53 protein-coding genes (2 of these 53 only partly in view) are annotated in these 57,671 nt (G+C 54.4%); 22 read left to right on the forward strand and 31 right to left on the reverse strand.

The window, feature by feature from the left end; translation table 11 throughout:
• On the forward strand, positions 1–1,442 hold the 3' portion of the coding sequence (dxs, locus tag ACZYUB_RS01505) for a 1-deoxy-D-xylulose-5-phosphate synthase (protein WP_463944947.1). It extends 424 nt beyond the left edge of the window; only the last 1,442 of its 1,866 coding nucleotides appear in the window; its start codon lies beyond the left edge, outside the window; it ends in the stop codon at positions 1,440–1,442.
• 85 nt (positions 1,443–1,527) lie between these two features.
• Here the strand turns inward: dxs and slyD are convergent, their stop codons facing one another.
• Positions 1,528–2,154, reverse strand: coding sequence for a peptidylprolyl isomerase (slyD, locus tag ACZYUB_RS01510; RefSeq protein WP_463944948.1), 627 nt, complete (start codon positions 2,152–2,154; stop codon positions 1,528–1,530).
• A gap of 188 nt (positions 2,155–2,342) precedes the next feature.
• On the opposite strand from slyD, the gene ACZYUB_RS01515 reads away from it, so the two are divergent.
• The 4 genes from ACZYUB_RS01515 to ACZYUB_RS01530 all read left to right on the forward strand — a co-directional run bounded on the left by ACZYUB_RS01515 (position 2,343) and on the right by ACZYUB_RS01530 (position 6,395).
• Positions 2,343–3,053, forward strand: a complete 711-nt coding sequence (locus ACZYUB_RS01515; protein ID WP_463944949.1) for an AraC family ligand binding domain-containing protein — start codon at positions 2,343–2,345, stop codon at positions 3,051–3,053.
• A 63-nt stretch (positions 3,054–3,116) separates the two neighbouring features.
• Positions 3,117–5,033 (forward strand): ABC transporter ATP-binding protein, encoded by a 1,917-nt coding sequence (locus ACZYUB_RS01520; protein WP_463944951.1) that lies wholly within the window; start codon positions 3,117–3,119, stop codon positions 5,031–5,033.
• Entirely contained in the window at positions 5,017–5,553 is a 537-nt protein-coding gene (locus tag ACZYUB_RS01525; protein WP_463944952.1) for a DUF2390 domain-containing protein, read from the forward strand. The genes ACZYUB_RS01520 and ACZYUB_RS01525 overlap by 17 nt, the downstream gene beginning before the upstream one ends.
• Positions 5,547–6,395, forward strand: a complete 849-nt coding sequence (locus tag ACZYUB_RS01530; RefSeq protein ID WP_463944953.1) for a 23S rRNA (adenine(2030)-N(6))-methyltransferase RlmJ — start codon at positions 5,547–5,549, stop codon at positions 6,393–6,395. Before ACZYUB_RS01525 ends, ACZYUB_RS01530 begins: the two co-directional genes overlap by 7 nt.
• A 95-nt stretch (positions 6,396–6,490) precedes the next feature.
• On the opposite strand, the gene ACZYUB_RS01535 is transcribed toward ACZYUB_RS01530, so the two are convergent.
• Entirely contained in the window at positions 6,491–6,865 is a 375-nt protein-coding gene (locus ACZYUB_RS01535; RefSeq protein WP_463944954.1) for a type IV pilin protein, read from the reverse strand.
• Between the two features lie 97 nt (positions 6,866–6,962).
• Here ACZYUB_RS01535 and ACZYUB_RS01540 point away from each other — a divergent pair, with 97 nt between their 5' ends.
• Genes ACZYUB_RS01540 through ACZYUB_RS01555 form a run of 4 tightly spaced genes read left to right on the forward strand, consistent with a single transcriptional unit; the run spans position 6,963 to position 11,416 of the window.
• A complete protein-coding gene (locus ACZYUB_RS01540) occupies positions 6,963–7,511 on the forward strand; it encodes a pilus assembly FimT family protein (protein WP_463944956.1) in 549 nt (182 codons plus the stop codon).
• Complete coding sequence (locus ACZYUB_RS01545; protein ID WP_463944958.1) at positions 7,502–8,224, forward strand: prepilin-type N-terminal cleavage/methylation domain-containing protein; 723 nt, start codon at positions 7,502–7,504, stop codon at positions 8,222–8,224. The genes ACZYUB_RS01540 and ACZYUB_RS01545 overlap by 10 nt, the downstream gene beginning before the upstream one ends.
• Positions 8,211–9,305, forward strand: coding sequence for a PilX N-terminal domain-containing pilus assembly protein (locus ACZYUB_RS01550; RefSeq protein WP_463944960.1), 1,095 nt, complete (start codon positions 8,211–8,213; stop codon positions 9,303–9,305). The genes ACZYUB_RS01545 and ACZYUB_RS01550 overlap by 14 nt, the downstream gene beginning before the upstream one ends.
• A gap of 8 nt (positions 9,306–9,313) precedes the next feature.
• Positions 9,314–11,416 (forward strand): type IV pilus modification PilV family protein, encoded by a 2,103-nt coding sequence (locus tag ACZYUB_RS01555; protein WP_463944962.1) that lies wholly within the window; start codon positions 9,314–9,316, stop codon positions 11,414–11,416.
• A gap of 224 nt (positions 11,417–11,640) precedes the next feature.
• Here the strand turns inward: ACZYUB_RS01555 and ACZYUB_RS01560 are convergent, their stop codons facing one another.
• The 6 genes from ACZYUB_RS01560 to ACZYUB_RS01585 are packed head-to-tail and all read right to left on the reverse strand — an operon-like array spanning position 11,641 to position 19,265.
• Entirely contained in the window at positions 11,641–16,446 is a 4,806-nt protein-coding gene (locus ACZYUB_RS01560; RefSeq protein ID WP_463944964.1) for a pilus assembly protein, read from the reverse strand.
• Between the two features lie 11 nt (positions 16,447–16,457).
• On the reverse strand, positions 16,458–16,871 hold the full coding sequence (locus ACZYUB_RS01565; RefSeq protein ID WP_463944966.1) for a type IV pilin protein: 414 nt from the start codon (positions 16,869–16,871) through the stop codon (positions 16,458–16,460).
• Between the two features lie 16 nt (positions 16,872–16,887).
• Complete coding sequence (locus ACZYUB_RS01570; RefSeq protein ID WP_463944967.1) at positions 16,888–17,379, reverse strand: pilus assembly PilX family protein; 492 nt, start codon at positions 17,377–17,379, stop codon at positions 16,888–16,890.
• Between the two features lie 17 nt (positions 17,380–17,396).
• Complete coding sequence (locus ACZYUB_RS01575) at positions 17,397–18,197, reverse strand: PilW family protein (protein ID WP_463944968.1); 801 nt, start codon at positions 18,195–18,197, stop codon at positions 17,397–17,399.
• The gene (pilV, locus tag ACZYUB_RS01580) at positions 18,194–18,715 is read right to left on the reverse strand and encodes a type IV pilus modification protein PilV (protein ID WP_463944970.1); all 522 of its coding nucleotides are present in this window, start codon (positions 18,713–18,715) and stop codon (positions 18,194–18,196) included. Before pilV (ACZYUB_RS01580) ends, ACZYUB_RS01575 begins: the two co-directional genes overlap by 4 nt.
• Positions 18,699–19,265: a GspH/FimT family pseudopilin gene (locus tag ACZYUB_RS01585; protein WP_463944972.1), complete on the reverse strand. Its 567-nt coding sequence runs from the start codon at positions 19,263–19,265 to the stop codon at positions 18,699–18,701. The genes pilV (ACZYUB_RS01580) and ACZYUB_RS01585 overlap by 17 nt, the downstream gene beginning before the upstream one ends.
• A 704-nt stretch (positions 19,266–19,969) precedes the next feature.
• On the opposite strand from ACZYUB_RS01585, the gene ACZYUB_RS01590 reads away from it, so the two are divergent.
• From ACZYUB_RS01590 to ACZYUB_RS01620, 7 genes are all read left to right on the forward strand, one after another.
• Positions 19,970–20,467, forward strand: coding sequence for a GspH/FimT family pseudopilin (locus tag ACZYUB_RS01590; protein WP_463944974.1), 498 nt, complete (start codon positions 19,970–19,972; stop codon positions 20,465–20,467).
• Between the two features lie 17 nt (positions 20,468–20,484).
• On the forward strand, positions 20,485–20,916 hold the full coding sequence (gene pilV / locus ACZYUB_RS01595; protein WP_463944975.1) for a type IV pilus modification protein PilV: 432 nt from the start codon (positions 20,485–20,487) through the stop codon (positions 20,914–20,916).
• An 18-nt stretch (positions 20,917–20,934) separates the two neighbouring features.
• Positions 20,935–21,969 carry a PilW family protein gene (locus ACZYUB_RS01600; protein ID WP_463944977.1) on the forward strand — a complete coding sequence of 345 codons (1,035 nt, stop codon included), beginning with the start codon at positions 20,935–20,937 and terminating at the stop codon, positions 21,967–21,969.
• Between the two features lie 10 nt (positions 21,970–21,979).
• Complete coding sequence (locus ACZYUB_RS01605) at positions 21,980–22,489, forward strand: pilus assembly PilX family protein (protein WP_463944978.1); 510 nt, start codon at positions 21,980–21,982, stop codon at positions 22,487–22,489.
• 1,190 nt (positions 22,490–23,679) lie between these two features.
• A complete protein-coding gene (locus ACZYUB_RS01610) occupies positions 23,680–25,803 on the forward strand; it encodes a pilus assembly protein (protein WP_463944980.1) in 2,124 nt (707 codons plus the stop codon).
• A 97-nt stretch (positions 25,804–25,900) separates the two neighbouring features.
• Complete coding sequence (locus tag ACZYUB_RS01615; RefSeq protein ID WP_463944981.1) at positions 25,901–26,320, forward strand: type IV pilin protein; 420 nt, start codon at positions 25,901–25,903, stop codon at positions 26,318–26,320.
• Positions 26,321–26,711: 391 nt separating this feature from the next.
• Positions 26,712–27,860 (forward strand): type III PLP-dependent enzyme, encoded by a 1,149-nt coding sequence (locus tag ACZYUB_RS01620; protein ID WP_463944983.1) that lies wholly within the window; start codon positions 26,712–26,714, stop codon positions 27,858–27,860.
• Positions 27,861–27,955: 95 nt separating this feature from the next.
• On the opposite strand, the gene ACZYUB_RS01625 is transcribed toward ACZYUB_RS01620, so the two are convergent.
• The 4 genes from ACZYUB_RS01625 to ACZYUB_RS01640 all read right to left on the reverse strand — a co-directional run bounded on the left by ACZYUB_RS01625 (position 27,956) and on the right by ACZYUB_RS01640 (position 30,966).
• Positions 27,956–28,252, reverse strand: coding sequence for a DUF1294 domain-containing protein (locus ACZYUB_RS01625; RefSeq protein WP_463944985.1), 297 nt, complete (start codon positions 28,250–28,252; stop codon positions 27,956–27,958).
• Between the two features lie 121 nt (positions 28,253–28,373).
• Positions 28,374–29,501: a 1-acyl-sn-glycerol-3-phosphate acyltransferase gene (locus ACZYUB_RS01630; protein WP_463945071.1), complete on the reverse strand. Its 1,128-nt coding sequence runs from the start codon at positions 29,499–29,501 to the stop codon at positions 28,374–28,376.
• A 142-nt stretch (positions 29,502–29,643) separates the two neighbouring features.
• A complete protein-coding gene (locus tag ACZYUB_RS01635) occupies positions 29,644–30,237 on the reverse strand; it encodes a LysE family translocator (protein WP_463944986.1) in 594 nt (197 codons plus the stop codon).
• A gap of 108 nt (positions 30,238–30,345) precedes the next feature.
• Positions 30,346–30,966, reverse strand: a complete 621-nt coding sequence (locus ACZYUB_RS01640; protein WP_463944987.1) for a LysE family translocator — start codon at positions 30,964–30,966, stop codon at positions 30,346–30,348.
• A gap of 148 nt (positions 30,967–31,114) precedes the next feature.
• On the opposite strand from ACZYUB_RS01640, the gene ACZYUB_RS01645 reads away from it, so the two are divergent.
• From ACZYUB_RS01645 to ACZYUB_RS01660, 4 genes are all read left to right on the forward strand, one after another.
• Positions 31,115–32,500, forward strand: a complete 1,386-nt coding sequence (locus ACZYUB_RS01645) for an aminotransferase-like domain-containing protein (RefSeq protein ID WP_463944989.1) — start codon at positions 31,115–31,117, stop codon at positions 32,498–32,500.
• A 19-nt stretch (positions 32,501–32,519) separates the two neighbouring features.
• Positions 32,520–32,759, forward strand: coding sequence for a YheU family protein (locus ACZYUB_RS01650; protein ID WP_463944991.1), 240 nt, complete (start codon positions 32,520–32,522; stop codon positions 32,757–32,759).
• A gap of 440 nt (positions 32,760–33,199) precedes the next feature.
• A complete protein-coding gene (gene crp, locus ACZYUB_RS01655) occupies positions 33,200–33,838 on the forward strand; it encodes a cAMP-activated global transcriptional regulator CRP (protein WP_463944993.1) in 639 nt (212 codons plus the stop codon).
• Between the two features lie 208 nt (positions 33,839–34,046).
• Positions 34,047–35,024 (forward strand): LysR family transcriptional regulator, encoded by a 978-nt coding sequence (locus ACZYUB_RS01660; RefSeq protein WP_463944995.1) that lies wholly within the window; start codon positions 34,047–34,049, stop codon positions 35,022–35,024.
• Positions 35,025–35,040: 16 nt separating this feature from the next.
• On the opposite strand, the gene ACZYUB_RS01665 is transcribed toward ACZYUB_RS01660, so the two are convergent.
• Positions 35,041–35,721, reverse strand: coding sequence for an HAD family hydrolase (locus tag ACZYUB_RS01665; RefSeq protein ID WP_463944997.1), 681 nt, complete (start codon positions 35,719–35,721; stop codon positions 35,041–35,043).
• Positions 35,722–35,848: 127 nt separating this feature from the next.
• Positions 35,849–36,709, reverse strand: a complete 861-nt coding sequence (locus ACZYUB_RS01670; protein WP_463944999.1) for an NAD(P)-dependent oxidoreductase — start codon at positions 36,707–36,709, stop codon at positions 35,849–35,851.
• A 135-nt stretch (positions 36,710–36,844) separates the two neighbouring features.
• Between ACZYUB_RS01670 and ACZYUB_RS01675 the strand changes: the two genes are divergently transcribed.
• On the forward strand, positions 36,845–38,200 hold the full coding sequence (locus ACZYUB_RS01675; protein ID WP_463945001.1) for an aminotransferase-like domain-containing protein: 1,356 nt from the start codon (positions 36,845–36,847) through the stop codon (positions 38,198–38,200).
• A 140-nt stretch (positions 38,201–38,340) separates the two neighbouring features.
• Here the strand turns inward: ACZYUB_RS01675 and ACZYUB_RS01680 are convergent, their stop codons facing one another.
• From ACZYUB_RS01680 to ACZYUB_RS01690, 3 genes are all read right to left on the reverse strand, one after another.
• Positions 38,341–39,549, reverse strand: a complete 1,209-nt coding sequence (locus tag ACZYUB_RS01680; protein ID WP_463945003.1) for an aspartate aminotransferase family protein — start codon at positions 39,547–39,549, stop codon at positions 38,341–38,343.
• Positions 39,550–39,813: 264 nt separating this feature from the next.
• Positions 39,814–40,854 carry a dihydroorotase gene (pyrC, locus tag ACZYUB_RS01685; RefSeq protein ID WP_463945004.1) on the reverse strand — a complete coding sequence of 347 codons (1,041 nt, stop codon included), beginning with the start codon at positions 40,852–40,854 and terminating at the stop codon, positions 39,814–39,816.
• Between the two features lie 108 nt (positions 40,855–40,962).
• Positions 40,963–41,547 carry an anthranilate synthase component II gene (locus ACZYUB_RS01690; RefSeq protein WP_463945006.1) on the reverse strand — a complete coding sequence of 195 codons (585 nt, stop codon included), beginning with the start codon at positions 41,545–41,547 and terminating at the stop codon, positions 40,963–40,965.
• 221 nt (positions 41,548–41,768) lie between these two features.
• Here ACZYUB_RS01690 and ACZYUB_RS01695 point away from each other — a divergent pair, with 221 nt between their 5' ends.
• On the forward strand, positions 41,769–42,500 hold the full coding sequence (locus tag ACZYUB_RS01695; protein ID WP_463945007.1) for a MarC family NAAT transporter: 732 nt from the start codon (positions 41,769–41,771) through the stop codon (positions 42,498–42,500).
• Between the two features lie 128 nt (positions 42,501–42,628).
• Here the strand turns inward: ACZYUB_RS01695 and ACZYUB_RS01700 are convergent, their stop codons facing one another.
• The 14 genes from ACZYUB_RS01700 to ACZYUB_RS01765 form a co-directional block, all read right to left on the reverse strand.
• Positions 42,629–45,799 carry an efflux RND transporter permease subunit gene (locus ACZYUB_RS01700; protein WP_463945008.1) on the reverse strand — a complete coding sequence of 1,057 codons (3,171 nt, stop codon included), beginning with the start codon at positions 45,797–45,799 and terminating at the stop codon, positions 42,629–42,631.
• Entirely contained in the window at positions 45,796–46,890 is a 1,095-nt protein-coding gene (locus tag ACZYUB_RS01705) for an efflux RND transporter periplasmic adaptor subunit (protein WP_463945009.1), read from the reverse strand. The genes ACZYUB_RS01700 and ACZYUB_RS01705 overlap by 4 nt, the downstream gene beginning before the upstream one ends.
• Before the next feature lie 141 nt (positions 46,891–47,031).
• Positions 47,032–47,247: a hypothetical protein gene (locus ACZYUB_RS01710; protein WP_463945011.1), complete on the reverse strand. Its 216-nt coding sequence runs from the start codon at positions 47,245–47,247 to the stop codon at positions 47,032–47,034.
• Between the two features lie 91 nt (positions 47,248–47,338).
• A complete protein-coding gene (trpS, locus tag ACZYUB_RS01715) occupies positions 47,339–48,343 on the reverse strand; it encodes a tryptophan--tRNA ligase (RefSeq protein ID WP_463945012.1) in 1,005 nt (334 codons plus the stop codon).
• An 18-nt stretch (positions 48,344–48,361) separates the two neighbouring features.
• Positions 48,362–49,078 (reverse strand): phosphoglycolate phosphatase, encoded by a 717-nt coding sequence (locus tag ACZYUB_RS01720; RefSeq protein ID WP_463945014.1) that lies wholly within the window; start codon positions 49,076–49,078, stop codon positions 48,362–48,364.
• Positions 49,053–49,727: a ribulose-phosphate 3-epimerase gene (rpe, locus tag ACZYUB_RS01725; protein ID WP_463945015.1), complete on the reverse strand. Its 675-nt coding sequence runs from the start codon at positions 49,725–49,727 to the stop codon at positions 49,053–49,055. The genes ACZYUB_RS01720 and rpe overlap by 26 nt, the downstream gene beginning before the upstream one ends.
• A 79-nt stretch (positions 49,728–49,806) precedes the next feature.
• Complete coding sequence (locus ACZYUB_RS01730) at positions 49,807–50,643, reverse strand: Dam family site-specific DNA-(adenine-N6)-methyltransferase (protein WP_463945017.1); 837 nt, start codon at positions 50,641–50,643, stop codon at positions 49,807–49,809.
• 86 nt (positions 50,644–50,729) lie between these two features.
• Entirely contained in the window at positions 50,730–52,295 is a 1,566-nt protein-coding gene (locus tag ACZYUB_RS01735; RefSeq protein WP_463945019.1) for an AAA family ATPase, read from the reverse strand.
• Positions 52,292–53,374, reverse strand: a complete 1,083-nt coding sequence (gene aroB / locus ACZYUB_RS01740) for a 3-dehydroquinate synthase (protein ID WP_463945020.1) — start codon at positions 53,372–53,374, stop codon at positions 52,292–52,294. The genes ACZYUB_RS01735 and aroB overlap by 4 nt, the downstream gene beginning before the upstream one ends.
• Positions 53,375–53,397: 23 nt before the next feature.
• Entirely contained in the window at positions 53,398–53,916 is a 519-nt protein-coding gene (gene aroK / locus ACZYUB_RS01745) for a shikimate kinase AroK (RefSeq protein WP_463945022.1), read from the reverse strand.
• 252 nt (positions 53,917–54,168) lie between these two features.
• A complete protein-coding gene (locus ACZYUB_RS01750; RefSeq protein ID WP_463945023.1) occupies positions 54,169–56,298 on the reverse strand; it encodes a type IV pilus secretin PilQ in 2,130 nt (709 codons plus the stop codon).
• Between the two features lie 22 nt (positions 56,299–56,320).
• A complete protein-coding gene (locus ACZYUB_RS01755; protein ID WP_463945025.1) occupies positions 56,321–56,839 on the reverse strand; it encodes a pilus assembly protein PilP in 519 nt (172 codons plus the stop codon).
• Complete coding sequence (locus ACZYUB_RS01760) at positions 56,839–57,456, reverse strand: type IV pilus inner membrane component PilO (protein WP_463945026.1); 618 nt, start codon at positions 57,454–57,456, stop codon at positions 56,839–56,841. Before ACZYUB_RS01760 ends, ACZYUB_RS01755 begins: the two co-directional genes overlap by 1 nt.
• On the reverse strand, positions 57,456–57,671 hold the end of the coding sequence (locus tag ACZYUB_RS01765; RefSeq protein ID WP_463945028.1) for a PilN domain-containing protein. 363 nt of this gene lie beyond the right edge of the window; the window shows 216 of its 579 coding nt (coding positions 364–579); its start codon lies beyond the right edge, outside the window — the gene reads right to left on this strand; it ends in the stop codon at positions 57,456–57,458. Before ACZYUB_RS01765 ends, ACZYUB_RS01760 begins: the two co-directional genes overlap by 1 nt.

Consider the following 57,671-nt stretch of genomic DNA (forward strand, 5'->3'; position numbering starts at 1 on the left):
TGGGCCGCAAGGCCGTGGCCATCATCGGGGATGGCGCCCTGACCGCCGGTATGGCATTTGAGGCACTCAATCACGCCGGTGATCTGCATGAAGACCTGCTGGTGATCCTCAACGACAATGAGATGTCCATCTCCGAAAATGTCGGTGCCCTGAACAATCATCTGGCTCGCTGGCTCTCCGGTCAGCTCTACACCACCATCCGCGAGGGGGGCAAGAAGGTGCTTTCCGGCCTGCCGCCAGTCAAAGAGCTTGCACGTCGGGCCGAAGAACACCTCAAGGGGATGGTGATCCCGGGCACCCTGTTCGAGGAGTTCGGTTTCAACTATATCGGCCCCATCGATGGCCATGATGTCAACGCCCTGATCAGTACCCTGAAGAACATGCGCCAACTCAAGGGTCCCCAGTTGCTGCATGTGATGACCAAGAAGGGCAAGGGCTACGAGCCCGCCGAGAAAGATCCTATCGGCTACCACGGTGTACCCAAGTTCAATCCGGACGATGACTGCCTGCCCAAGAGCAGCGGCGGCAAACCCGGCTTCTCGGCCATCTTCGGGCAGTGGCTGTGCGACATGGCAGCGCAAGACGAGAAGCTGATCGGCATCACTCCGGCCATGCGGGAAGGCTCCGGTATGGTCGAATTCTCCCAGCAATACCCGGACCGCTATTTTGATGTCGCCATTGCCGAGCAACACGCCGTCACCCTGGCGGCTGGCATGGCCATCGAAGGCTTGAAGCCGGTTGTCGCCATCTACTCCAGCTTCCTGCAACGCGCCTACGATCAGTTGATCCACGATGTGGCGCTGCAGAATCTACCGGTGCTATTTGCCATCGACCGCGCCGGGATCGTCGGGGCCGATGGCCCGACTCATCAGGGGGCATTCGATATCAGCTTCATGCGTACCATCCCCAACCTGACCATCATGACACCATCGGATGAAGACGAATGTCGGCAGATGCTGTACACAGGTTTTCAGCTGGGAACACCGGCGGCCGTGCGTTATCCCCGCGGGATCGGATCCGGAATCACACCGCGCATTGCCATGCTGTCACTTCCCATCGGCCGCGGACGTCTGCTGCGTCAAGGCAAAGAGATTGCCATTCTGGCCTTCGGCACTCTGCTGCAGCAGGCCAAGCCGGTTGCCGAGGCACTGGACGCCACGCTAGTGGATATGCGTTTTGTCAAACCACTGGATGAAGCCTTGCTGGCAGAGCTGGCGACCAGTCACCAGACGCTGGTGACGCTGGAGGAAGGCTCACTCATCGGTGGTGCCGGTTCGGCGGTCAATGAAGCCTTGCAGCGACTGCGCCTGTACAAACCCGTGCTGAATCTGGGCTTGCCAGATCGCTTTATCGAACAGGGTACCCAGGCTGAGATCCTGCAACTGCTGGGTCTGGATGCCGCAGGGATCGAGGCCAGCATTCGGCAGTTTATCGCGGCATAATCTCGCCACGCCGCCTCTGGTTCAAAACCATAAAAAATGCCCTCATGATGAGGGCATTTTTCTATGTCCAGCAAGCTGCTGCGGATTAATGACGACCGCAACCACCGCCGCCACAGCAACCATCCGCCTTTTCGGCATGGTCGTGATCATGGTCATGACCGTGACCACCACAGCACTCATGATCATCGCCATGAGCGTGAGCGTGGCCATGACCACCGCAGCAACCTTCGTGGCCATGGTGATGGTCATCGGCACCATGGACGTGACCATGGGCAATCTCTTCGGCAGTGGCGGCCCGCACATCGCGCACTGTGACACTAAAGTGCAGATTCACACCCGCCAGCGGGTGGTTGGCATCAACCTTGACAAAGTCTTCGGTCACTTCGACCACAGTCACCGGACGGTGGCCATCATCGGTATCGGCAACGAAGGTGTCACCCTCAGCCACTTCCATGCCGTCAAACAGTTCGCCCGGGACGCTTTGAACCAGATCGTCCTCGTATTCGCCGTAGGCTTCCGCAGCCGCGACATCCAGTTCGAAACTGTCGCCGATCTCGCGGTCATACAGGGCTTTTTCCAGACCCGGAACCAGAAAACCTGCGCCATGCAGGTAAACCAGCGGCTCACGGCCTTCGGTGCTGTCCAGCACGTCGCCGGACTCGTCAGAAACGGAATAGTCGAGGGTAACAACGCTCAGATGGCTTACTTTCATGTCAGGTTCCCGGTGTTGGCGCCCCGGCAACAGTGGGGCGTAAAAAAGTTGCGCCCAGCATACCGGAAAAAAATCGGAGTGAACACTCTCCTGCCACGGCGAAAAACCAGGAAAAACACAGCGAATCTGCCTTGTAGCCGCATTTTTGCGTATAATCCGGCCCATTGTTTTTAGGCCTGTTGGCGTTCATGTCTTATCCAGTTCATTTTGAAACCCAGTCGGCCCACCGACTCGAATTGCTTGGTCGTCATCGCCAGCCCTCGGATCAGTTGCTTCACCTGCGCGCCGGTAGCCTGCTGATGCGTCTTGGCCGCGACGAATTTGTATTACGTCAGGGCGATCTGTTCTGGCTGCCTGCCGATTGCCTGCACGGCCTGACCCTGTGGCAAGGCTGTCAGCTCAACCGAATCCGTTTCTCGATCCGGGTCCGGGGCGATCGCCCTCGCGCGGCGGGTTTTTTGCGTCATCACCCGCTGCTGATGCCCCTGCTGGAACGACTGGAACAGCAATTAGCTGCCACCCCTCTGGATTGGCAAGGCCATAGCGGTCGCTTGAGTCGCCTGCTGGCCGATTTGTTACCAGAGTTCAAAGTCAGTAGCCATGCCGCAGAGCCCATTAGCCAAGGGATACAGTGCGCCCTTGCCACGGTGCGACAAGGCGGCGACCTGACAGCGATCGCCAATGCCTGCCAGCAGACGCAGGGGCTCACGCCGCGGGAAGTCCTGGATCAGTTCAAACAGCAGCTGGGTCTCGGCCTCATCGAGTGGCAAGAACAGTGGCAGTTGTACCAGACCCTGCAGCATCTCAAGCAAGGCTTGAGTGAAGAACAAGCCTTCCGCAAGGCCGGGTTCAGTACGCAGGAACAATACCAGCAAGCCCAGCAACGCTATCGCCCCTGAGGGTTGCAGCGGATCCTCAATTTTCGCCCGCAGGTCATCCCTGCCTGAACGACGAGATGCACCATGATCATCGCCAGTGAAATCGAACTGTTACGCGGCAATACCAAGCTGCTGGACAACGCCTCAGCCACCATATTCCCCGGCCATAAGGTCGGGCTGGTTGGCAAGAACGGCTGCGGAAAGTCCTCCTTCTTTGCCCTGCTCAAGGGGGAGCTTGCGGTCGATAACGGCACCCTGTCGGTCCCTTCCGGCTGGCAAATGTCGAGCGTGGCCCAGGAGACTCCGGCGCTGGATAAACCGGCGCTGGAGTATGTAATGGACGGAGATCGGGAGTACCGCGCCCTGGAGGCGGAGCTGGCTCTGGCCGAACAACAGGGCGACGGCATCAAGGTCGCCGAGCTGCATGGCAAGCTCGAAGCCATCGGTGGCTATAGCATCCGCGCCCGGGCCGGAACCCTGCTGCATGGTCTGGGGTTTGCCAGTACCCTGCATGAGTCACCGGTTCGAGCCTTCTCCGGGGGCTGGCGTATGCGTCTGAACCTGGCCCAAGCTCTGCTCTGCCGCTCCGATCTGCTGCTACTGGATGAACCGACTAACCACCTGGATCTGGATGCCGTGATCTGGCTGGAAGGCTGGCTCAAGAGCTATCGCGGCACCCTGATCCTGATCTCCCACGACCGGGACTTTCTGGATCGGGTGATCAATCGCATCATCCACATCGAAAATGGCAAGCTCAACGAATACACCGGCGGCTACTCCGACTTCGAACTGCAGCGCGCTGAATTGCTGGCCCAACAGCAGTCACTCTACGAGAAACAGCAAGTAGCGCTGAGCCATATGCAGTCCTATATCGACCGCTTCCGCTACAAGGCGAGCAAAGCTCGTCAGGCCCAGAGCCGACTCAAGGCTATGGAGCGGATGGAGCGCATTCTTCCTGCCCATGTCGACTCCCAGTTCCAGTTCAGTTTCCGCGAGCCGGATGCCCTGCCAACGCCGCTGATGATGATGGAAAACTTGAGTGCGGGTTATGGTGACAAGCTAATCCTGGAGAAGATCAAACTCAATCTGGTGCCCGGTTCGCGCATTGGCCTGCTCGGCCGCAATGGTGCCGGTAAGTCTACCTTCATCAAGTTGCTGGCCGGTGAGCTGACGCCCTTGTCCGGCAAACTGGAGTTAGCCCGAGGGGTGAAGATTGGCTATTTTGCCCAGCACCAGCTGGAGTATCTGCGCAACGACGATACCCCGCTGGCCCACCTGGCACGTCTGGCCCCGGAGAAAACCGAACAGGAGCTCCGCAGTTTCCTCGGCGGCTTCGGCTTCCACGGTGACAAGGCACTGGATCCGGTCGGCCCGTTCTCGGGTGGCGAAAAAGCCCGCCTGGTGCTGGCATTGGTGGTCTGGGGTAAACCCAATCTGTTGCTGCTGGATGAACCGACCAACCACCTGGATCTGGAGATGCGCGAAGCCCTGACCATGGCTTTGCAAGGCTTCGAAGGGGCTATGGTCATCGTCTCCCACGACAGACACTTGCTGCGCACCACCACCGATGATCTCTATCTGGTCCATGACAAGCGGGTGGAGGTGTTCGATGGCGATCTGGATGACTACCACAAGTGGCTGCTGGAGCTGGAGAAGAGCCAGAGTAGCAATGACAGCAGCAACGAAGGCGGCACCAACTCCGCCGCCGCGCGCAAGGATCAGAAGCGTCGGGAAGCTGAATTCCGTCAGGCGATGCGCCCACTGAAACAGAAGCTGGAGAAGCTCGAAGCCCAGATGGAGAAGCTACAGCAGCAGCTTGCCACCATAGAGCTGGCGCTGGCCGATCCAGAACTCTACACCGAAGGCGCCAAAAGCAAACTGACTCAATTGCTGGCCCAGCAAGGGCCGTTGAAGAATCAGCTGGAAGAAGTCGAGATGGAATGGATGACGCTCGGCGAAGAGCTCGAAGCCCGGGAGCAAGCCTTTGCTGACAGCGAATGAGTTCTGGGAGTTAAGCCAGAGTCTGTATGCTGCCCCCGCAGTGCAATCCGCCTGCTTGCAGGCCCAGCACGAGCACGGCGCCGAAGTGAACCTGCTGCTATTGCTCGCGCTGCTGCAGACCCGTGGCTGGCAAGGCAGCTACCGACCCTTGCTTTATGCGGCAGCGCCCCTGTTACCGGTATTGCAGGATTGGCGCTTGCTGCGCCGGGCGCTCAAACCCAAGTTGGCGCCCAGCGATTATGCCCGGCTGTTGACCCATGAATTATCCCTGGAGCGACAGATGCAGCAGCGACTGCTGGCCACCCTGGAGACACAACCAGAGGCCTATCCGGTCACGGCAGAGGCCAACACGGCGGATAGGCAAACTCCGGCTTGTGCTCTGGCGGACTATCTTGAAGCTATCGGTGTTGCCGCACCCCAACGTCAGGACCTGATAGCACTCTTGCTGGCTCAGGCTTCCATCATCCACAGCGCAGGCGGCACGTCCCTGCCGCCGTTATCCGAGGGATCCCCATGCTGAGTTATCGTCACGCCTTTCACGCCGGTAACCACGCCGACGTCCTCAAGCACGCCGTCGAGACCCTGATCATCGAACAGCTCAAGAGCAAGGAGAAACCCTTCTGCTATCTGGATACCCATGCCGGTGGCGGCTGTTACGACTTAAGTGGCGAATGGCCGCAGAAAAAAGCGGAATATCTGGATGGGATCGCCCGTCTGTGGCCGGAACGCCAGCAGTGGCCAGAGTTGGCCGCCTACTGGGACATCATCGCCACCCTCAATGAGTCGGAGTTGCGCTTTTATCCAGGGTCACCGGAAATTGCCCGCCATCTGCTGCGTGAGCAAGACAAGTTGATGCTGATGGAGCTGCACAATCAGGAGATCGAGATCCTGCGCCGTCATATGGGCAGCGACAGCCGCAGCGCCATTCACCACCGTGACGGCTTCGAAGGATTGCTCGGCTTACTGCCACCGACTCCGCGCCGGGGTCTGGTGCTGATGGATCCGCCCTACGAGCTCAAAGAAGATTATCAACGGGTACTGCAGACCCTGAAAAAGGCGATGCAGAAATGGTCAACCGGCATCTATGCCCTATGGTATCCCATCCTCGGCAAAGAAGCCGACCGCAGCCGCAGCATGCTGGAACTATTCAAATATGCCGGTTTTCCCTCGGTGCTGGTCGCCGAGCTGGAAGTGGCTGCCCAGCCGGATGAATGGGGCATGAATGGCTCGGGCATGCTGATCCTCAACGCCCCCTGGCAGCTGGATGGCCAGCTGACAACCTTGCTTCCCCGCCTGTGCACACAGCTGGCCCAGAGCGATGAGGCCCGCTGGCGTGTCGAATGGCTCGCCAAGCCAGAGTAATCCCCCATCCATCGAACGCATCAAAACAGAAAGGCCCAGTGGGCCTTTCTGTTTTTGCAATCTCTAGCGGATAGCTATAGCTAAGGAGCTAAGGGTTATCCCCAACAATTGGCTGGCGTTTTTTGATCTTGCTGGTTAATCGTCAGACTGGTACAACCGGTGTCCTTGAGCTGGGGCGAACCACTCTTGGCGGTTGCCGTCAGTGTGTAGCTGGCTCCGCTTACGGTAGAAGCAAATGTATAGTGATCGATACTCGCGCCACCGAGCAGGGCAAAATCAGTGGTATAGCTGCCACTGGTGACTCGCTGCTCTTCCTGTTTCAACTGGGCGGACAGCAGATGCTCCAGCGCCTCGGCGCGCCGACTCTTCAGCATATGGGCCTGAAAGGATGGATAGGCAATCGATGCCAGTATGGCGATGATGGCCACCGTGATGATCAGCTCCAATAACGTGATCCCGCGACATCTCATAATCTAAAGCTCCTGATTGCATCCGCTCTGAGGCTGGATAATATAGCCTACACTTTAACAAGACGGTTACACCCATTTCCCTAAGAGTAGGCCACCCATGACTTCCTGGCGCCCTTATGATGGTTTTACCTTGATCGAAGCGCTGCTGGTGATCGTCCTTTTGCTGATCGTGGTCGCCATCGGTGTGCCCAGCTTTCTCGAACTGCGCCAGAACCAGCAACTGGCGGGGGTCGGGCAAGCCTTGGCCTCGGATCTGCAACTGGCACGCACCGAGGCGGCAAAAACCAACAATCCTAATGTGGCACTCTATTTCTTCGATGATAGTGATTGGTGCTGGCGGATATCGGATCGACCCGCCAGTAGCTGTAATAGCTGTTCTGCGACCTGCGATATCGGCAGCGACGGCATCATCCGGGGAGCTGATCGCGCCGACTATCCACAAGTAGTCATGCAGCAGGAACTCACAACGAGTAACCGTCTAGCGGTCGGTGCGCGACGCGGTGTGCTGCAGCCCACTCAGGCCGATGATCGGGTTTCATTCACGCTGGAGAGCAAACAATTGCGGATATGGTTCACGGCCACTGGACGTGCCCAACTCTGTACCCCGAGCGGTACGCAGTTGAATGGAGTAGCAGCATGCGATTGAATCTCGGACGTGGTTTCTCAATGGTCGAGTTGCTGGTCGCCCTGGTGGCCGGACTGATTATTGTCGGCACGGCGACGACCCTGTATGTCTCGATTATTCGGGCCAACGCCACCTCGGTACAACTCTCAGCCTTAAATCTAGGTATGCAGAGTCTGCTCGATGTGATGGAGCGGGATATTCGCCGCGCCGGCTATTTTGCCAATGCCTCGCTGAATCTGTCCCGCGATGCCAATGGCAACCCGGTCATAGCCCCAACCGATCGCACCGCCATGTTCAGTCTGATGGCCAGTGCCGGCAGCAGCACCACCACATGGCAGGATATGCAACGCATCTCGGTCGCAGCACCGCTCTATGACTGCATCTTACTGCGCTACGACGCCAACGATGATGGCGCAATTGCCGGAACCAATGAGATCCTGGGTTACCGCTTTAAAAGCGCCGCGCTAGGTCTCGAATTCAGACAATGGGCCACAGTCGCCGATCAATTGACTACCCCCACACAATGTAACGATGACGAGGGGTGGAGCAACATCAGCCAAGATGGCCAGGTACAACTCTCATCCGTCACCTTTGCCATTACCCCCGCCGCCGGTTTCTCGGTCCCGACAGGACAAAGAACCATCACCGTCTCTATGGTTGGACAGAGCCAACAAAAACCGGCCCTGTCTCTGACCTTGCAACGACAGGTAAGGATGCGCAATGACCAATACTAATCGCCAACAAGGGTTTATTGCGCTAACCATCACCCTCATCATACTGCTGCTGGTGATCTCGCTCAGTATCATGACCGGCAAGGTATTGGTCGGAGAACAACGGATTGCCGCCAATGAAATGCGCTATCGCGAGGCCCTCGCCAATGCCGAAGCCCGTCTGGAACGAGGATTGGCGCTGATCGCCTCAGCCGGTGTCGGTACCCTGCCCGCAATGCCAACCGGCGTGACGCTGGCAACCTCTACTATTCAGGTAGGCCCCCGAACGCTGCCATTATTAACTCTGACCGCACAGGGAAATTCGATAGATGGTAGTGCCGGTCAAGCAACCGTTCGCGTCCAGACGGTGATTATGCCCACCGTGGTCGGCGCTCCCGATGCACCGCTCACTCTGGCGGGAGGTATGGCTGTGGGCGGTAACTATATGGTCGTCGCCAACCCCAATGGCGGCGGACCGGGTGTTCCCTTATCCATCTGGACCGACAAACCCGTCGATCTGACCAATGGCTCGGGTACCACCTGTGGCCAGCAGGAATGGGCGGATGGTACCTGCAGCTCCTCGCCCTATAGTGAACCAGGGAAAATCGAGAGTGACATACTCAGCAATGATCCGAACTTTCCAGACAACCTGTTGCAATATGTGTTCGGTGTCAGTGATGACGCCTCCGGTATGTTAACCCTCGAGCAAAGAGCCAAGGCTCTGCTCACCAACTGCGACACGCTCACATCAGCCAGCTCTGGTTTTTACATCGTTGATGGTAGCTGTAGCCCTAAGGGAACAGTTGGTAGCCGAACCAAACCTGTGGTGCTGCTGATCCGCAATGGCGATCTGGTCATGAACGGTAACATGCAGATATTTGGCATCGTCTTTTCCTATGACAGCCAGCCTTCCAATCTGCCGAATTACGATTTGAAGATGACCGGTGGCGCGACTGTGTGGGGCTCGTTGATCTCGAACCATGAGATCGGCAACGCCAATGGTACCTATAACGCCGTCTACGATGCCGAGGCCCTCAGTAATATTCAAAACAACCAGGACTTTGTGTCCCTCTACAAGGTGCCGGGTAGCTGGCGTGATTGGTAGGAGTCATCATGAACAGAATCCATATCCACCGCGGTTTTAGTCTGATCGAAGTCATGCTGGCTTTTATCATAGTCGCGGTCAGTGCAGCGGGACTCGTTAAACTGCAAAATAGCTATATGAAACAAGAAGGCAGCAGCAGCGCTCGAGAAAGCGCTATGCACTTGGCGGAAAACAAACTGGATGACCTGCGCAGCTTCACCACTCTCGCCACCACAGCGGGACAGTTTGCCTATCAGGATATTCAAACCAATGTCGGCCAAAATCTCACCAACGGCCTTGCTGCAGGCAATCACACCATAGGCAACACTACTTACGCGCTGGGCTGGACAGTAACCAACACCCCAAACCCGCTGCCTGCCAATCTGAAATATCCATTGCGCAAAGACATCATCATCACGGTGGCCTGGACCGATCAGAATGGCAGTGCCAAAACCTTGAGTCTGAGCAGCAGCATTGCCGCCAGTACCAGTATTGGCAATACCGAGGGCGACAGTCTAGGTGGCATGGATGATAGCCCACAGGTTGCTTATGCCCCCGGCTCGGCCCCCGATGTGGTGGCCGTGACCATCAAGGCCGGCACTAAGGAAGAAACCAGTAAACCACTGCCGACTGTCTACCAATCCGGGGACAATGTGGTGGTCAAAACCGAGACCATTACCTACGACACCCAGTCAGGCCGCAAGATCCAGGAAGACCAGGCAACCCTCTCCTGCAACTGCAGCCTGCAAAGTGGTAATGCCAGTAAAAAATTGCCGGCCTATCCGTTACTAGACTCACTCGGGCAATACTGGGAGCTCGGGCAGAGCGTGAACAAGAGTTATGGCCTCAATACCAGCAACCAGAATGCCCAGAGTCCCTTGTGTAATATCTGCTGCGAAAATCACTTCGATGGCGTCAACAGTACAAATGGTTCATTCGATCAATATTACAACGTGCTGCGCAAGGGGCATGGTCACTACCGCCTGAGTGGCAGCAACCTGGTCACTGCAGGTAGTGGCAGCTATTTGGAAGCCTGTCGCCTGCTGCGTGTCGATGGCTTCTACGAGCCGATGCCGGATTGGAATCTGGCGGTGATCAATGTGATGTCACCGGATTTTCTCTCGGATCCATCGAATCAGGAGAACTATGAAAAATATGTGCAGTCGGTGGTCAGAGCCCATTTCGCCTGGCAAAAAGCAGGCCGTAGCGGCAACTTTACCCCGACATCGTTAAATAGTTGGCTCAGCTCAAGTGGGAATGTCACCAATGGCGGCGCCACGAGCACGGACTTAACCTTGCAAGCCGGATCCACCGCGCAATTGATCGCCCGTGGCGTTTATGTCGACTTGCTGAATGATGAAACGGGTCAGTATCTCAGCCAACTCGATAGCGCAGATGAAGAGCTATTGGCCAAGGTTCCGTTCAACGAACTGAACCTGACCCTGCTGGCTAACTGGTCACTAACCACCGCCAACCAGAGCTATGCCACCGTCACCAACGAGACGGTAAAAACCATCGTCGATGCCAGCCAGAACTACTACGGTACCTACAGTCGCGGTCGGCTCTCGGCACTCCAGGCAACACCCGCGACAGGTAGTGTCGTGCAATCTATTCCGGTGACCGCCAACATCCGCACCAGTAATAGCGGTATCACCAGCACAGTAGCCATATCACCCGAGGATCTGGCAAACCAATCCGCCAACATTAATGTGCGAATTACCGCAAGCACGGGGAATAACGCCAAACTGCATGTCACTGGTGATATCAAATGCTTAACTGACCCGAAGAAAACTGGACAGGCGCCAGAAGTCTGTAAAGCCAACGACTGGAATACCCTCTCGGTCAATCAGGCTGGTGTCAGTTGTACCGTCAATAAGCCATCCGGCAGTATGATCGCCGGTTATTTTGATTGTGCCGTCAATCGAAAAGCCGCTGTGACCTTGAACTTTGGTGCCTCCGGATTTGTGATGACCCCGTCCAGCATTACGCTGACCGCCACACAAACCGACCCGAAAGATAGTAATGGTAACGACATAGCAACCATTAGTCTGAATGGTGGTAATGCCTGTAGCGTCATGATGGTCAAGAGTACAGTGCCCTCACCCAGCAGCTTTAGTTGTGCCACACCATAACTCGAGGTGATATGCCCATAGCACATATATCGTGAATGCTTCCAGCTGATAAAAGGCATCCAATATGGATGCCTTTTATCATACTGAAGCAACAAATAACTTGGTCATTATATAGTTAGCCGCGGCATGATAAATAACTGACAACTCGGTGCGAGTTGTAATCCAGGAGTTGAAAAATAAAGAGCCGCGATTGCGGCTCTTGGTTTCTAGTTACGACAAATGACTTAGTACAACATCTGCCAAGATATGGCACCAGTATTCACCGTTGTTCCGGGTGATTCATAGGGAGTACCACCATTAATTTTTACCCTATTGATCACTTCTTTATCCCCATTGCCATTGGTAAAAAAGGTAATGACTGGTTCGCTGGGAATCTTGTCCAATAATGCCGAATGGTCAACCAGATCGTTATTCACATAACTATTACTACCGGTATAAATACCAACTTCCATATACCAACCAGAGCCCCCTCCCTTACACGGATCGGTACTCGGGATCAGCGTGGTAAACGCCGCAGTGGTATTACGCACCACAATTCTGGAGTTCATTCGTTCACCATTATTCTTGCCTCCGTAGTAGAGGTCCAGATACCAACCATCATGTTGGGTCCAATCAATCAGATTCTTACTAGTTTCCCGCTGGCCTTTAGCACTTGATGTAGCAGCAATCTCGTTCGTAATGGTTTGTTCTAACAAAGTTGACCGGGTGATATCTGTCGTGCGGCCAGGTTTATCCCATAATCCATAGATAGTCTGGGTGTCCTGGTTATCGACATCAACATCCGTGGTCTCAATATACTTGCCAGTGCCAACCATAACGAGTAGCCCCTCGACTGGATGATAGGCGACGCTGGGACGTTGGGTAATCGGCTGGCTATTTCCTTCTCGACTCACAGCGCTAAATAGTGGCTTCGGCTTAATACCAGTACCACTATCAAAAGCCCAACTGGATACACTCTTACCTGCAATATCGGCTTTCCACACGTTACCAAATAGATCGCCGGCATACAGAGTATCTCCTACTCCATCCAGATCCTTATCAGCAATTACCGGCTCGGTGAGACTATTAGGGCGTTTAAGTGCGGTCATTGGATCTTCAGCCTTCCCTCGACCAGTTAGCATGGTTTTTTCCAAGTTACCGGTGAGAAGATCGACGACAAGTAAAGCCCCCTCGCCAAGAGAATCCGCTGCGTTATCAACTTCGCTGTTGTTATAGCCATTCCCGAAAATAGCTACCCATTTACTACTGGCCCCGCTTGCAGTCGAGATGATGGCGGGAGCATTCATCATATAACCAATTCGACTAGCATCAGTCGAATCCGTGTCATTCAACTCCCACAACAACACCTTATTTGCATCTGTGGTGGTTGCTGAAAGTCCTTTAATATTCGTCAAATCTAAAGCCCAAGCGCCCTGGGCTCCTAAGCCAAAGGTTCCCACGGCAATGGTACGAGTCGCATCGCCATCGGTTATATCTACTATTTTGATACCGCCATCAACAAAGAATCTATGGTTTGGATTATAGGTTTCTTGGCTCAGGCGATAGAGATTTTTATAACTGGTACTTGGGATATAGGCAAATAACTCATCCCCGGTTAAAGCATTCAATACGTGTACCATGCCATCATTGGCGCCAAAAACTACAAATGGTTGTTTATCACCCGCAGAGACTCCATAAACAGGGGTCGAATGAACGATATCACCCAGTACGCCATCGCGTTTACGGAAGGAGTAATCTGTGCTCGCCGAATCAGAGTTATCCGTGATTTCATTGACCCGGCTGCCACGCAAATAATTCACCAGCGCCTGTAAATAGGTCAGTTTTACACTTGGTAACTGGCTTTCATCCACGGCAAGAAGGCTTGACGGTATATCCGTGAGTAGTAAATCAAGCTGAGCTTTGCTCAATCCACTCGCTTCGCCATCAGCCAATGCAGCTACGCTGCTGGGTGCTTTGAATACTCGCTTAGATCCAGCTTTACTGTCATTTTCCATGGTGAAAATAACTCGGCCATCGGCACCTTGTGCTGTAATTTGGTCCTTCGCCTGCCACAGAGGCTCCGAACTGGCTTTATTGTTGACCATGGGGTAAGCAAGCACATTACCGGACCAATTTTTTGCCTCGAATTTTGAATCAAATAGCACACTATTGTTGGTGATCTGGCTGGAAGTATAGGACATATTATTTCCAGACCCTGGGGTGTTACCAACTTCATTTAATGCTTTTTGCAGTTGCGCTTCCAACGTCGAGGCATTGGTTACCAAGAAAAAATTATCCGGTTCACCATCTTTATTTTTGTCCCACTCAACCCCCTCGGGAAGGCTGTTTTCTTTGCCTTCCTCCTCTTTAAAACTCCCCCATTTGGCCGCATACCAGAGAGGAGAGCGTAATAATTGAGCGGCGGTGATGTCACGATTGACAGTGAACGTTCGTTGACGGGTCAGTGGCATCAATTTATCACGATCCGGAGAGCTGGAATTACTTCGCGCATTATTGGGATGGGGTGAATCGTTTTCAGCAACTGTGTCGAGATAATAATTAACCTGAGCTTTGCTGTCATCACCATCCTTTTGATCTTCAACATCCAAATAAAGACCATCCTTGTTTGTTCCCGAGATCACATAACCTGCATGTTGATCAATCCCTCCCCACGCATATTCGGAGGTTAGAGTAACAATTAAATTGTCGCCATCCACCTTGAAGTTATAAAGCACAATCATGTCCATATCATGATCCGCACCTTGCTCTACATCTTCGAAGTTGATTCGGAAGCTAGCCTCCGTATCGGTCCACTTTTCTATGTAATAATCGACAATTGTATTGGTCGGTTGAAATCCGTTTTCAGCATTAGTGATGCTAGAACCGCCGACTGACTTAGCAAATGGAACTACGGTAATATAGTTATGCTCAGCACTCTCATCACTGCCCGGTTTCTTACCCATATCAAGTTTTATTTCAGGCAATGGCGAAGCCAAGGCCACCGAAAATGTTCTCGATTTTTGAGCTCCAGTAGCAGTTTTGTTCAAATCATTCTCATGGCCATAGTAAGCCAACCCGGCCGCATAATAACTGCCTCGTTTGCTGGGTTCCTGAGGAGCCAAGCCACGAATGTGGCCAAGATCGCTAATTAATTTTGCAGTCGGCGTATTTTTCCCTGTAGTCCCCTGATTATCACCAATATAGAAAGTATTGTTATCAAGACCTTCTTTTCCTGATATAAATTTCGTACTTGCCGCGACATCCAAATCACTCAGCGTAGTATCAGCATAATCTTCAAAGGCAGAGCCTGGAACTTGGTCTGAATCGAAGGATGTATTAACATCACTAATAATGAGATTAACTGGAATATCACAGGTTTTACGGCCCGTAACGGCAAACGGGTCCTCCCACACCTCCTCGACCAAGCCTAATTCATCCTCTGTACCAACAGTAAATAAGGGTGATGCCAATTTAGCTCCGGCAAAATAACGCAGACTTTCAAATAGCATTTCACCAATCGGATTGCCCCACGAAGAACACTTTCCATTCGTTAATGCTTCACCCGTAATCCATCCACAGTCATCTCTATATTGATATGTGTGATCTTTATCTTCTGTATACAGGAATTTTGTTATTTTTAATTTATTCAGAGTGTCGATAATCCCACCACCACTGCTACGCTTGGTAAATAATCCAGTAGTCGGATTTATCTCTTGATTCATTTTCCCGATATTGGCACGAAGAACACCACCTCTGATATTATTTTTATAGCTACCACTGATCAATCCAAACTCCATTTCTGGTTTTTCGCCCTCACCGCGCTTTTGCAATAATCCGGTAGGAAGGTAATTTTCTCCATATTTTTTGCAGTTACTTTCTAGCAGTCCTGCGACACAAACCCTGACCTTAACCTGATAATCCTTTAAGTAACCACTAGTTTCTACACCACCAGAGAAACCCAACATCGAGTTACCGGCAACTGGACGTTCCTTACTGAGCCAATTCCAGATATATAATTTAGTATCATACTCTTCACTAGAAGATGACTTGGATGACTCAGTTTTTATATAAAACTTATTAGTTTGGTCATTGAATGTCACATAATAATCACCAACAACTGCCGTTGGAACATCACTAGGATCGTTACTACCGTCCTTGGTGACTAGTGTAATGCCATCCCAATTTCTGCCTTTCGCTCCAAACTGTTTAGTCCAGTTGTCATATTGAGTAAGTTTAAATCGCTGCCCAGCTAAACCGCTGAACGAAATTTTAACTTCCCATATGTTATTGGCGACCAACGTCATTGCAGTGGATCCCCAGTTATTGGGGGTCCCTCTAAAATATAGACTTGAAATATTATGAGCAAATGATGCTTGTTTAATTTGCTTCATGTTTTTAGAAAGTTTTAGCACCCGCAATAACGGAGGCTGATCATAACCCAATGATGTATTGGCGAAGAAATAGCCATAGTCATCCTCGAGATCACCATAATCTGAAGCTTTTAAATTCCCATTGTCTACTGTATCCATGATGGCTGGATCCCAGGTTTTACCCCAGCTATGTGCATCCTGTGGAATAAAAGATCTGACTAATGTCGGGGTGTTGACATCAGAATCATCTAATCGTGAACCACCATAGAGTACTTTTCGCAGCGCATCGATACGACTCGTGGTTAAATAATTTAGAAATTTACCACTCCACAGCGGTTTACCACATTTACCACCATCATGAGTAGCCCCTGTAGGAGTGAATAGAGTCCGCTCACTATTGGCTGCATAACATTTATCTGAATCGAAATATCCGTAATATGAAATACTGGGCTTAAAATGGGTGTCTGGGGCTTTGTCGGTATCCAGATTAGTAGCATCATTATAAGCCTCATAATATAGCGTATGGTCGCGCCCCATCACTAACATCACTAATGGTGTATTATTTTGATAGGCCACAAATAATGGACCATCTGGTAAAGACAGCTCAGCTGCCCAAGATGGTATGAACAAAGATAATATTGCCAAAAGCAAAGCCACTGATGTTTGAAATATCTTCATCATGATCTTCATCCTTACCAGCATCCAGATTGTGCAGCAGTGCGAACACCGAGGCGATTAATCGACAAGGTGCCGCATTTATCATTGGCTTGACCGCCTTGTGGTACCGCCTTGATGGTATAACTTGTAGCCGTTGGCTGCGGATCCAGACTCAAGGTGTAATAACGCTCAGTTCCATCTGCCGGCGATTTATCACTGAAGATTGCGGGGGCCGTGGTTGCACCTGTATTGGCCCCTATATAGGTCATATTCAGCGCGTAAAAACTCTCCATGGTTTGCGCGGCCTCCATTAAAGTCTTTTTAGCATCATCACGCCTTGCCGTACGCACATGCTCCAAATAGGAAGGCACGGCAACGCTGGCCAGAATGGCCACAATCGCGACCGTGATCATGAGCTCCACCAAGGTAAATCCTTTTATTTTTTTCATTGTTTGTCCTGCCTGGTTATTTCGGCTTCGGTACTACGACGGTGAAATAGGCTTGAATCATACTGACGGCACTCGCGGGGCCTTCACCACGACCCGTTACCCGAAAGTATTGCTGGCCATTTTTTTCTTCAATATCTGCCGAGAAAGGAATGAATTGTCGCTGCTCAATACGATAATGCGGATTACCACTGGTCAACCCAGCGTAGGCAGTCGCTTTAGTTTGCCAGTTGGATGGCGTCTGCCACCAATTGGCACTGTCAAGAACAGAGCTAATACTCTGTGCATGGGAGCTATAAATTTTGGCCTCATCATTGATAACGGTTTGTTTGAATACTCGCTCTGCACGATTAATCGCAGATTGCGCAGCGGTATAACTTCGTAGCATATCGTACTGACTGCTGGCACTCTGCTGATTCTGTAATGCACTGCGGCCAATCGCTACCGCAATAATTCCGATGATGAGCGTAATCACCAGCGCCACAATCAACGCCATCCCTTGTTGTTTCATACGATGCACTCAATCCATTAATTTTTTAAGGTGATACTACCCGTCAATGACTGGCGAATGAGATTGTCAGCAGCTGCATTCACACTTTGCTCCAGGATCTGGTAGCTCCTGGCCTTTGCCTTAACTCCCTGACCGGAGGCCTGAGTCGTGAGAACGCCAAATTCGATCGCCTCGACCGTAGGCCAGGTCGCAGCAGTCAATACATTCGCCGTCACAAACTGCTGGTTTGTCCCCGCTCGTCGGAAGCGAAATTGCAATGAGGCGATATTACGCTCCATCACCACGGTATTATTTCGATTGTCTTGGCAGATTAAATCGCCAGAAGAATTCACATATAGCGTAATTTGCACCAGATCTTGATTGGTCACAAATCCACCACTGCAGTCAAACATTCGGCCATCGGTGGCCTGATTATTCAATTGCCCGGGATCATTATCCGAAATACTAGACCCCCAAAACCTCAGGGTCAGGCGATCGGTGTTATCCAATATTCCAGACACTGCAGAGATGTTATTTTCGGCAAATAGACTCTGCCCTTCCGTCCATTTGCTGGCACTTAACGATGTTCCACCAGCAGGTAATTTCCGTTGCAAGATCTGACGCTGATAATTGATATAACCCGCTTGATGCAGATGATTCCAGATCAGTTGTGTTACCCGTTGTCCGGAGCCATTCAATGCATTATTCGCGCGGCTGAGTGCATAACTCAACTGACTACTGCCCAACATGGCGTAGAGGCCGCAAACAATGAACAGGGCCAGAACAATGCCAATCATCAACTCAACCAGTGTGAAGCCCTTGCTGTGTCGTTGAATCATGGGATGTAGATTTCCACGTTGTCACGCTGATGCGCAGTTTTCATGCTGGCGGTATTAGTGACTACATCCGCATCGGCTGCCCCCTGACCAGTTAATGCGGCATCCCAAACCAAGCTGATAGTGACCAAACGGCCATCATCCTGAGCCGCCGAGACCACAGAAAATCGAGGCGAAGGCGCCCGCTCTTTAATCCGGGCAAACCAGCGCGCTAACTCCATGTCAGCCTGTTCCTTGGTGGTGCAGGCGACGGCAGTGCAATCTTTGCTTGCAACGGGAGCATTACCATTGGCCAGATTATCAAAATCGAACTCGCCAGCCTTCGCAGCCACCGGTAACGAGCTAATCCGCTCCACCAGATCTCGCAGTGCACCACTGGCATTCTGACTCACTTTAGCCTGCTCCAGACGCTGCATGCTGCCCATCTGCAAGCTGGCAAATCCAAGCAGTCCGATGGCCACGACAACCAGAGAGATCAATAATTCAACGAGGGTAAATCCCCGGTTATGGGCAATTTGCATTCGCCCCTCCACTCAGGGTGATGGCGCCTAACGGATTAATATCAATGGCCTTATTGGTACTGTTCTCGTCATTGGAACAAACTTTAATATTCGCCACAGTGACAATACCGTTGGCACGAAATGCCAGGTTTAAAACGGTCGAGATGACTTTGACCGATCCCTCGTATTGATGGGCGGATATCACCTCTTCGCCGGTGTTAAATGTGTTATCGCGATTGGCATCCAGATAGGCCAACCAGCCTTTACTCCAGTCGTTGCTATTGGTACTGCAACTATTGGCGGTGGTTGATGGGCATAACAGCACGGGCAACGAACGTTGCTGCGAGGTTTGTCGAGCTGTAGTGATGCTGTTGAGCAAGGCTTCTCGCTGAGCCTCAGTCTGTTGCGCCTGCATGGCCTGGCGAAACGACGGCACACCTATGGTGCCAATAATGGCCACGATCGCAATCGCCACCATGACCTCAATCAGGGTCAGTCCGGAGCAGTTTCGCCACTTGATGGTTGATGCTTGATGTACCCCACCCTTTTGAAATGAACCCTGATTGATCATGCCCGCACACTCCTTTGCCAACCATGATAAGAACAGCCTCTTATGGCTCTTTGCATGATGGCAAATGTCTCACTTCCCGACTTATTGCTCAAGAAAAGAGCGATAACAATTTCACATTTTGCGAGGTGGGTACGTTTTGGCGAGAGACAATCAATTCAATCATGTTTCGCCCTGAATTCAGGACTCAGGATGATAACTTTTATCAGACAATTCATCCGTTCGGATTAATACGGTTAAAAATATCCAAGCCCAATAATTATTCAATACATATCAACAAGATAAACATAAAAAACATTGTGAAATCGCTATCATCAGCGACACGAACTGAAGGAATAAAGTTCTCATAAATCACCGCATCGCAAACAAACTCAGAAAACCATTTCAAACATCAAGAGTTACGATTTTGCAGCCCAACACCAACACCGTATCGCCGCCTAAATTCGGCGTTGAGCGTGGAGATTCAAACAGAGCCATATCTAGTCGTGAGGTTATATAATAGCCAACGCAAGAATGGATTCACACGAAAACCAATATATCCACCCAAGAAAGATGAGCATGTCGATATATAATAAAACACCGTCTCTCGTGACCTGGATCATAATTGTCTATTGGCAAAACTAGCGGCCCAGCCCTCCCAATGCGATATTTACCGATAGGTGGTGACTTGCTCGCCAAAGCTGTTTTTTAGCCCGATAGAGAATTAGATGTCAAACGACACCAGTCATGGCTTCACCCTGATGGAATTGATGGTCACGATTGCCGTCGTTGCAATCCTGGCGACCGTGGGAGTGCCCGCATTTAACAACTTGATCCGCGATGGCACCGCCAGTACGGAGGGAAACACCTTGCTCGGCTCGATCCAACTGGCGCGCAGCGAGGCGGTGAAACGTGGGGTATCCATGTGGATTGTTCCGCAAACCGGTAGCAACTGGCGGGCAGGCTGGGAAATTCGAGAGGATGATGGCGATGCAACCTTTGACAGCAGCAAAGACAGTCTGCTGCGCCGCTTCGATGGCATAAAGAGCACCGTCAACGCCAGCCATAACCAACTCCGGATTGCCGCCAATGGAACGCTCGCAGTACCCAGCAGCGCTAGTACCTTCAAACTCAAGCCAGGCGGTTGTCAGAATAATGAACAGCGCCTGCTGACGGTCCAGGTCTCCGGGCGTGCCAGCCTGAGCCGGATCAGTTGCAGCAGCTAACAATGGAGAATCAAATCATGAAGTTGCCGCACGCGCAGCAGATGCGCGGTTCTTCGTTGCTGGAAGTTTTGATTGCCCTGGTGGTTCTTGGTCTGGGCGTGCTCGGCATGGTTGCCATGCAAGCGACCTCGCTCAAGAGTAATCAGACTGCACTGGTTCGCACCCAAGCGACCGAGCTGGTCAGTGAAATCAGTGACCTGATGCGCGCTAACCGCAATGCCGCACTAGCCGGCAGCTATGACAGTTCACTCACCGCCGCCGCTCCGACCGGAACAGCCATTCACGCCATCGATTTACAAAACTGGAAAGCGCGCCTGGCACAGCTACCCGCCGGCAAGGGCGCGATTGCCCACACGAATACGACCTTCACCATCACGATTCAATGGGATGAATCACGGTTGAAAAATGGCAGTGCCAGTCGGCAATTTATCTATCGTACGGAGATCTAAGTGATGGTCAGGTTTCCCATGATAAAGCGAATGCGACAGCAGGGCTTCGGGCTGGTTGAAGTGATGGTTGCCATCACGTTGGGCCTGTTACTCACAGCTGCGGTGTTACAACTGTTTGTCAGCAATAACACCACGTACCGGACCACCAACTCAGTCGGTGTGGTGCAAGACAACGCCCGTTTTGCCCAGGATCTATTGAGCAAAGAGTTGCGCATGACCGGTTACCGCGGTTGTTTGAGCAAACAAAATGTTGCCGTCACCAATACGCTGAACAATGCCACCACCCTGACCTACAATTTCGGCGCCGGATTGCGTGGCTACAACAATCTGACCGCCACTCTCCCGACAGAATTATCGACTCACTTGACCGGAGATCCCAAACCATTAGCAGGCACCGATCTGTTGTTGATTCAGGGGCCTGGTAACATTCCGGTGCCGATTGTGGCCAACAACAATGCCGCCCAACTGTTTGCCGCCCCCGCAGCCATGACGCTACTAAAAGATGGCGATATCGCTCTGGTCACCGATTGCAGCAAGGCTCGTATCTTTCAAATCACCGGGCTGACAGCCGCCGGAGGCAAGGTGAACGTGGTGCACAGCAATGCGGGCACCTACGTACCGGGCAATTCCATCTCGTCTTGGGATCCGAACAATAAAAACGAGGTTTTTGGCACCAACGCCGAACTGATGAGTTATCAAACCAGTACCTATTATCTGGCAACTAATAGTGCCACTGGGCAGCCAGCCCTCTATCGCAAGCTCAACGGTGCCTTGGCGACGCCCTTGCTGGACTATGTCTTTGATTTGCAGATCCTCTACGGTGTGGACACCAACGGGGATCGTCAGACAGATAGTTACCAAACTGCCAATAACGTCAGCAATTGGAGCAACGTTCTGACCCTCAAGCTGCAATTACTCCTCGGTAGCGAGGAAACCGGCATAGTGGGCAAGAAACAAACCTTCACCTTCAATGGCGCTACCTTCTCGGCTGCCGATACCCGCTGGTATATGCCAACCACTATTACCGCCGTATTGCGCAATCGGTTGAACTAGGAGCTGCACGATGAACCTATATTCCTCTGCTCGAGCGCAACAGGGCATGGTGTTAGTCATCTGCCTCATCATGTTGCTACTGCTGACGTTAAGCGGTCTAGCCGCCATGCAGGGTAGTACCCTGCAAGAGAAAATGGCCGGCAATAGTCGCGATAGTGAGCAAGCGTTTCTGGCCGCCGAGGCTGCGTTGCGGGGGGGAGAGGCGTTTATGGCCAGCGCATCGGGTGCCAGTGCCACATTTGACACTACAGGAACCGCGGGTTTGTATGATGTCGCCACATCGGGTGTGCCCGTCGACTGGCAAGCGGCCGCCACCAATTGGCGCAATAGCGCCGCTCTGAGCGGCGTGGCGACCACGCCCAAATATCTGGTCGAGCGGCTTCCGGAGGTCACCAATAAAGGCTTGAGTCTGGAAGCCGATCAGCCACTCAACACCATGATCATCTACCGAATCACGGCCAGTGCCGTCGGGCAGACCACGACCAGTCGAGCAGTACTGCAATCGACTTTTCGACGCTAATGCATAGGGAGACGGCCACCATGTCACACATCAATAGCCACTCGAATTATATTAACCTGTTTGCTGTTACCCTATTCATAGTGATCAGCTATTCAGCAGCGGCGGATACCATCGCCAATAAACCTTTATATCTGGAAAATGATAATGCTATCGAACCCAATATCATGTTTACCATCGATGATTCCGGGTCTATGTCTGATACATATTTAAGCGCTGACAATAAAGAACCATCCGACTGGCAATATTATGCGTCTGCCTATAACAAACTCTATTACGATCCTGCAGTTCACTATTTACCATGGATAAACGCTGATGGCAGTGAAAAAGAAAATGCCACACCAGAATGCAATGCAACCTCATACATTAAAAAAGAAATAATTAAGGGAAAAGTGGTTTACACCACCTATTACACCAACAATAGAGATGACTACGACTGCTTTTATTATGACAAGGATGGCAACTTCAATCCCATTTACGATCAGGTTGATAAATATATTGGCAGCTCGGATCGGGATGATTGCTCATCTTCAACCAATTGTACATTCGCCCAGGAAAGTCAAAATTTTGCGAATTGGAAGCTCTATTACAGCACTCGGATGAATGCCGCTAAAGCAGGCATCGGCAGGGCTTTTTATGAATTAAATGATAAAGTGCGAGTTGGTTATGGTCAGATTAATTCATCAAGTCGAGTCGTTGATGGCAGCAAAACGACAACACTACGCAGCGGCGTCCGGAAATATACATCGACCGTCAAATCAAGTTTTTTTGATTGGCTATACAATATTCCTAAAACCAGTAGTGGCACGCCACTGCGACGAGCTATGGATGATGTAGGCATCTATTACTCTCGGGCTAACGGACAATATAGCCCCTGGGCTGATAACCCCGGCGATACGAATTATGGTGGTTTTAAAACCTGCCGTCAGAGTTACCATATTCTGATGACAGATGGTTATTGGAAAGATGCGGCAGCAACTATTGCCACGGGAAATCAGGATGGCATAGATGGAGAACTGATCACTAACGATCTTGGTGGAACAAAAATTAAATATGAAGCAAAAGCACCTTATTCAGACACCAGCAGTAATACATTAGCCGATGTCGCAGCATATTACTGGAAAAACGACTTACAGAGTGGAATTAATAATAAGGTTCCCCCATCCAGCAGTGATCCGGCCTATTGGCAACATATGGTCAATTTTACCGTCAGCTTTGGTGTTGAGGGTACTCTGACCCCCACCAGTGACACGCTAAAGAAGATCACCGCCGGCACTCTATCCTGGCCCTCCATCACAGCGGCCGAAGAAAGTAAGGAACTACCGAAAAAAGTCGATGACTTATGGCATGCAGCCGTCAATAGCCGAGGTGGTTTTTATAGTGCGACGAACCCCAAACAATTTGTTGCTGCCTTGACCGACGCCTTCGCCCAAGTACAAGCCCGCACCGGATCTTCCAGCGCCATGGTCAGCAATACGGCACGGCTCGGTACCAGCAGCCGCATCTATCAAGCCAGTTTCAGCTCCGGCGACTGGAGCGGCGAGCTGACCGCCTATCCCCTCAGCAGCAGTGACGGCAGTTTGGGCACAGCAGTCTGGCAAGCCTCGAAAAAACTACCGGCCGCCAGTGCTCGCAACATTTATACCCGCACCACCAGTCCGGCCAAAACCGTGCTGTTTAGTTGGGATAAGCTCGACTCGAGCCAACAAGCGGCCCTGAACAAAAATGCAGCAGGAACTACGGATAGTAATGGCGAGTTGCGCCTTGCCTGGGTGCGCGGCGATCAAAGCAAAGAGCTGAACCAGCCCAATGGCCTGTTCCGGACCCGTACCAACTTGCTGGGGGATATTGTCAACTCCAGCCCGGCGATGGTCAGCAATCAGGATTATGGGGTCGGCGATGCCAGCTTCGTCACCAGCAAAGCCGACCGACCTCCGATGCTCTATGTCGGTGCCAATGACGGCATGTTACATGCTTTCAAAGAGGCCGATGGCGTCGAACAGTTTGCCTATATCCCGGCCGAAACGGTCAGCAAGCTGAACAAGCTGACCGATAAAGAGTACGCCAAGAGCCATCAGTATCTGGTCGATGGCAGTCCGAAAGTTGGCGATGCCAAGCTTAATGGTCAATGGAAAACCGTGCTGCTGGGATCAACAGGGGCCGGTGGTAAATCCGTCTTTGCATTAGATGTGACCGACCCAACCCAATTTGGTACCAGTAGCGTGTTGTGGGAGTTCACCAGCGCCGATATGGGCTATACCATTCCGCAGCCGACCATGGGCCAGCTGGCCGATAATAGCTGGGTAGCGCTGATACCCAATGGCTATGACAGCGCGGAGCAGGAGGGCAAGCTGGTGGTGCTGGATCTGAAAGATGGCTCGCCAGTTAACGTACTACAGACCAATGCCAGCCTCAGCGGCAAGCTCAATGGTCTGAGCACGCCAGTACCCGTGGATCTGGATGGTGACCGCAAGACCGATCTGCTGTATGCCGGCGATCTGCTGGGTAACCTCTGGCGTTTCGATGTCCGCTCCAGCGACAGCACGAATTGGTCGACGCGACTCATCTATACCGCTTGTGTCGATGCCACTTGTTCCACAAGCAACCGGCAGCCGATTACCGCACGCCCCATGGTCATTGCCCATCCCAACGGTGGTGTCATGGTGCTGTTTGCTACCGGCAGCTATTTCACCAACGAGGATCGCAGCTCATTACAGCTGCAAGCCCTGTACGGCGTTTGGGATAAGCTGGAGGCCAGCCCGACACTGATCGCCAAGAGTGATCTGGTGCAGCAGAGCATACTGGCCGAAGTCTCCGCCACCAGCACCCGGATAATCTCGAATAATGAGGTCAATTACGGCAGCAAGCGAGGTTGGTATCTAAATCTGCTATCCCCCGGGCTAAGCACCGGGGTGGGTGAGCGGGTCATTACCGATATTCAACTTCGGGAGGACCAGTTGGTGGTCACCAGTATGCTGCCCTCCACCGATCCCTGCGACTATGGTGGAAAATCCTGGCTACTGGAGCTGGCCCCATTGACCGGTTCACGCCTGAGCTATCCGGTATTTGATATCAACAATGACGGAAAAATCGATAGCAATGATAACCAGACCGTGACCATAGATGGCAAGTCAGTGACCCTGCCGGCCAGCGGCAAGGGTTTTGATGAAATCCTGACCAAATCGGCCTTTGTCGAAAAAATAGATGGCACCACGGAAATCAAATATGCCAGCGGCTCTTCCGGGAGCATCAAGCAAACGCTGGAAATCATCAGCCCGAACGCCAAGGGACGTCAATCCTGGCGGCAATTACGCTAACGGTTGAGCATTCAGTTCTGGTGCCCGTCGCCTGGCTTCGTCGTAGCCGGGACCGAGGCACCAGACCTCTTAAGATCCACCCGACAAGGAGCAGTACATGTTGGTTGCGCACACACGATCTCGCGGTGTTACGCTGGTTGAATTGATGATTGCCATTGCCGTGGTCGCCATTCTGGCGGCGGTGGGCTATCCGTCGTATATGGAACACGTCAAATCCACACGCCGCGGTGAAGCCAAAGCAGCCCTGCTGGAGCTGGCGCAGTTCATGGAGCGCAAGTTCAGCGCCGATGGCTGTTACAAGTGTGGCAGCGAAACCGTCACCCTACCCATTACTCAGGCCCCGCGGGACGGGGGCAGTGCCTACTACAACCTGAGTCTGGCCAGCTCGCCCGCGATCAGCGCCACCACCTTCACGCTGCAGGCCGTACCGACCGGCGTCATGAGTGGTGACAGTTGCGGTACCTATACTCTCGATCAGACTGGCACCCACAGCCCCACCAGCACCGCCTGCTGGTAGCCGATGCCATGCGAATCAGCGAGCTTCTTGAGCCGGCACTTGCTGGCTTTTTTTATCTTTTTGAGCAAATTTATTCATCAAGTCCACTTTGCGACAATATTCTTGTGATGGGGGCAATTTTGGACTGATCGACAAGCTTTAATGCTCATTTTGTCGATGATGTTAGATTTTTAAGCCAATACACCACAGATCCACTCGCTGTTAATGCTCCAGAAGCAGCAAAAAAACCTGCTCAACGGCTGAGGGATTAGCCACAACTATTGCATAGTCAGGCAGATGCCCGATAATGCGCGCGTTTACGCATCAACTAGTAGATCGTCGCTCCGGCCTCTCGTTGCCGGAGGTTAACTTGGTTCAGGGCCATGGCCCTTTTGTGAGGTGTTTGCATAAGATGAACAGCCAATTCGTTCCGGGAATTGATTACCGCGGCCTGGTCGCCCAATATGGTTCTCCCCTGCTGATCCTGGATCAGGCAGCTATTCGCCGTCAGTATCGGGCGTTAGCCGATGCACTGCCGGGCGTGACGTTGCACTATGCGTTAAAACCCCTGCCCCATATGGGCGTAGTGGATGTCCTGAAAGCCGAAGGCGCCAGCTTTGACCTTGCCACCAATGGCGAAGTCGACCTGATGCGCGAGGCCGGGATAAACCCGAACGAATGTATTCATACCCATCCCATCAAGCGCGACTCCGATATTCGCTACGCGCTGGATTATGGCTGCAACATCTTTGTTTTTGATAACCCGGTCGAGCTGCAGAAGTTCGTCGCTTACAAGCAACAAGCCCGCTTGTTGTTGCGCGTCAGCTTCCCGAATCCGGAAACCAAGGTCGACTTGTCCAAGAAATTCGGCTGCACACCCGAGATGGTATTGCCACTGCTGCAACAGGCCAAAGATCTGGGTATCGACGTCATCGGGCTGTCATTCCATGTCGGCTCTCAGGTGCCAAACGCCAAGCGTCACGTGGAGGCCATCGAGGCGTGCAATGAGCTGTTGCGCCAGGCCGAGGCTCAGGATCTGGCTCTGCAAGTGCTGGATATCGGCGGCGGCTTCCCGGTGGATTACGCCGGTGGCGAGCTGGACATCGATGCCTTCTGCGCACCGATCCGCAGCGCCCTGGCCAAGACCCCGGATGGCATCCGCCTGCTCGCTGAACCGGGCCGTTTCATCTCGGCTCCGGCCATGACCTCGATCTCCAGCGTCATGGGGAAGGCCGAACGCTTTGGCCGCACCTGGTACTATCTGGATGATGGCCTCTACGGTAGCTACAGCGGTCAGCTGTTTGACCACGTCTTCTACCCGAAGAGTACGCCGTACGCCAAGGGTGAGCGTCATCCTGCCGTTCTGGCGGGTCCGACCTGCGACAGTGTGGATGTCATCGCCGAAGAGATCATGCTGCCGGAGCTGGAGCTGGGTGAGCTGGTGATTGGCAAGATGATGGGTGCTTACACCTGGGCCTCTGCCACCGAGTTCAACTTCTTCCGCCGCACCTCCATTCTGGTGATGGATAGCGACGCGGCCGCCCTCAAAGCCGTCGCCTAAGCAACGCACGAGGCATACACTGTAAAAGCAACGCGCGTGGCAAAAGCCGCAGGCGACAAAAAAGCGAACCCGAGGGTTCGCTTTTTTATTGTTCGTCAGAGCAGCCAGAGCCAAGCAACCAGCAGATGCAGCGCCATGATACTCCATAGCACCAGTCGATAACTCAGCTTGCGACTCTTGTGCCGTAGCCAGTGTTGTGCGAGCAGAGTTCCTGGCCAGCCACCCAGCAATTCGCACAGGTGTAACACGCGCTCAGGGAGCCGCCACTCGCCCTGTCGCGCCCTATGTTTGTCGAGCGCCATCAGGCCAAATGTCAGCAGGCTCATCAGCCCATAGCTAGCCCCCAGAAGCCAGCCCCAGGGCATATCGACGAACGGTACTACGGGTAACATCGGTCATCTCCTTAATCCGTAATAACCACCATGGAGATTGGATTCTGAAAACCAGAAGGCAACAGAGGGAAGCCATGGCTTCCCTCTGTTGATGATTCAGGGCAATAAACCGGGAGCAGCCTCAGGCATCCACCATCTCGGCGACACACTCGGCGCGATTCTCGACCGGTTTGGCGTACATGGCACGGGCCGTGGCACGCAACTCTTCCGGCATCGCCTGCAAGCGCGCTTCAAAGCGCTGACGCTCTTCCGGCGACACACCATCCGATTGCCCGGCCGCCAGCAAGTTGCTGGGGAACAAGCGATACTGACCATGGATCGCCAGATCAATTGCAGCCGCCAATTCTTCCGGCGTGTCATAGTCGCCGGTCAGCGGTTTACCCAGGCTGACGTGGACCCGCCCCTTATGACCGACAATGCCTGCCACTATGCTATCGATATCTTCGAACTCGCCCTTTTCGTAGCTGCCGCTCTGGGCTCGTTCTACCAGCTCACGCGCTTTGGCTTCATCACCGGGATCAAATTCATAAGAGATAGCGACCGGCACTATATTCAGTTGCTGCATATAGGTCGCAAACGGCAATTTCTGCTGCTTACCTGCCATATAGAACATCTTGAGGATGGCCGGATCCGTCTTGTCATCCCCATCCTTGGCGCGCCCCTCTTTCTGGGCAATCCAGATGGAATGGCCATCGGCCAGGGAGTGGGCAATATAGGCGGAGAGTTCAGTGAAGGCCTTCATCATCTCCCGCGGTCCCTTGACCGAACGCTTGACGATGAAACTCTTGTTCAGACGCATCAGTTCGGTGGCGCAGGGTTTGCGCAACAGGTTATCGCCAATGGCAATCCGCACCGTTTCCAGGCCGCACTTATACAGGCCCCAGTTGACGAAGGCCGGATCCATCGCAATATCTCTATGGTTGGAGATAAACAGATACCCCTTCCCCGACTCCAGCTGTTCCAGCCCGGAATAAGTGACGCCATCGGTCGTTCCGGCAATCATCTGCTCCATAAAATGGGCGACTTCCATCTGCACATCACGCACTGTCTTGACGTTGGCCCAGCGGCGTTGCATGGCCAAGCGGATCAGTGGCTTGAGCAGCCACCCAAACCAGCGGGATAGCAGGGGGTAACGGAAGTGGGCAATCGCCGCTAACAGTTCATCATCCGCGATTAAACGGGCCAGAGCGGCAGGCACTTCATCATCATGGTAAGGGCGGATCTCGGCGAACAGATCCGGGTCATGCAGAGGTTGAGTCATCGAATTCGTCTTAGTCAGCAAAAGGCGCAAAATCGGCGCAAATTCTACACGCATTTGCTGTAAACACTAGCTGGGGCGCGGTTAAAACAGCGCCGACCAGCGAGTGAGGGGCCCTGAGGCAACCCCAAATCTACATCCAGACCATCACCACGCAGGCGGCTGTTAACACCCCCATGCATAGATTGAAGCGTTGCCAACCTTGGGCGGTGCGGATCAGACGACGAACCTGAGCTCCGAACAGCACCCAAAATGCACCTGTAATCAGACCCATGGCAAAGAAAGTCGCCAGTACTACTATGGCGGATGGCCAGTAGCTGCTATCCGCCAACGTAAAGCCGCCCACCGCCGACAACGCCATGAACCAGCCCTTGGGATTCAGTAATTGCAAGAATGCGGCCTGATGCCAACCAGGCATCTCCGAGACCTGACGCTCACCGGGCTCACCGGCTCGGGCCAGCTTCCAGGCCAGCCAAAGCAGATAGCCACTGCCGATGATGCGCAACCCCTGATGCAGCATGGGTTGTGAAGCAAACACCACACCCAGCCCCAGTGCCGTGGCCAGCATGATCAGATTCAAGCCACTGACTACAGCCACCAGCGTCGGCATGCTGGCACGAAACCCCAGATTCGCTCCCGCCGCCGTCAGCAACATATTATTCGGTCCCGGGGTGCCGCAAGTGATCAGCGCAAACCCCAACAAAGGCAGAAACCAGGCAAAATCCATCCAAACTCCTCATCATCGAATGCACAGTTCCAGATACAGGCGGCCAACGCGATTGGACCCGGAACCTCATGGCAAAAAAATCAGCGGCAGATTCTCATGTTCGCCGGATTAACGCCAGATCATCACCACACACCCAGCGGTGAGTAATCCCATGACCAGGTTGAAACGTTGCCACGCCCGGGGCGAACGCAACCAACGACCGACTTGCACACCGAATTGGGCCCAGACCAGACAGGTTTTCAGACAGATCAGGCAAAACACGCCAATCAGTAACCCAACCGAGAGCCAGTAATCACTCCCCAGCAGGGTAAAACTGCCAATCGCCGAGATGGACATCAGCCAGGCCTTGGGATTGATAAACTGGAACAGCAATGCCTGATGCACCGCCCAGGGCTGCTGTGTTGCAGATCCTGACGCCAGTGGGCCCTGGTCCTGACTATTTAACGGGGCTGAACGCACAATCAGATAACCGAGCCACAACAGATAACCCGATCCCAGCACCCGCAACACCGTTTGCCCTAGCGGCCATTGTTGGAACAAAGCCCCCAGCCCCAGCGACACCAACAACAGCATGACGCCCATACCCGCCGAAATACCGATCACATGGGGCAAGGTTCGACGAAATCCAAACCGAGCGCCCGATGCCGTCAATAGCACATTATTCGGACCCGGTGTAATACAAGTAACCCAAGCGAATCCAGCTAGGGGTAATAACCACTCTAACGCCATAACAGCCTCTCTTTGACGTAAAGAAAATGCATCCGGATGCCAACATTGTATCGATACAAAATAGAGGGAAGTTCACATTTGTGCTGTTTTACGGCACAAACCCACGGTATTATGATGACAATTCAGGATCAACGGATTTATTGTCACCATGACAATCTGGACGCCTCACCTCAGTGGCCGCGGGCCGCTTTACCGTCAGTTGCTGGAAGCCATCCGCGATGACATCGCCAGTGGCACACTGCCGAGTGGCCAGCGGCTACCGACTCACCGCGCCCTGGCGGATCGTCTGGGTGTCACTGTCGGTACCGTCACTCGCGCCTATAGCGAGGCAGAACACTTGGGGCTGCTGCAGGGCCGAGTCGGATCCGGTACCTATGTCCGCGATCTGCAATCCAACCAGGCTCGCGCCTGGCATATCCGGCAACCCAATCCGGAGCGAATCGAGCTGTGGCAAAACCTGCCGGTCGCCCTGGATCGTACCGAACCCTTTATGCACACCATGCAAGTCCTGATGCAGGAGCCAGGGCAAATCAATGCCCTGATGGAATATGACAGCGCCGAGGGCGGCTGCAGTCAGCGGCAACGAGCCTGCGACTGGCTCACCACCCATGGCATAACGGCCGATCCCGAGCGGCTGTTATTTAATTACGGCGCGCAAAATGGCCTGCTGCTCAGCTTGATGACGCTCGGCCTGTGCGGTGAAAGCCTGCTGTGTGAGGGTCTGACCTACCCGGGGCTCAATACCCTGGCGCATCCCCTGCATTTGCAACTCAAAGGGCTGGCGATGGATGCCGAGGGACTACTCCCCGATGCGTTGGAGAGAGCCTGTCAAAGCGGACATTATCGGGCACTGTACCTGATCCCCACCTTGCAGAATCCGACCACCGCCATCATGAGTGTCGAACGCCGACATGCCATTCTGGCCATCTGCGAACGCTATCAACTCTGGGTCATCGAGGATGATGTCCATGGTCTGCTACCCGAACACCGCCCTCCGGCCATGGTCAATCTGGCACCGGAGCGCGTCATCTATCTGGGTAGTTTCTCCAAAGGCACTAGTGCCGGCCTGCGCATTGGCTACATGCTGGTGCCTGCAGCGCTGAAAGCGGCGGCCAGTCAGGCGATCCGCGGAGCCAGCTGGATGGTCAGCCCACTTCTGGTCGAGCTGGCTTGCCGCTGGATGGAAGGGGGCGAAGCGGATAGGCTCCTGCTGCAGCAACGCCAGCAACTGGCACAGCGTGCCCAACTGTTACGGCACCATCTGGGGCGCTTCAACTTGCACTATCAGGACGGTAGTATGCACGCTTGGCTGGAGTTGCCAGCCCACTGGCGCTCGGCAGCCTTGATTCAGGCCGCAGAGGCCGCCGGGATTGGTCTCGCCGGAGCTGAACTGTTTGCCGCTGGCCACTTTCCATCGCCGCAGGCCGTGCGCCTGTCCATCAGCCACCCTCTGGATAATCAGGCCCTGGATCAAGCGCTCACTACCTTGTGTCAGCTCCTGGAAAGTCCGGGGCCAACCCAACATTTTATGTAATGTCACCCACGAGGTTCCCATGCTGATCCCCTGGCAAGAGCTAGACGCAGAGACGCTGAATAACCTGATTGAGCACTTTGTGCTGCGAGAAGGTACCGACTATGGCGCAGAAGAGATCCCGCTGGCCGACAAGGTGGCCCATGTGCGGCAACACTTGCAGCAAGGTGAGGCGGTGATTGTATTTAGCGAGTTGCATGAAACCGTCAATATCATGCCTCGGCATGAACTGCAGGCCCGCTCCTCGCAGGATGAGGACTGAATGCCCCGACAGCCGGTTGATAAACAACCGGAGGTCACCCGCCACCGCGAGCCCCGGATCCTGCCTTTTTTACCGCGGTAGACCATGACCTGAACTTTGACCAATCATGCCAGTGATCAGGATCACAACCTCATAGTACAACTGGCGCAGAGCTCCGCAGACCCTTTTGGTTTCCTTACCGCCATGGGTATGATGCTTGCCATACCTCAGGCTGAACAACTATCCAGCCTTAGCGTAATAGCTCTATCCGGAGTCGAGGTATCAACATCGACTCCAGCCTCCGGGTGAATCAATCCGGAGACACGGCTCACGTCTTAAAACCCCTGGCTGAAGCAAGGTATCTTGCCATTTGGGGCTCGTGCCCCGTATGCTAGGTCATCGATTCTAAGGATAAGACCCAGGACTCTGGTCACTGGGTAGTGTAATCAAGAGGACTCACAATGGTTATTGGCAAGCCGCAAACTGACCCGACTCAGGAATGGTTCCTGTCTCATTGCCACATTCACAAATATCCCGCCAAGAGCACCCTGATCCATGCCGGTGAGAAAGCTGAAACCCTCTACTTCATCGTCAAGGGTTCGGTCGCCGTGCTGATCAAGGACGAAGAAGGGAAGGAAATGATCCTCTCCTATCTGAACCAGGGCGATTTCATCGGCGAGCTGGGACTGTTTGATGACAGTGAAAATCCGACTCGTACCGCATGGGTGCGCGCCAAGAGCCCTTGTGAAGTGGCCGAAATCTCGTACAAGAAATTCCGCCAACTGATCCAGGTCAACCCGGAAATTCTGATCCGTCTTTCCTCGCAAATGGCGCGTCGCCTGCAGACCACCAGCGAGAAGGTCGGCAATCTGGCCTTCTTGGACGTCACCGGCCGCATCGCCCAGACGTTGCTGAATCTGGCCCACCAGCCGGATGCCATGACCCATCCGGATGGTATGCAGATCAAGATCACCCGTCAGGAAATCGGCCAGATCGTCGGTTGCTCCCGCGAAACCGTGGGGCGGATCCTGAAGATGCTGGAAGATCAGAACCTGATCTCTGCCCATGGCAAGACCATAGTGGTATTCGGCACCCGCTGATCACCCAGTCCAGCTCGACAAAGCCCGCAGCCTGCGGGCTTTGTTTTTTTCCCTGCACACCCAGCCTCTCCCCTTGGGGCTTGTTGACTCGGCCAGCGAGAGCCTAGACGCTCATACGCGCTGATTATTACCATCCCCAAGCAACTCCTGCTGTTACCAGCACGGGAGATTAACTAGATTAATGAGATACGCCATTAGGATTACTCTCATGAATATCAGTCACTACGATCTCAATCTGTTGGTTTATCTGGATGTGCTGCTGCGCGAACAATCCGTCACCCGAGCCGCCGCCCAACTGGGGCTGACACAGCCGGCCATGAGCAACGGGCTGAAGCGGCTACGGGAGATGTTTCAGGATCCATTGCTGGTACGCACACAAACCGGCATGCAACCCACACCCCGAGCCCGGACCCTGCAGCCGGAGATCCGGCAACTGGTCTTGCAACTGGAGGCTACCTTGTCTCCAGTCCATGCTTTCGCTCCGGAACAGAGCCAACGTCGCTTCCGGATCATGGCCAGTGACTACGCGGCATCCACCTTGCTACCGACCCTGCTACGGCAACTGGGGGACCAGGCTCCCGGCATCACTCTGGATATCATGACGCCCAGCGATGTGACTTTTCATGAACTGGAGGAGGGGCGTGTCGATCTGGCATTGAACATATTTGCCGAGCTCCCGGACTCTTTTCATCAGAAACGGATCTGGCGCGATGAGTTCCTCTGCCTGCTGGCAAGCGACCATCCGGCACTCCAGCAGTGGGATCCGACACACTATCTGGCAGCAGAACATGTCTGGGTCAGCAAGACCGGATACGGAGTCGGGGTGGGTATAGGACTCAACGAATTGCAAAAGCTCGGCTGGGTCGATCAGGCGCTGGCGGGCCAAGGGCTGAGCCGGCATATCCGAGTCTTCACCCGGAACTATCATGTGGCCATCGATCTGGCGCTGGAAAGTGGTTTGATCGCCACCATCCCGGCTCGGGCTGCAGCTTTGGCACTCAAGCGGCAACAGGCACAGCTGCGGCAACCGCCACTGCCCATACCGCCTATCGAATTGATGATGGTCTGGAGTCCGCTGCTACATCATGACATGGCCCATATCTGGTTACGCCAAGCCATCATGGAGGCCGGAAACCGCATCATGCCACCCGCTCTCACAGCCACCGCGAATGATGTTGAGCCATGACGGAGCAGCGACAGCGCTAAGGCAATTGGTCGAGTAATGATGATAAGTCATGCAACGTCTGCGATTCACTACTAGGCAATAGCGCCCGGCGACGCAGCCAGCGCGCCTGCAAACCACAGGCCTGGGCACCGTGAAAATCCGGTACCCGGGTATCCCCCACCATCAAGGTGGCGTCATGGGGCGTCGCCAGCCCATCGCACGCCCAGCGGTAAAGCTGCGGGTGCGGTTTGGGATGACCCTGCTCGAATGACCAGGCATAGAGATCCAGCTCGAAAGGCAGCAATTGCTGGAGTGGCAAGGCATAAGGTTGTGCCAGATTCGCGATGACGCCGAGACGATAGCCTCTGGCCTTCAGGGTCGATAGCACCTCGACTACTTCCGGGAACAAACGGATGCTCGCCAGCTCCTGCGCCAGATCTTGCTCCAGCCGACTCAATTCAGCTTCGGAAACCTGAGCTACGGCCCGATACGCCGCCTGACGCAGGGTCAAGGGTTGGGTCATGACCGCCTTGGTAAATAACACCCGATTGGTCACACGACGGGATAGTCGCTGGTAGGGACGTCGCGGGTCGCTGATCTGGCACAGAGTGCCATAGGCATCAAACAACACGGCTCGCACAGGGGTACAGGGCATTTCGACCTCCACATGCCGCAATGGTTGCAGGCCATCGAGCATAGAGCGATCACTCGACTCCACGCAAGTCCTCCCGCTGCTGGATCGAATGAACTGCCTCCCCTGTCACAGATGACAGAGCAGGCAGAGAGTCACCCCGCTCAAACGGTCGAGCCGGATCGAATGGATAAGCCGAATCGAATTGACGAACCTAGTCGAACTGGCGGATAAGCACCGAGGTATCACAACGCCCCAGCCCACGCGCCATCAATGCCTGATACTGGGCATCGACATCCCGGGTCATGGGCAGGGTCAAGCCCAAACGCTCGGCCTCCTGCAAACAAAACCCCAGATCCTTATGCATCCACTCGATGGCAAAACCAAAATCGAACTCGCCGGCCGCCATGGTGGTTGCCCGGTTATCCAGTTGCCAGGATTGCGCTGCCCCGCCGCCTAACACACCGGCCACGGTTTGAATGTCCAGGCCACTAGCCCTGGCCAGGGTAAAACCTTCGGCCAAGCCTTGGAGAATACCGGCAATACAGATCTGGTTAACCATTTTGCAGCGCTGACCGGCACCATGGTGTCCGACCCGGGTGATGCGCTGTCCATAACAACTCAGTACCTCCCGGGCCCGTTCCATATCCGCCTCTTCGCCCCCGATCATGATGCTGAGACTCCCTTTTTGAGCCCCGGCCTGCCCACCGGAAACTGGAGCATCAAGAAAGCGCACGCCCTGCCCGGCACAGCGCAGGGCTAGCTCTTCGGCCAGAAGCGCCGAGGTGGTGGTGTGATCCACCAGCAAGCTCCCGGCCGCCATCCTCGCCAGAACACCTTGCTCGCCATACACCACAGATCGAACATCCTCATCATTCCCGACACAGAGCAGTACTAACTCTGCCGTTGCCGCAGCTTCCGCCGGGGTCAGAGCCAGGCAGCCACCATATTCCGCAACCCAACGTTCTGCCCGAACTGTGGTGCGGTTGTAGACACAGACCTCATGACCCAAGCGTTGCAGATGCCCCGCCATCGGGTATCCCATAACGCCTAAACCGATAAATGCTACTTTCATCGTCGAACTCCCATGGTGGATAGGGGCAGGATGCTCTGCCAGACAGTGACACCACCTTACGGCCCGGCGACAACGGGCTCAAGACAAGTGGCCATCTGTGGCGCACAATATGAGTCATACAAAATAAGGAATTGTATGACCAACTGGTTTCCTGCCGATCTGCTCCATCCCGGTTACGGCCAATTAGCCACCCGACTGCAAGCCGACATCCACACCGGACACTTACGCCCGGGACAACGCTTGCCCCCGATCCGCCAACTAGCACAGCAGCTCGGGATCAATCCCACCACAGTGGCTCGCGCCTACCGTCTTGCCGAGCAGCAGGGATTGGTCCATAGCCGGGTAGGTCAAGGCTCCTTTGTCAGCGGACAGTTGGCGCTGGAGCAGGTGATCCGCAGTCCAGGCCCCGAGATCCCGCTCAATCTGAGCATCATCCAGCCGTTGCTGGCACTGGCTGAGCCCGCCTTGCAACGCATGCTGCCGCTATTGGCCGGACAGCTCAGTGCCCAGCAACTGGGCTATCCAGCCCAGGCGCTGTTGCCCCACCAGCATAATGCCGCTCTGGAGTGGTTACGCTGGTTGGGGATCCCGTTGGCAGATGGACATCACCTCCTGCCAGTACACGGCGCGCAGCAAGGGTTGCAGGCATTATTGCTGGCATTGAGTGAGCCGGGTGAAATCATAGGTGCCGAGAGTCTGTGTTACCCGGGACTGATCGCCCTGTGTCAGGGGCTGGGGCGTCCCCTGCAGGGCTTCGCCATGGATGAACAGGGATTACTCCCCGAGGCGGTAGCTGAGTATTGTGCCCGGATGCCGTTGCGGCTGCTGTTTGTGACCGCCAGTCAACAAAACCCCACCACCGCCATCATGCCATTGCGACGCCGACAGGAGCTGATCGCCGTGGCGCGACGCTATCGCCTGACCCTGATCGACGATGATATTTACGGTTTTACCGTTCGCGGCCAGCTGCCTTCGTTATACCAACTCGCCCCGGATTGCACCCTGTCGCTGACCAGCCTATCCAAGTGTCTGCTGCCCGGTCTGCGCACCGGCTTTCTGTGCCTGCCGCCTGCGGCTGCGGAAGCCGTGCAGCGCGTGATCCGGACCCAGATCTGGATGCCATCGCCATTAGGGATAGAGCTGAGCTGCCAGCTGATCCACAGCGGCGATGCCGAGCAAATTTGCTTAGCCCAATTACAAGAGGCACAGGCACGTCAGCAATTGGCCTATCACCAGCTGGGTAGCCGCTATCAGCACCAACTACGAGGACTGCATGGCTGGCTGCGTCTGCCCCCAGGCGTCAGCGCCGAACACTTCAGCCAGCAAGCCGAGCAGGCCGGCGTACTGGTCTCTTCTGCCAGTTATTTCACCACCCGAGGGCAGGTGACACCTGCCGCCGTACGATTGGGATTAATGGCCACCGCTACGCGGGAAGAACTCAGCCGGGCTTTGGCCATCCTCGCCCAGTTGTTGACGCACCACTCGGCTTAGAATGGCTCCCATCCGGAATAAGCAGCAGCCTAGAACAACCAAGCCGAACCACAAGGTTCGGCTTGGTTGCATTTGCTCTGTCCACCCCAGTCACAGGCTCTGGGGAGAGATGAGTGCAGGGCCGCGGGTCGCGGTCTCAATCAGGCAGCGATCACAGCAGCCACTGCGGCCGCAAAACGTTGCATACCCAGATCGAACTCCTCACGGCTGAGATTCAGTGCCGGCGCAAAGCGCACCACGTTAGCCCCGGCCACCAACACCAGCACGCCCTGCTCGATCCCGGCGTCCACAAACGCCTTGGCCTTGCCCTGATATTCAGGGGCCAATACCGCCCCCAACAACAAACCTTGGCCACGCACCTCGCTAAAGCAGTGATACTGGGCATTGATGACTGCCAGAGCCTCACGGAACCAGCCTTCGCGCTCCTTCACTCCGGCCAGCAGAGCAGGATCATTGATCAGATCGAAGGCGGTCTCGGCCACAGCACAGGCCAACGGGTTGCCCCCGAAGGTGGTGCCGTGTACGCCGGGCTTGAAGACCTGGGCAATCGCCTCGCGAGTCAGCATGGCGCCAATCGGGAATCCGCCACCCAGCGCCTTGGCCGTGGTCAGAATATCGGGCTCGACGCCCAACTGCATATAGGCAAACAAACTGCCGGTACGCCCCATGCCGGTTTGCACTTCATCAAAAATCAACAGGGCCTGATGAGCATCACACAGCTCCCGCACCGCCTTGGCAAAGGCTAGATCGGCGGGCAAGACCCCACCCTCCCCCTGCAGCGGCTCCATGACCACAGCGCAAGTCCGCTCCGAGATCACCGCTTGCAATGCGGCCAAATCGTTATAGGCCACATGCTGGATTTGACCCGGCTTGGGTCCGAAGCCGTCGGAATAGCTGGCTTGGCCACCCACGCTGACGGTGAAGAAGGTCCGGCCGTGAAAGCCCTGGAAGAAGGCGATGATCTGATCCTTCTGTGCCCCATGCTGCTCATGGGCATAGCGGCGGGCCAGCTTGAAGGCTGCTTCGTTGGCTTCGGCGCCTGAATTACAGAAGAAGGCACGATCGGCAAAGGTGGCATCCACCATCTTGCGAGCCAAGCGCAACACAGGCTCGTTAGTCATCCAGTTACTGACATGCCAAAGTTTCTGCCCCTGTTCGGTCAGCGTCTTGACCAGCGCCGGATGACAGTGGCCCAGAGCATTGACCGCAATGCCGCCAGCAAGGTCGATATATTCGCGATCCTGCTGATCCCACAACCGGGAGCCCAGGCCCCGAACCGGGATAAATTGTGCGGGCGCATAGGTCGGCACTACCACCTCATCGAACCAAGCCCGTGTTACCTGTTCCATCTGCTATTCCTTCCTGCCGCCATCTCAATTGTGAGAAAATAATCAGTGTTTTTGCATAATACATCACTTTTTCGGGATTGCATCAGGGGCAGGGTAAAAAATTGCGTAACGCAACCAATTTCCCGCTCTCGCCTTCGCTAACTAGCTGGCATGAGGAGGGACCGGCCCCATAGAAAAAAAGACCGTCAGTGGCATCACCACTAACGGTCTTGCTATGGACGCGAACCAAACGATTAACTGGCAAAAATCCGGTCGAGGATCCGACTAGGCTTGGTTCACCAAACGCCAGTTCAAAGGCTGCCCAGCCCAATAAGGGACCAACACCTGGCCGCCCAACAGATGCAGGCGTTCGGGAACCTGCCAGCTTTCCTTCTTCAGGGTCACAGTGCCCTGGTTGCGGGGTAAGCCATAGAAGTCGGCGCCAAAGTGGCTGGCGAAAGCTTCCAGTTTATCGAGCGCCCCCAGCTGATCGAAGATCTCGGCATACAGCTCGATAGCAGCGGGAGCACTATAGCAACCGGCGCAGCCGCAGGGACTCTCTTTACGCTCCTGCAGGTGGGGCGCAGAGTCGGTACCGAGGAAAAACTTCGGATTACCACTGATAGCGACCTGCTGCAACGCCTCCTGGTGACGGCGACGTTTCAGTACCGGCAGGCAGAAGTTATGTGGACGGATCCCGCCCACCAGCAGATGATTACGGTTCATCAGCAGATGCTGGGGCGTCAGAGTCGCTGCCACCTTGTCGGAGCAAGCCAGCACAAATTCCGCCGCCTGGGCCGTCGTGATATGTTCCAGAACCACCTTGAGTTGTGGAAAACGGCTCACCAGTCCTTGTAAATGACGTTCGATAAACACCCGTTCCCGATCGAAAATATCCACGTTTTCGTCAGTCACCTCACCATGCACCAGCAATGGCATCCCCAGCTCGGCCAAGGTGTCGAATACAGGCTCCAGACGATCCAGGCTGGTCACCGCCAAATCCGAATGGGTCGTAGCCCCAGCCGGATAGAGCTTCACCGCGGTCACGCCGCTGCTATGGGCGGCACGGATCATTTCCGGAGTGGTCGCATCAGTCAGATAGAGAGTCATCAGTGGCGTGAATGAGCTGCCCTCGGGGCGGGCCGCCTCGATACGCTGCCGGTATGCCAAGGCCGCCGCCGCATCCAGCACCGGCGGCACCAGATTCGGCATCACCACGGCACGGGAAAACGCACGCGCCGTAGCCGGAACCGTCTCGTTGAGCATGGCGCCGTCCCGCAGGTGCAGATGCCAATCATCTGGCGTGGTCAATTGTAATTCAGTCATGAGTCCTCCAGCCGGGAACGCCCCATGCGCCCCCGGTTCACTTCAGCATAGCTGCCCAACCTGGCTTGTGAAGAAGATCCTGGCGCGTGATGGAGCTCGCACCATCCTTCAACGCAACGCCACAAAATTGGCCAGCAGTTCCATTCCCTGTTCGCTGAGAATGCTCTCGGGGTGGAATTGCACCCCGACTATGGGGAGTTGGCGATGCCGCACCCCCATGATTTCAGATACCGGATTCCGCTCATCGGGCAGACTCCAGGCTGTCACTTCCAGAATCGGCGGCAAGGTTTCCGCTTCGACAATCAGGGAGTGATAGCGGGTCACCGTCAGCGGATTGCGCAAGCCGCTGAAAAGGCCCTGATCCGAATGCCGGACCTGCGAGGTCTTGCCATGCATGACCCGAGAAGCCCGAATGACACGCCCACCAAACACCTGAGCCAATGCCTGGTGACCCAGACAGACGCCGAGAATGGGCAACTGGCCGGAAAAATGGCGGATCGCATCCATCGAGATGCCCGCATCATCGGGGGTGCAGGGGCCGGGAGAGATCACCAGCCGTTCCGGCGCCAGCGCCGCGATCTCATCCAGGGTAATGGCATCATTGCGCCGGACTACGACCGTCTGCCCCAGCGCGCCGAAATATTGCACCAGGTTGTAGGTAAAGGAATCGTAGTTATCAATCAGCAGTATCATCGGCTGCCACTTCTCCGTACGAAGGATATCGGGCCGCCAGACGACCCCTCTTCAACGGCGTCAGTGTACCTGAAGCACAAGCAGACTCGAACCCCAAGCATAACGGAACACTGAACGGAATATGAATTCAACGACAAAAGCCGGACTCAAGCATTGCACCTCCTTCCGTTACCCCCTATAACTCGGCCATCATCAACATAGTCATCACCAAGAGCCCAACCATGTTCTTTCAGATCGTATTTCTTTCCCTGCTGGCCCTATTGCCCATGGTCAACCCCCCCACCACGGCCACTTTGCTGCTGGGATTGAGCAAAGGCATGTCCCGGGAGCATGTGCGCCGCCAGGTCAACATGGCGGCCGTCTACCTGTTCAGCACCCTATGTATCAGCTTTTTTATCGGCTCCTCGATTCTGGATCTGTTCGGCATCTCGATCCCGGGGCTACGACTCGGTGGCGGCCTCATCATTGGCTTCATCGGCTTTCGCATGTTATTCCCCTCACCGGGAGCCACCCAGAGTGTGGATCCGGATCAGAATATTGCCTTTGTTCCCCTGACCATGCCGAGCCTGTGCGGACCAGGAACCATGGCGCTGGTGATCAGCGGAGCCGCACAAATTGCCGAACTGCCCGCTGAGTATTCCCGGCTGACCATTTACAGCGCCGTAGTGCTGTCGTTTGCACTGATGACGCTGCTGAGTTGGGGAGTGTTGAAGCTGGCCGATCCGGTATGCAAATTACTCGGTGCCACCGGAATCGATGCCATGACACGGATCATGGGCTTTTTGCTGATCTGCATGGGAGCACAATTCTGCATCAACGGTATCAAAGAAGTGGCGCAGGATCCGGTATTCCACGGTGTAGTTCAGCAGCAATCGATCGGTTCACTCGAGGAAAAAGCGCAACGAATGCGAGCGGAGTCATCGTTGTTACAAGACCAAGATCCCCAGCAATAGGCCATCCGCAGCGCAGGCCATGGCGGATGTCGCGCCCGTGCTCTGACACCATGTCAGTCGGGCGTGGACAGGCATCCAGAACAGATACCCCAGCCGTGTCGCCGCCCCATCGCGACGACACGGCCATCTTATGGATTAGCGGATGAATTAGCGCTATCCGCAGCAGGATCCGGACTGGATCCGCCTAACGAACTCCTGTCATCCCGAGTCGTTCGCTCCGCCGCCAGGGCTTGTTCCAGCAGTTGGCTCTGTCGTTCTGGAGCCTGAGTGTGGCGCGCCAATAGACGATAGAAAGCAGGAACCAGCACCAAAGTGACACAGGTGGCCAGTAACATCCCAAAAAACACTACAGTCCCCACCGCCACCCGGCTCTCGTAACCCGCGCCACGAGAGAGCATCAGGGGGATCGCCGCGATGATCGCCGTTGCCGAGGTCATCAGAATGGGGCGTAACCGCCGCACGGCAGCATCGAGGATCGCCGAGAAAAAATCCTGGCCACGACTGCGCAACTGATTGGCAAACTCGACAATCAGGATACCGTTCTTGGTCACCATACCAATCAACAACAGCATACCAATCTGGCTGTACAGGTTCAGGCTCAGACCCAGTAACCACAGTCCCAACAAACCACCGAGGATGCCGAGCGGCACGGTGAACATCACCACCAGCGGATTCAGAAAGCTTTCGAACTGTGCCGCCATCACCAGAAAAGCCACCAGCAGCGCCAGTGCAAATACCGCCAGCACATCCCCTTGGGAATCCCGGTAATCCTTCGACTCACCGGCATAATCCACGGTAATACCGGCCGGGAGGTGGTCCGCCGCCCACTGATCCAGCCAGGCCAGCGCCGAACCCTGAGTCTGACCGACAGGCAGATAGGCACTCAGGGTAATGGCTTTTTGCCGCTGATAGTGCCCGAGTCGTTGCGCCGAGGCGATCACCTCGACTTGAGCCAGGGTAGAGAGAGTCACCATCTCCCCCTTGGCGGATCTCAGGTAGAGATGGCTGAGATCGTTGCCGCTGATGAAGCGCTGCGGATCGGCCCGCACGTAGACATCGTACTCCTCCCCCTTCTCGATGAAGGTGGTCTTGCTGGTACCGCCCAGCAGGGTTTGCAGAGCCTGGCCAATATCCTGCAGCGGAATACCCAACTCGGCGGCCCGCTCCCGTTCGACCCGCACCCGCAACTCGGGGGTCTGCTCGGTGTAGTCCAGATCCGGGTTTTCCAGTACCGGGCTCTGCGCCACCGCTTGCTTGAGTTGTAGCGCCCACTGGTTCAGCTCGGCGTAATCACTGCCCTGCAGCACAAACTGCACCGGCGCCTGGGAGCGGCCGCGAAATCCGGGCTGAAACGGTCGCAGGGAAATATCCGGAATGCCCTGTAACAAGCGCGGCAAGCGCGCCAAAAATTGCTGGGCGGTTTCCTGGCGTTCCGCCCAGTCGGTGAGCTGCACCGTCACCATGCCGGTCTGATCCCCGCCCCGGCCAAACGCCGGAGTACTGAAACTGATGGCACTGACCACCCCTTGGCCGACCAAGGGCAACAGCCGCTGTTCGACCAGTTGCATATTCTTTTTCATCCGCTCGATACTGGTCCCTTCCGCCCCTCGCACCATGACGTAGATGACGCCGCGATCCTCGACCGGAGCCAGATTGCTCGGCACTCGCATATAGAGCGCCGCAATGGCGATCAGCACCAGCAGCATCACCAGAGGCGCAATCCAGGGGCGCTGAAGTAACCAGGCCAATCCGCACCGGTAACTGTGCTCCAGTCGGGTCATGCCAGCTTCCAAACGTCGGGTCAGGGCGTTGCTCTGTTCATGCGTCTTCAACAGCCGCGCCGCCATGGCGGGTGACAATGTCAGAGCGACCAGCGCCGAAAAAAACACCGCCAGTGCAAGGAAGACCGCAAACTCAGTGAACAAACGCCCCATCATGCCCTGCATAAAGGCAATCGGCAAAAACACCATGATCAGCACCGCCGTGGTCGCCACGACCGCGAACCCGACCTCCCGGGTACCATGCCAGGCAGCCAGCAGGGGCGTGCGCCCCTGCAGCAGATGGTGGTGAATATTCTCCACCACCACGATGGCATCATCGACCACCAGACCGATCGCCAGGATCAGCGCCAGCAGGGTGATGAGGTTGATTGAGAAGCCGAAATACCAGGCACCGATACAGGCCGCGACCAGCGAGACCGGAACTGTCACCGCCGGGATCAGCGTCGCCCGCCACTGGCCGATAAACAGATACAACACAGCGACCACCAGAGCTGCGGCAATAGCCAACGTCAGATAGACCTCATCGATGGCTTGGCGGATGAACAGAGTGCTGTTGTAATCCACCACCAACTCGGCGCCCGCCGGGAGAAAGCGTTGTAGTCGTTCAACTTCCCGCACCACGCCATTGGCCATCTCCAGCGGGTTGGCGGTCGACTGGGGAATGATGCCGATACCGACACTGACCTGACCATTACGCTGGTAGGCACTGGCTTCATTCTTCGCGCCCTCTTCGATATCGGCCACATCCCCCAGATAGAGGACCTTTCCCGAGGCCTGGGTCAGCAACGGCAAACGGCGGAAGCTGGCGGCATCCTGAAACTGACGCTCCAGCTGAACCGGGAAGACCATGCTGGCATTGCGGATCTCGCCGCCCGGCAACTCGATATTCTCCCGCGCCAGAGCGTTGAGCACATCGTTGACGGCGACCCCGAGACCACTCATCTGGGCGGTATTCAGGCGAATGTACATCACCTTTTCCAGGTCCCCGGATAAATTCACCGAGCTGACGCCATTGACCAGACTCAAGGACTTGATGAGGCTGCGGTTGGCGTAATCGGTCAGCGCCACCCGATCCATCAATTGGCTGGAGAAGTTTAACCAGATGGCCACCTCCCCCTCGCCGTTCTCCCGCGAGACCACAGGCTCATCAATATCGTCCGGCAGTTGGCGCCGCGCCCGGGACACTCCATCCCGAATATCAGACAGGGCTTCGAGCATGTTCCAACCCTGTTGAAACTCGATGGTGATGCTGCTGCGCCCCTTGCGGCTGGTGGAGATGATGTTGCGGATCCCGCTAATGCCGGAGAGCTGATCCTCCAGCGGCTTGCTGACCTGATTTTCGATGATATCCGGCGCGGCCCCTTCATAGGTGGTAACAATACTCACCGATGGGCTCTGCACATCCGGCATCTCACGCACCGCCAAGCGCGAGAAAGCCACCAAGCCGAAGATCAGCAATAACAGGCTCATCACCAGAGCCAGAACCGGTCGGCGGATCGAGACATCCGAGAGGATCATGGCTGCACTCCGGTAGACGTGGCGGCGGAAGTCGGCTCGGTATCGGAGATGACCTTGACCTGTTGTCCCGATTTGAGCGCCACCAGGCCTTCAACCACCAGACGATCCCCGGCTTTCAGGCCGGAGAGAACGCTGACCTGACTGTCAGCCGACTCACCCAAGACTACCGCCTGCCGCCTCACCCGATTCTCCGGGCCAAGCAGATAGACGAATCGATCACTGCCTTGAAACTCCACCGCTTGCATCGGAATGAGAGGAAGAGGCTCACTGGCAAAAGGTAGGGTGACCTGCATCAGCATCCCAGGACGCAGCAACCGCTGAGGGTTGGGAAACTGGAAGCGGACCTTGAGGTTCAGCGAATCCGCATCCACCCGACTATCGATGGCCTCCAGGGTGCCGCTAAAGGTGTGATCAGGCCAAGCGGCCGTCACTGCCATGACTTCTGTCCCGGGCTGCAAGCGGGAGAAATAGCGCTCCGGAACCGCCAAATCCAACCGCATACTCGCCAGATCATCCAAGTGCAGCAGGGTCTCCCCCGGGTTGACCAGAGCACCGAGACTGACATCAAACAGACTGACGCGCCCGGCAAACGGCGCGAGTAAACGACGTTGAGATAACTCGAAGGCAGCCATATCCCGCCGCGCCAAAGCTTGTTCAACGGCTGCAGTTTGCCCGTCCAGATCGTTTTGCGTCACCACGCCCTTGTGCGCCAGCCGCTGCATGTCGCGTAATTTGCGTTGTTCATTGCGCAAAAACGCCTCGGCCTCGGCAAGTGCGGCTTGTTGCTTGGCATTGTCGAGTTGAATCAATCGCGCTCCGGCTGCAACCTCACCACGGGTCGTATCGGGCAGAGCTGTGATGCGGCCACTCACTTCCGGAGTGATGACAATCGACTGTCTGGCCTGCAGTTTACCAACCAGCGGCAACTGACTGGGCCGCTTGGCAAGCGGTACATCAATGACCCGCACCGGGGTCGGCGCTCGGGCCACAACAGCAGGAGGATGAGAGCCGGAAGCGGCAACGATAAAATAAGAGAGACCAGCAACGATCAACGTCAGCAGCAGTAACGCGCCGAATCGTAATGTGCGCATAGGATGACAACAGGCAGGGACAAGGATGACCCCAGTATATCGCGAGCAAAAGACATTACTTTGTCAAAATCAGACGCAAATTGTGACAAAGCTTGTCAGCTCCCCGCTCAGTTCCTGCGGGAAGAATATCAGCAGGGGAGATCAGCGATTCAATAAAACACCGTACTCCAATTCCCGCTCGCGCTGACATTCAGCCAAGTAGATAGCTGCCAGCACGGGTGCTTGCTTATGGTATTGATCGACCGCTTTAGGAACCATCAACTCCAAGGTCTTCAATGTTTTAGCTTTGCGAAAACGGCGTAGCCAGTAATCTTTGCTTTCCAGTTCGTGGGGTTCAATCTGTTCAGTCTGGGACATGTCTTCTTCGATAATCGGGGAATAAAAACCGCACACCCGTGGCGGCGGATAGAAAACCCCGCGCCGTCAAACCGGCGCGGGCTGGATATTGTTAAACTTTAGGCACAAACCCGACCGCCGCATAGACCTGTTGCAGCGTCTGTTCGGCGCGGGCACGAGCCTTATCGGCACCACGGCTCAATACCGTCAGCAGGTGGGCTTCATCGGCACGCAACTCATGGAAGCGTTGCTGCACCGGCTCCAGCAGAGCCACCACAGCATCAGCCGTCTCACCTTTGAGGTGGCCATACATCTTGCCGGCAAAATGCTGTTCCAAATCGACAATCGATTGGCCCGTCGCGCCATGCATCAAGGTCAGCAGATTAGAGACACCGGGTTTCTCGGCAATGTCATAGCGCACCACTGGCGGCTCTTCAGAATCTGTCATTGCCCGTTTGATTTTCTTGATGATCGACTTGGGATCTTCCAGTAGGCCGATGATGTTGTTCTGATTGTCATCGGACTTCGACATCTTCTTGGTCGGCTCTTGCAAGCTCATCACCCGGGCGCCCTGTTCTGGAATGAAAGGCTCCGGCATGGTGAAGATGTCACCATACAAGGTATTGAAACGATAGGCGATGTCGCGTGTTAACTCCAGATGCTGCTTCTGATCATGACCGACAGGGACCTGATTGGCCTGATACAGCAGAATATCGGCCGCCATCAGCACCGGATAGCCAAACAAACCGACGTTGACGTTATTCTCGTACCGTTGGGACTTGTCTTTGAACTGGGTCATGCGGGACAGCTCACCCATCTGGGTATAGCAATTGAGCACCCATCCCAACTCCGCATGCTGCGGGACATGAGATTGTAAAAAGACAGTGCTCTTGTCCGGATCGATACCGACCGCCAGGTACAAGGCCGCGGCATCCAGACAGGCCTTGCGCAGCGCCTGAGGATCCTGGCGCACCGTAATGGCATGGAGATCCACGATGCAATACAGGCAGTCATAATCATCCTGCATGCGCACCCACTGGCGCAGCGCGCCCATGTAATTACCGATCGTCAATTGCCCGGAAGGCTGGGCACCGCTTAACACAATGGGTTTCGTCATGAGCTTCTCAATTCCCTGTCAATGCGCCAGCAACAAGTCGCCGAGCTGGCAAAAATGATCCATGACCCAATCCGGCTCGCTGGCCGCTATGGGTTCACCATGGTTATAACCGTAGGTCAGGCCGACAACGGGGATCCCCGCCGCTCGCGCCGCCAAAACATCATTTCTGGAATCACCGACCATCAGACTTCGCGCCGGTGACACCTGCAATTGCGTACACACATGCAGCAGAGGCGCCGGATCCGGTTTGCGCTGCGGTAACAGATCGCCGCCGAGAACGCAGTCGAACAGCGAGCTCAAACCCGCTTCCGCCAGCAAGGGCGCCACAAAAGGATGGGGCTTGTTGGTCACAACAGCCAGACGGTAACCGACGGCATGTAACTGACGTAGCACCGACGATACCCCGGGGAACAGGGTAAAGTTCCGGTCCAGTCCAGCCAGATAGCGAGCATCAAACTCGGCACGAACCCGGGCGAGCAGTCCCAGATCGATATCGTTCAGCACCTCGTAAGAGTGCGTCATGGCGCGACGCAGCAGCATATCGGCGCCGTTGCCAATCCACTCTTTTACCTGTTCAAGCGTGGCTCCCGGTAAACCACAGGCTTGCAAGGCAGCATCAACCGCCAGATACAACTGGGGCACACTGTCAATCAGAGTGCCATCCAGATCAAACAACAGCAGGTCAATGGCGGAGCTCTTACGGCCTTGTTCAGCCACGGACTTGAGCCAGTTCATGTCGCATCTGATCGATCACCGCCTTGTAATCGGGCTGGCTGAAAATGGCAGAACCGGCGACAAACATATCGGCACCAGCTGCCGCAATCTCGCGGATATTATCCACTTTGACGCCACCGTCGATTTCCAGACGGATATCCCGACCACTCTGATCAATCAGACGACGAACCTGACGCAGCTTATCCAGGGTACCCGGGATAAAACTCTGCCCGCCGAATCCTGGATTGACCGACATCAGCAGGATGACGTCCAGCTTATCCAGCACATGGTCCAGATAGTGCAGCGGTGTCGCCGGGTTGAACACCAGGCCAGCCTGACAGCCATGATCCTTGATCAACTGCAAACTGCGGTCGATGTGTTCAGAGGTCTCGGGGTGAAAGGTAATCAGGGAAGCACCTGCCTTGGCAAAATCCGGGATCAAACGATCCACTGGCTTCACCATCAGATGCACATCGATTGGCGCCTGAATACCGTAATTGCGTAGCGCCTGACAAACCATGGGACCTATGGTCAGATTCGGCACATAGTGATTGTCCATCACGTCGAAGTGCACCACATCCGCACCGGCCGCCAGGACATTGCTCACATCCTCGCCTAGGCGTGCAAAATCAGCCGACAGTATGGAGGGTGCAATCAAAAAATCGTTCATCGGTTCAATCATCCGCATTGAGAAATAAATCGGCCAAATAGTACTCCAAGCCGGGGGGCGACTCTAGACCACAAACGGGTCACGGCTTGTCAAAATCCATTCCAGGCAGATAGAGCGCCAACAGTTCACCGACCTTGTTCCTATTACCGGCGCTTCGGCTGATAGTGCGCTTGACCTGAATTTCATCCAACGCCGCGCCCCGGTATAGTTCGTAAGTCAGGGCTGTCGCATGGTTGCTGATTAGCACCGGAACCTGGCGCTCCTGCACCGTATGTCGAGCCAGGCGTGCCAGTAGAGCCTGATCATCCAGCGAGAAGCCCTTCGCCGCATAAGTGGTGAAGTTGGCGGAGCTGGACAATGGCACATAGGGCGGATCGCAATACACCACATGATCGCTTTCCAGACGCTCGAAAGTTTTGGAGTAGCATTCGCAAATAAAGGTCGCGCGTTGGGCCTTTTCGGCGAAAACCCACAGTTCCTCTTCCGGGAAGTAGGGACGCTTGTACTTACCAAAAGGAACATTGAAACCGCCCTTTTTGTTATAACGGCAGAGACCGTTGTAACCATGGCGATTCAGATATAAAAATAGCGCCGCTCGCTCTTGTGGCTCCCGACACTGATTGAACGCCAATCGCAATTCGAAATAGGCATCCCGCTGATTGTTACTTTCGTGAAATAGCTGACGGGCTTGCTGGATCACGGCATCCGGCCGAGATTTAAGCAGATTATAAAAATCGATGAGATCCGGATTAATATCCGCCAGCAAATAAGCTTCGTAATCGGTATTAAGGAAAACAGATCCTGCACCGACAAAAGGCTCGACCAATACTCGCCCTTGAGGCAGTCGGGCCGTGATCGCTTCGACCAGAGCATACTTGCCTCCGGCCCACTTGAGAAATGCGCGCGTTTTTTTCATCGATGCGTTGTCATGCTGAAGCGGCCACTCGCCACAAAAAGGGGGCGCATTGTAGCCCCCTCACGAAGTTGATACCACGATTGTGGTTATTTCATCTCTTTTTGCACCTGACCAAAGGATTTGGGCCAAGGCTGACTCTGCTTTAATGCTGCGGGCATGGCATTGATCGCCGCCTTAGCCTGCTTGGCCGATGCATATTCCCCCTGGATCAACACATACCAGGGACTACCCCGGTATTCGGTCTGGTAAATCCAGTAACGTCCGGTCAATTTCTGCTTTTTGGCATAAGTGAGCAGAGGTGTCACTTCAGTACCCGCCGATAATTGCACCGTGTAGCTGCGCAATGATTTTTGCTTCAACTCACTATTACTGCCCAGCGTCGCCTTGCTGCTGACCGTGGGCGCTTTCACCACCGCTGTGCTCTTCGCCGTCGGTGTTACGGCCTTGGTCTCGGTAGGAGCACTCGCCGAAGCCTGCGAGGCTACAGAGCCACTCACCACTTGCGATTGACCGGCCGTAAGCTCTGCCACCAGCGGCTGCATCTGAGATAACGAGGTCACGGCGCCGGAAGTGACTCCGGTTGCACTAGCGGCCGAAGTAGTAGCTGTCGCCGCGGAGACCGGCTTATTTCCTTGCTGGTTCGCCATAATCTCTTTGACCACAGTGTCAGCAATGACCACCCGCCGTTTATCGGCTGGCAATGGCTCATCCAGATCCAGCTGTGCGGTCGCATCGGCCGGCAAGGAGGCTTTCTCTTCCGTCACCCGCACGCTTTGTGCCGCAGGGATCACGGTCGTCGCAACGGCGGCGGAAGGGGACGGATTGTTCGTCTCGGTCCCCGCTGAATTGGCTGGTTCCTGACTTTCGTTCAGCAAAGGCGGAATAACCCAGCTCAGCAACAACACCAGAGCTGCTACGACCCCCAGCGTTGCCAATACTTTATTGGTTGGCAGGGCAGGTCTTTTCAGTATGCTTTTCTTGCTCATGATACTCTCCGCGAGCGCAACAATTTGACCAGGATTTCCAGCACACTGCCGCAACTTGTCGGCCAAAGCGGCAGGATTGGGCAGTAAGGCATAATAGCCGGCACGGCGTAGACAATACTCCAGCAACGCCATTTGCTCATCAGTCGGCAAGGGCTCGATATCAAGTTCCAGCGCCGGACCCACATGCGTATCCAGGCGCCGCACACTCTGTTCGCACCAAGCCGCTTGCCCACAGAGTAACACACTGATTTTATGCGGATGAGGCAAGGCGGCATTAATGGAATACAGGTCCCAAAGCTCGGAAACCAAGTCATCGGGAGCCATATCGGCATCGTCAACTACGAGTAGTAAAGCACTCGGTTCTCGGCCCAGCAGCCGTAATAAGGAATCGGCACAAGGATCGTCCGGATTGAACACCGACATCGGCACCAGTTGCGAAATCAACGACTCGCGCAATCGACTCATAACCGGTACCGAATGACAGCTCAAATAAGCCACCCGCCAGGATGACTCGAACATCGAGAGCAATTGCTCGCACAGTAGCGTACGCCCACTGCCTACTGCACCGGATAAAAAAATGAAAGGAGAAGAGATCGCCAGTAAATGGTGCAACCGCTGCCGAAGTTGCACCTGGCTGGGCAAAGACGGTAGTTGTTGCGGAGTCACATCCGGCGATCCGCTTCAATGACCGCTTGCAGGACTGTTTCCGATACATCAGAGAACAGATCCGCCTGGCCAATATTGGTCGGCAGGATCAAGCGCAACTTCCCTGCCAGAACCTTTTTATCACGCATCATATGGCGGATAAATACCGGAAAATCCATCTCCGCAGGGGCGGACAAGGGAAGCTCGGCCGCAGCCAACAAGGCACAAATGCGCGTCACCTGGGGCTGACTCAGCAGGCCGAGCCGCAACGCTGTCTGGGATGCCAGAACAGTACCAGCTGCCACCGCCTCACCGTGCAACCAGTTACCATAACCCTGCTCCGACTCGATAGCGTGACCAAAGGTATGTCCCAGATTGAGTAGCGCGCGCACTCCGGTTTCTGTTTCATCTTGGGATACGACGTCGGCCTTGATGCTGCAGCAACGCAAAATAGCCTGGCTCAGGAGCGAGGCATCCAGTGCTAGTAAGCCCGTAATGTTGTGCTCCAGCCATGCAAAAAACTCTGCATCCCAGATGATGCCGTACTTAATCACCTCAGCCAGACCGGCCGACAGTTCACGCCGGGGCAAGGTTGCCAGACAATCGGTATCAATAATCACCGCTTTGGGTTGATAAAAAGCACCGATCATATTTTTGCCCAGCGGATGGTTGACGCCGGTCTTACCACCCACCGAGGAGTCCACTTGGGACAGCAAGGTGGTCGGGATTTGAATAAACCCGACACCGCGTTGATAGCTAGCAGCGGCAAACCCAGCCAGGTCGCCAATGACTCCACCACCCAACGCCACTATGGTGGTATCGCGCCCATGCCCACCTTCGAGCAGAGCCGTCATAATCCGACCGAAGCTATCGAGCGTCTTATACGCTTCACCGTCCGGCAAAACACAAGCATCTAGTTGATAACCATCCAGAGTCTGTTGCAGACGCTGTAGATAGAGAGGTGCCACCGTTTCGTTAGTGACTATCATCACCCGACGACCACGAATGGCCTGAGTGAACAAATCACGCTGGGCCAGCAAACCGGAACCTATCGAAATGGGATAGCTTCTGTCAGCGAGTTCAACATTCAACCGTTCCATGGCACCCCTACCTCAACTAATAATTACAGCCCTAGCAACTGAGCAATCTGGTTGGCGACCAACTTGGCACTCTGTTCATCAGTCCGCACCACATAATCCGCAACTTCCTGATAGAGCGGCTCACGCTCATCAGCCAAGCGCAAGAGTACATCGCGAGGATCTTCTTCAGTTTGCAACAGGGGGCGACGTTTATCGCGCTGAGTTCGAGCAAACTGTTTCTCAATCGGTGTCTCGAGGTAAACCACAATCCCCCGGGCAGAAAGGCGATTTCGCGTCTGCGCACTCTTGACTGCGCCACCACCGGTTGCCAGGACTATGCCCTGCATCTCGGTCAGATCACCAATCACCTGTTCTTCTCGCTTGCGGAATCCTTCTTCGCCTTCGACATCGAAGACCCAAGCTATGTCAGCACCGGTACGACGCTCAATCTCCACATCAGAGTCATAAAACTCCATATGCAATTGATCCGCCAGATGTTTACCAATAGTGCTTTTACCTGCCCCCATGGGGCCCACAAGGAAAATATTGCGTTTTTCAGCCATTTTATTCGTCAATAGTCAAAACAAACCTGCCCGCAATAGTGGCGGGAACCCAGGACAAAAAATCCCTAACGTTCGAAACTGGACGGGGAATTATGCAGCAGCCTCCAGATGATGGCAACCGCACATCCCAGAACAGGGCAAATTTGCGCACAACTGCCGCCGATGGACGCTGAGTCGCAAGCAGGTTCCAGACTGGATCTCTTCAATAAAAAAACCCGGCAAACGCCGGGCTTTTTAAGACATAACCCCTGATCAGATGGACTCAACCACGATCTTCGGTGTTACAAAGATCAGCAACTCTCGCTTGCTATTTGCCTCGCTGGTATTCCGGAACAGGACGCCAACCCCGGGAATGTCACCCAAGACAGGGACCTTGGTGACATCTTTCTTGATGGTCTGTTGATAGATACCACCAAGCACGAGCGTTTCCCCATTATCGACCAGAACCTGGGTGCTGATTTGTTGAGTGTTAATCGCGGTACCCGTACCGGTACCGGTTTTCACTTCTTTACCCAACGTATCCTGAGTTACGGTCAAATCGAGAATTACACGGTTATCCGGAGTGATATGCGGAGTGACCTTAAGACTTAACACCGCCTTCTTCCATTCAACCGTGGTCGCGCCACTAGAGCTGGAAGTGTTACTCGGGAACTCAGTCCCCTGCTCGATGATCGCCTCTTTCTGGTTAGCGGTGGTGACCCGCGGGCTGGCAATAATCTCGGCCTTGTTTTCCGTCTCCAATGCACTCAATTCCAAATCGAGCAAGGTGCCATCCGCCAGTTTGGCTACTTGGAAGGCGATGCTCCCAGCGGCGTTGGCGACCGGAAGATTCACATTCAAGCGATCACTGACATCATCACCCGTTGGGACAGTGCCATCAGCCACCGAATCGTTGCCTTCTATAGTGCCCGAAATCGAACCGTTCTCTTCGGCTTTGGTGACACCCCAACGCACGCCAAGCTGCTCATCGACACCATCATCGATGGTCACCATCCGAGCCTCAATGACTACCTGCTTAACCGGTATATCAAGCACTTGCAGCATCCGTTTGATATGGTCGATCACCTCAGGCGTATCCTTTACCAACAGAGTATTGGTACGATCATCGACACTGACGGCGCCACGAGAAGAGAGCAGACGAGTCTTGTCCGTCGACAATAAACTGGCGATCTCTCCCGCCTTGGCATAATTGATCTGAATATATTCAGTCACCAGAGGCGCCAACTCGGCCACCTGATTTTTACTCTCCAAGGTTTGTTTCTCACGCTTGGCAATTTCTTCAGCCGGCGCCACCAACAAAATATTACCATCCAGTCGCTTATCCAGCCCCTTCACCTTCAACACAGTATCCAGCGCCTGCTCCCAGGGCACACCGTCCAGGCGTAGGGTAATATTTCCGGCAACTGAATCCGTGGTCACCAAGTTGAAGTTGTTAAAATCTGCGATCAACTGCAAGACTGTCCGGATAGGAACATCTTGGAAATTCAAGGAGATGGGCTTGCCCTGATACTTGACCTTGCCGGCATCTTTTTTCGCGGTAGTAGCTACTTTTTTAGCAGCCACCTCGACAACAAACAGGTTTTGGGACTGATCATACCGGTAATCAAAACCGCCGCTAATCGATAAGTCCAAAACGATATCATTGCCTTGTTTGGATACGTCAATCTTACCAACCGGAGTGGCAAAATCGGTCACATCCATCAACGCAATCAATTCATCGGCGACGGCTGTCGCATGGAATTTAGCAATCACATGACTGCCTCGGTTGGTAATATCCACCGCTGCCGAGGAGTTATCCAGCCCAACTAACAATTGACCTTGCCCATCCTTCCCGCGGCGAAAATCGATGCTCTTGATCCGGTTGATCGTCGAGGCACTAGTGGGAGACCCCTTAGCCGATACCGAAGCTGCGTCGATTGATGGTGTCGCCACCGGAACTGTACTGGCTACTGCTGCGGTTGCAGCCGCTTGGGTTGCAGGAGCCGCTGGCTCCGCCTGCCCCAAAGTCACCAGCAATGAATTTCCGCTCTGATTGATTTGATAAGGCATGAGTTGCTTCAAATCGACCAGAACATCCAGCCCGGTACCATTCGGTACGACATCGATTTTTTGCACACCTTTACGCTCAACGGGTATCTGATTCATCACCAAAGCAGAGCTGGAGTCAGCAACCTGTAACACCAGTTGATTCGGTTGATATTTTAACCGGTCGACAAAAGAGGACACTGGTTGGTCAAAGTTCAGTTCGAGTTGTAACTGGCCCGCCATCAGAGGATTGACCTTTATTTGCTCAAGCCGGGAGGCAGCTTCAGCAGGCAACCAGACACCAGCTAAAACAGCCAGCATGACAAATTGTCCGATCCTTGATTTTTGTTGATTCATAATCCTTTCCTGCCTGCGCGACTTATTCCGCCACTAAAATATTCAGCTTGGTTGTTCTCTTGACCCAACAACCCTTGCCATCGGGAACAAATTCCTGAAGCTCTACGGCATCAGGCTTAATCGATGTGATCAAACCATGGTTCAAGCCCATGTATTGTCCCTGTGCGACACGATAAACCTCGCCTTCCTGCGAATTAATCAAGGCCCACAACCGACCATTGATTCCCATAGTCCCCCGCATCGAAAGATTATCTAGAGAATATTGCTCCAGAGGCTCTTTCACCCGATTACCATCGGGTTGCAGGCAATCTTTTTTGGCTTCCTGAGTCGGCATTGCCAGTTCAGGTTGCGGCTCAGTGAATGGAGTTCTATCTATTTCCGGCGAAAACTTCATCGCCTCGAAATTCTTGACAACCGGTAGTGGTTCAATCGGCAGTGCAGGACGACTCTTGACTTGGGTCACGTAATCATGAAGTTCATCGCTACCGGTACAGGCCGCTAGTAACAGGAGCATCAAACTGGAGAGAAATAAGCGGTTCATTATTTACTCCCTCCATTTTCAGTCCCAGCTTTCTTGATCGGTTTCTCGTTATAACGATAGGTCTTGGCTAACATACTCATCAGCAGGCCATGACCTTCTTTCTCCCGTACCGTAGTGAAACTATCCAGAATAACTATGCGCGGTAACGCGGCGACATCCGAAGTAAATTTACCCAACTGATTGTACGAACCGGATAATTCAATGCGCATCGGTAACTCGGTAGAAAACTCGTGCTGAATTTCTGGTTCCCAGTTGATCCGGAGCAGTTTCAATCCATTATCCATGGCAATGAAGCTGATATCGTCCAATAAGCCAGCCACTTCGTTCTTGTTCGGCAACTGACGTAACTGCGCCTGAAGCAAGGCCTCCAACTCAATCATTTGCTGCTTATAGGCTTCCAGATTACTGGCAAATCCGGCTTTGATCTCGAATTGAGCCTTCAGTTCAACTTCTTTGCTACGGCTACTGTCGAGTGCCGTAATGGAGTCGGCGATCACATAGACATAACCACCAACACCAATCAACACGAATAATATAATTACAAGCGCAATCTTAACCGGCTTTGGCCAAACCCCGACATTCTGAAAATCTAATTCATTCAACTCTTGCAGGTTCATTATTTCTTCTCCTGCGGATTGGGTTTGGTCAATAGGTCCTGATTCAGGACTTTAAACATCATGGAGAACTCGCTTAACGCCAGGGTTTTGTCATTGGAGACGAAAATCGAGCTAATACTGGTCTGTCCAAGCCAACCACTCTTGTCAATCATGCGCATCATGTTGGCGACTCGGCTATGTGCCTCAGTTTTGCCGACAACATCAACCTGACCGTT

Source organism: Pseudaeromonas sp. HNCC25DJ182, assembly GCF_055413365.1.

Bases quoted from the DNA above. Each gene is read 5' to 3' on its own strand.
- slyD (WP_463944948.1), bottom strand. From the start codon at position 2,154: ATGAAAGTAAGCCATCTGAGCGTTGTTACCCTCGACTATTCCGTTTCT.
- ACZYUB_RS01515 (WP_463944949.1), top strand. From the start codon at position 2,343: ATGTCTTATCCAGTTCATTTTGAAACCCAGTCGGCCCACCGACTCGAA.
- ACZYUB_RS01520 (WP_463944951.1), top strand. From the start codon at position 3,117: ATGATCATCGCCAGTGAAATCGAACTGTTACGCGGCAATACCAAGCTG.
- ACZYUB_RS01530 (WP_463944953.1), top strand. From the start codon at position 5,547: ATGCTGAGTTATCGTCACGCCTTTCACGCCGGTAACCACGCCGACGTC.
- ACZYUB_RS01535 (WP_463944954.1), bottom strand. From the start codon at position 6,865: ATGAGATGTCGCGGGATCACGTTATTGGAGCTGATCATCACGGTGGCC.
- ACZYUB_RS01540 (WP_463944956.1), top strand. From the start codon at position 6,963: ATGACTTCCTGGCGCCCTTATGATGGTTTTACCTTGATCGAAGCGCTG.
- ACZYUB_RS01545 (WP_463944958.1), top strand. From the start codon at position 7,502: ATGCGATTGAATCTCGGACGTGGTTTCTCAATGGTCGAGTTGCTGGTC.
- ACZYUB_RS01550 (WP_463944960.1), top strand. From the start codon at position 8,211: ATGACCAATACTAATCGCCAACAAGGGTTTATTGCGCTAACCATCACC.
- ACZYUB_RS01555 (WP_463944962.1), top strand. From the start codon at position 9,314: ATGAACAGAATCCATATCCACCGCGGTTTTAGTCTGATCGAAGTCATG.
- ACZYUB_RS01560 (WP_463944964.1), bottom strand. From the start codon at position 16,446: ATGATGAAGATATTTCAAACATCAGTGGCTTTGCTTTTGGCAATATTA.
- ACZYUB_RS01565 (WP_463944966.1), bottom strand. From the start codon at position 16,871: ATGAAAAAAATAAAAGGATTTACCTTGGTGGAGCTCATGATCACGGTC.
- ACZYUB_RS01570 (WP_463944967.1), bottom strand. From the start codon at position 17,379: ATGAAACAACAAGGGATGGCGTTGATTGTGGCGCTGGTGATTACGCTC.
- ACZYUB_RS01575 (WP_463944968.1), bottom strand. From the start codon at position 18,197: ATGATTCAACGACACAGCAAGGGCTTCACACTGGTTGAGTTGATGATT.
- pilV (WP_463944970.1), bottom strand. From the start codon at position 18,715: ATGCAAATTGCCCATAACCGGGGATTTACCCTCGTTGAATTATTGATC.
- ACZYUB_RS01585 (WP_463944972.1), bottom strand. From the start codon at position 19,265: ATGATCAATCAGGGTTCATTTCAAAAGGGTGGGGTACATCAAGCATCA.
- ACZYUB_RS01590 (WP_463944974.1), top strand. From the start codon at position 19,970: ATGTCAAACGACACCAGTCATGGCTTCACCCTGATGGAATTGATGGTC.
- pilV (WP_463944975.1), top strand. From the start codon at position 20,485: ATGAAGTTGCCGCACGCGCAGCAGATGCGCGGTTCTTCGTTGCTGGAA.
- ACZYUB_RS01600 (WP_463944977.1), top strand. From the start codon at position 20,935: ATGATAAAGCGAATGCGACAGCAGGGCTTCGGGCTGGTTGAAGTGATG.
- ACZYUB_RS01605 (WP_463944978.1), top strand. From the start codon at position 21,980: ATGAACCTATATTCCTCTGCTCGAGCGCAACAGGGCATGGTGTTAGTC.
- ACZYUB_RS01610 (WP_463944980.1), top strand. From the start codon at position 23,680: ATGGTCAATTTTACCGTCAGCTTTGGTGTTGAGGGTACTCTGACCCCC.
- ACZYUB_RS01615 (WP_463944981.1), top strand. From the start codon at position 25,901: ATGTTGGTTGCGCACACACGATCTCGCGGTGTTACGCTGGTTGAATTG.
- ACZYUB_RS01620 (WP_463944983.1), top strand. From the start codon at position 26,712: ATGAACAGCCAATTCGTTCCGGGAATTGATTACCGCGGCCTGGTCGCC.
- ACZYUB_RS01625 (WP_463944985.1), bottom strand. From the start codon at position 28,252: ATGTTACCCGTAGTACCGTTCGTCGATATGCCCTGGGGCTGGCTTCTG.
- ACZYUB_RS01635 (WP_463944986.1), bottom strand. From the start codon at position 30,237: ATGGATTTTGCCTGGTTTCTGCCTTTGTTGGGGTTTGCGCTGATCACT.
- ACZYUB_RS01640 (WP_463944987.1), bottom strand. From the start codon at position 30,966: ATGGCGTTAGAGTGGTTATTACCCCTAGCTGGATTCGCTTGGGTTACT.
- ACZYUB_RS01645 (WP_463944989.1), top strand. From the start codon at position 31,115: ATGACAATCTGGACGCCTCACCTCAGTGGCCGCGGGCCGCTTTACCGT.
- ACZYUB_RS01650 (WP_463944991.1), top strand. From the start codon at position 32,520: ATGCTGATCCCCTGGCAAGAGCTAGACGCAGAGACGCTGAATAACCTG.
- crp (WP_463944993.1), top strand. From the start codon at position 33,200: ATGGTTATTGGCAAGCCGCAAACTGACCCGACTCAGGAATGGTTCCTG.
- ACZYUB_RS01660 (WP_463944995.1), top strand. From the start codon at position 34,047: ATGAATATCAGTCACTACGATCTCAATCTGTTGGTTTATCTGGATGTG.
- ACZYUB_RS01670 (WP_463944999.1), bottom strand. From the start codon at position 36,709: ATGAAAGTAGCATTTATCGGTTTAGGCGTTATGGGATACCCGATGGCG.
- ACZYUB_RS01675 (WP_463945001.1), top strand. From the start codon at position 36,845: ATGACCAACTGGTTTCCTGCCGATCTGCTCCATCCCGGTTACGGCCAA.
- ACZYUB_RS01680 (WP_463945003.1), bottom strand. From the start codon at position 39,549: ATGGAACAGGTAACACGGGCTTGGTTCGATGAGGTGGTAGTGCCGACC.
- pyrC (WP_463945004.1), bottom strand. From the start codon at position 40,854: ATGACTGAATTACAATTGACCACGCCAGATGATTGGCATCTGCACCTG.
- ACZYUB_RS01690 (WP_463945006.1), bottom strand. From the start codon at position 41,547: ATGATACTGCTGATTGATAACTACGATTCCTTTACCTACAACCTGGTG.
- ACZYUB_RS01695 (WP_463945007.1), top strand. From the start codon at position 41,769: ATGTTCTTTCAGATCGTATTTCTTTCCCTGCTGGCCCTATTGCCCATG.
- ACZYUB_RS01700 (WP_463945008.1), bottom strand. From the start codon at position 45,799: ATGATCCTCTCGGATGTCTCGATCCGCCGACCGGTTCTGGCTCTGGTG.
- ACZYUB_RS01705 (WP_463945009.1), bottom strand. From the start codon at position 46,890: ATGCGCACATTACGATTCGGCGCGTTACTGCTGCTGACGTTGATCGTT.
- ACZYUB_RS01710 (WP_463945011.1), bottom strand. From the start codon at position 47,247: ATGTCCCAGACTGAACAGATTGAACCCCACGAACTGGAAAGCAAAGAT.
- trpS (WP_463945012.1), bottom strand. From the start codon at position 48,343: ATGACGAAACCCATTGTGTTAAGCGGTGCCCAGCCTTCCGGGCAATTG.
- ACZYUB_RS01720 (WP_463945014.1), bottom strand. From the start codon at position 49,078: ATGAACTGGCTCAAGTCCGTGGCTGAACAAGGCCGTAAGAGCTCCGCC.
- rpe (WP_463945015.1), bottom strand. From the start codon at position 49,727: ATGAACGATTTTTTGATTGCACCCTCCATACTGTCGGCTGATTTTGCA.
- ACZYUB_RS01730 (WP_463945017.1), bottom strand. From the start codon at position 50,643: ATGAAAAAAACGCGCGCATTTCTCAAGTGGGCCGGAGGCAAGTATGCT.
- aroB (WP_463945020.1), bottom strand. From the start codon at position 53,374: ATGGAACGGTTGAATGTTGAACTCGCTGACAGAAGCTATCCCATTTCG.
- aroK (WP_463945022.1), bottom strand. From the start codon at position 53,916: ATGGCTGAAAAACGCAATATTTTCCTTGTGGGCCCCATGGGGGCAGGT.
- ACZYUB_RS01750 (WP_463945023.1), bottom strand. From the start codon at position 56,298: ATGAATCAACAAAAATCAAGGATCGGACAATTTGTCATGCTGGCTGTT.
- ACZYUB_RS01755 (WP_463945025.1), bottom strand. From the start codon at position 56,839: ATGAACCGCTTATTTCTCTCCAGTTTGATGCTCCTGTTACTAGCGGCC.
- ACZYUB_RS01760 (WP_463945026.1), bottom strand. From the start codon at position 57,456: ATGAACCTGCAAGAGTTGAATGAATTAGATTTTCAGAATGTCGGGGTT.